The 56516-nt window shown below is 62.0% G+C and carries 48 protein-coding genes and 1 pseudogene (1 of these 49 only partly in view); 19 read left to right on the top strand and 30 right to left on the bottom strand.

Annotated elements, in window-relative coordinates:
* Positions 1-59 precede the first annotated feature (59 nt).
* The 3 genes from NKJ73_RS17345 to NKJ73_RS17335 all read right to left on the bottom strand — a co-directional run bounded on the left by NKJ73_RS17345 (position 60) and on the right by NKJ73_RS17335 (position 3289).
* Complete coding sequence (locus NKJ73_RS17345; protein ID WP_023677347.1) at positions 60-1067, bottom strand: magnesium and cobalt transport protein CorA; 1008 nt, start codon at positions 1065-1067, stop codon at positions 60-62.
* Between the two features lie 59 nt (positions 1068-1126).
* A complete protein-coding gene (gene phoU / locus NKJ73_RS17340) occupies positions 1127-1909 on the bottom strand; it encodes a phosphate signaling complex protein PhoU (RefSeq protein WP_352570370.1) in 783 nt (260 codons plus the stop codon).
* A 117-nt stretch (positions 1910-2026) separates the two neighbouring features.
* Positions 2027-3289: a sensor histidine kinase gene (locus NKJ73_RS17335; protein ID WP_352570369.1), complete on the bottom strand. Its 1263-nt coding sequence runs from the start codon at positions 3287-3289 to the stop codon at positions 2027-2029.
* A gap of 197 nt (positions 3290-3486) precedes the next feature.
* Between NKJ73_RS17335 and ppk2 the strand changes: the two genes are divergently transcribed.
* Positions 3487-4389: a polyphosphate kinase 2 gene (gene ppk2 / locus NKJ73_RS17330; protein WP_352570368.1), complete on the top strand. Its 903-nt coding sequence runs from the start codon at positions 3487-3489 to the stop codon at positions 4387-4389.
* Between the two features lie 24 nt (positions 4390-4413).
* Here ppk2 and NKJ73_RS17325 read toward each other — a convergent pair whose 3' ends face one another.
* The 3 genes from NKJ73_RS17325 to NKJ73_RS17315 all read right to left on the bottom strand — a co-directional run bounded on the left by NKJ73_RS17325 (position 4414) and on the right by NKJ73_RS17315 (position 6646).
* The gene (locus tag NKJ73_RS17325; protein WP_352570367.1) at positions 4414-5163 is read right to left on the bottom strand and encodes an enoyl-CoA hydratase-related protein; all 750 of its coding nucleotides are present in this window, start codon (positions 5161-5163) and stop codon (positions 4414-4416) included.
* 15 nt (positions 5164-5178) lie between these two features.
* Positions 5179-5817 (bottom strand): acyl-homoserine-lactone synthase, encoded by a 639-nt coding sequence (locus NKJ73_RS17320; protein ID WP_023677342.1) that lies wholly within the window; start codon positions 5815-5817, stop codon positions 5179-5181.
* Positions 5818-5914: 97 nt separating this feature from the next.
* Entirely contained in the window at positions 5915-6646 is a 732-nt protein-coding gene (locus NKJ73_RS17315) for a helix-turn-helix transcriptional regulator (RefSeq protein ID WP_023677341.1), read from the bottom strand.
* Between the two features lie 271 nt (positions 6647-6917).
* Between NKJ73_RS17315 and NKJ73_RS17310 the strand changes: the two genes are divergently transcribed.
* Positions 6918-7769, top strand: a complete 852-nt coding sequence (locus NKJ73_RS17310) for an ABC transporter substrate-binding protein (protein WP_352570366.1) — start codon at positions 6918-6920, stop codon at positions 7767-7769.
* Positions 7770-7783: 14 nt separating this feature from the next.
* Here the strand turns inward: NKJ73_RS17310 and NKJ73_RS17305 are convergent, their stop codons facing one another.
* Positions 7784-8194, bottom strand: a complete 411-nt coding sequence (locus NKJ73_RS17305) for a tellurite resistance TerB family protein (protein WP_023677339.1) — start codon at positions 8192-8194, stop codon at positions 7784-7786.
* A gap of 246 nt (positions 8195-8440) precedes the next feature.
* On the opposite strand from NKJ73_RS17305, the gene NKJ73_RS17300 reads away from it, so the two are divergent.
* Complete coding sequence (locus tag NKJ73_RS17300; protein ID WP_352570365.1) at positions 8441-10096, top strand: lysine--tRNA ligase; 1656 nt, start codon at positions 8441-8443, stop codon at positions 10094-10096.
* Here the strand turns inward: NKJ73_RS17300 and NKJ73_RS17295 are convergent.
* The 7 genes from NKJ73_RS17295 to NKJ73_RS17265 all read right to left on the bottom strand — a co-directional run bounded on the left by NKJ73_RS17295 (position 10059) and on the right by NKJ73_RS17265 (position 19011).
* Complete coding sequence (locus tag NKJ73_RS17295) at positions 10059-10898, bottom strand: thermonuclease family protein (RefSeq protein WP_352570364.1); 840 nt, start codon at positions 10896-10898, stop codon at positions 10059-10061. The two genes, NKJ73_RS17300 and NKJ73_RS17295, sit on opposite strands and share 38 nt — an antisense overlap.
* Before the next feature lie 11 nt (positions 10899-10909).
* On the bottom strand, positions 10910-11554 hold the full coding sequence (locus tag NKJ73_RS17290) for a S24 family peptidase (RefSeq protein ID WP_352570363.1): 645 nt from the start codon (positions 11552-11554) through the stop codon (positions 10910-10912).
* Positions 11555-11636: 82 nt separating this feature from the next.
* Positions 11637-13856, bottom strand: coding sequence for a 3-hydroxyacyl-CoA dehydrogenase NAD-binding domain-containing protein (locus NKJ73_RS17285; protein WP_352570362.1), 2220 nt, complete (start codon positions 13854-13856; stop codon positions 11637-11639).
* Positions 13857-13868: 12 nt separating this feature from the next.
* Positions 13869-15077 (bottom strand): acetyl-CoA C-acetyltransferase, encoded by a 1209-nt coding sequence (locus NKJ73_RS17280; RefSeq protein WP_352570361.1) that lies wholly within the window; start codon positions 15075-15077, stop codon positions 13869-13871.
* A gap of 31 nt (positions 15078-15108) precedes the next feature.
* Positions 15109-16278, bottom strand: a complete 1170-nt coding sequence (locus tag NKJ73_RS17275) for an acyl-CoA dehydrogenase family protein (RefSeq protein ID WP_352570360.1) — start codon at positions 16276-16278, stop codon at positions 15109-15111.
* Positions 16279-16515: 237 nt separating this feature from the next.
* Positions 16516-18312, bottom strand: a complete 1797-nt coding sequence (locus NKJ73_RS17270) for an acyl-CoA dehydrogenase (protein WP_352570359.1) — start codon at positions 18310-18312, stop codon at positions 16516-16518.
* Between the two features lie 237 nt (positions 18313-18549).
* Entirely contained in the window at positions 18550-19011 is a 462-nt protein-coding gene (locus tag NKJ73_RS17265) for a MerR family transcriptional regulator (protein WP_023677331.1), read from the bottom strand.
* A gap of 552 nt (positions 19012-19563) precedes the next feature.
* Here NKJ73_RS17265 and NKJ73_RS17260 point away from each other — a divergent pair.
* From NKJ73_RS17260 to NKJ73_RS17245, 4 genes are all read left to right on the top strand, one after another.
* Positions 19564-23424, top strand: a complete 3861-nt coding sequence (locus NKJ73_RS17260) for a peptidoglycan-binding protein (protein ID WP_352570358.1) — start codon at positions 19564-19566, stop codon at positions 23422-23424.
* A gap of 191 nt (positions 23425-23615) precedes the next feature.
* Positions 23616-24539, top strand: coding sequence for a sulfite exporter TauE/SafE family protein (locus NKJ73_RS17255; protein WP_023676949.1), 924 nt, complete (start codon positions 23616-23618; stop codon positions 24537-24539).
* Complete coding sequence (locus NKJ73_RS17250) at positions 24539-25330, top strand: TIGR02186 family protein (protein WP_352455141.1); 792 nt, start codon at positions 24539-24541, stop codon at positions 25328-25330. Before NKJ73_RS17255 ends, NKJ73_RS17250 begins: the two co-directional genes overlap by 1 nt.
* 108 nt (positions 25331-25438) lie before the next feature.
* The gene (locus NKJ73_RS17245; RefSeq protein ID WP_352570357.1) at positions 25439-26695 is read left to right on the top strand and encodes an Hsp70 family protein; all 1257 of its coding nucleotides are present in this window, start codon (positions 25439-25441) and stop codon (positions 26693-26695) included.
* Between the two features lie 5 nt (positions 26696-26700).
* Here the strand turns inward: NKJ73_RS17245 and NKJ73_RS17240 are convergent, their stop codons facing one another.
* The gene (locus NKJ73_RS17240) at positions 26701-27603 is read right to left on the bottom strand and encodes a LysR substrate-binding domain-containing protein (RefSeq protein WP_352570356.1); all 903 of its coding nucleotides are present in this window, start codon (positions 27601-27603) and stop codon (positions 26701-26703) included.
* A 282-nt stretch (positions 27604-27885) separates the two neighbouring features.
* On the opposite strand from NKJ73_RS17240, the gene NKJ73_RS17235 reads away from it, so the two are divergent.
* Genes NKJ73_RS17235 through NKJ73_RS17225 form a run of 3 tightly spaced genes read left to right on the top strand, consistent with a single transcriptional unit; the run spans position 27886 to position 32494 of the window.
* On the top strand, positions 27886-30816 hold the full coding sequence (locus NKJ73_RS17235; RefSeq protein WP_352570354.1) for a molybdopterin oxidoreductase family protein: 2931 nt from the start codon (positions 27886-27888) through the stop codon (positions 30814-30816).
* Positions 30813-31547, top strand: a complete 735-nt coding sequence (locus NKJ73_RS17230; protein WP_352455137.1) for a 4Fe-4S dicluster domain-containing protein — start codon at positions 30813-30815, stop codon at positions 31545-31547. The genes NKJ73_RS17235 and NKJ73_RS17230 overlap by 4 nt, the downstream gene beginning before the upstream one ends.
* Before the next feature lie 11 nt (positions 31548-31558).
* Entirely contained in the window at positions 31559-32494 is a 936-nt protein-coding gene (locus tag NKJ73_RS17225; RefSeq protein WP_352570352.1) for a dimethyl sulfoxide reductase anchor subunit family protein, read from the top strand.
* 2 nt (positions 32495-32496) lie between these two features.
* Here NKJ73_RS17225 and pdeM read toward each other — a convergent pair whose 3' ends face one another.
* From pdeM to NKJ73_RS17200, 5 genes are all read right to left on the bottom strand, one after another.
* Positions 32497-33213, bottom strand: a complete 717-nt coding sequence (gene pdeM, locus NKJ73_RS17220; protein ID WP_023676942.1) for a ligase-associated DNA damage response endonuclease PdeM — start codon at positions 33211-33213, stop codon at positions 32497-32499.
* Positions 33210-35732, bottom strand: coding sequence for a ligase-associated DNA damage response DEXH box helicase (locus tag NKJ73_RS17215; RefSeq protein WP_352455135.1), 2523 nt, complete (start codon positions 35730-35732; stop codon positions 33210-33212). The genes pdeM and NKJ73_RS17215 overlap by 4 nt, the downstream gene beginning before the upstream one ends.
* Positions 35733-35799: 67 nt before the next feature.
* A complete protein-coding gene (locus NKJ73_RS17210) occupies positions 35800-36711 on the bottom strand; it encodes a C40 family peptidase (protein WP_502896642.1) in 912 nt (303 codons plus the stop codon).
* The gene (locus tag NKJ73_RS17205) at positions 36674-37024 is read right to left on the bottom strand and encodes a MarR family winged helix-turn-helix transcriptional regulator (RefSeq protein ID WP_023676939.1); all 351 of its coding nucleotides are present in this window, start codon (positions 37022-37024) and stop codon (positions 36674-36676) included. Before NKJ73_RS17205 ends, NKJ73_RS17210 begins: the two co-directional genes overlap by 38 nt.
* 69 nt (positions 37025-37093) lie before the next feature.
* Positions 37094-38458 (bottom strand): leucyl aminopeptidase family protein, encoded by a 1365-nt coding sequence (locus tag NKJ73_RS17200; protein ID WP_352455133.1) that lies wholly within the window; start codon positions 38456-38458, stop codon positions 37094-37096.
* Between the two features lie 122 nt (positions 38459-38580).
* Between NKJ73_RS17200 and NKJ73_RS17195 the strand changes: the two genes are divergently transcribed.
* Positions 38581-39402 carry a tetratricopeptide repeat protein gene (locus NKJ73_RS17195; protein WP_023676937.1) on the top strand — a complete coding sequence of 274 codons (822 nt, stop codon included), beginning with the start codon at positions 38581-38583 and terminating at the stop codon, positions 39400-39402.
* Positions 39403-39518: 116 nt separating this feature from the next.
* Here NKJ73_RS17195 and NKJ73_RS17190 read toward each other — a convergent pair whose 3' ends face one another.
* The 9 genes from NKJ73_RS17190 to NKJ73_RS17150 all read right to left on the bottom strand — a co-directional run bounded on the left by NKJ73_RS17190 (position 39519) and on the right by NKJ73_RS17150 (position 48582).
* Positions 39519-40535, bottom strand: coding sequence for a type II secretion system F family protein (locus NKJ73_RS17190; RefSeq protein WP_023676936.1), 1017 nt, complete (start codon positions 40533-40535; stop codon positions 39519-39521).
* A 9-nt stretch (positions 40536-40544) separates the two neighbouring features.
* Positions 40545-41558 (bottom strand): type II secretion system F family protein, encoded by a 1014-nt coding sequence (locus tag NKJ73_RS17185; RefSeq protein ID WP_023676935.1) that lies wholly within the window; start codon positions 41556-41558, stop codon positions 40545-40547.
* 29 nt (positions 41559-41587) lie between these two features.
* On the bottom strand, positions 41588-43096 hold the full coding sequence (locus tag NKJ73_RS17180; protein WP_352570351.1) for a TadA family conjugal transfer-associated ATPase: 1509 nt from the start codon (positions 43094-43096) through the stop codon (positions 41588-41590).
* Between the two features lie 29 nt (positions 43097-43125).
* Positions 43126-44409: a CpaE/TadZ family protein gene (locus tag NKJ73_RS17175; RefSeq protein WP_352455131.1), complete on the bottom strand. Its 1284-nt coding sequence runs from the start codon at positions 44407-44409 to the stop codon at positions 43126-43128.
* 55 nt (positions 44410-44464) lie between these two features.
* Positions 44465-45199 carry a CpaD family pilus assembly protein gene (locus NKJ73_RS17170; RefSeq protein WP_023676933.1) on the bottom strand — a complete coding sequence of 245 codons (735 nt, stop codon included), beginning with the start codon at positions 45197-45199 and terminating at the stop codon, positions 44465-44467.
* Between the two features lie 14 nt (positions 45200-45213).
* Positions 45214-46743, bottom strand: coding sequence for a type II and III secretion system protein family protein (locus NKJ73_RS17165; RefSeq protein ID WP_023676932.1), 1530 nt, complete (start codon positions 46741-46743; stop codon positions 45214-45216).
* The gene (gene cpaB, locus NKJ73_RS17160; protein ID WP_023676931.1) at positions 46740-47555 is read right to left on the bottom strand and encodes a Flp pilus assembly protein CpaB; all 816 of its coding nucleotides are present in this window, start codon (positions 47553-47555) and stop codon (positions 46740-46742) included. The genes NKJ73_RS17165 and cpaB overlap by 4 nt, the downstream gene beginning before the upstream one ends.
* 189 nt (positions 47556-47744) lie before the next feature.
* Entirely contained in the window at positions 47745-48263 is a 519-nt protein-coding gene (locus NKJ73_RS17155) for an A24 family peptidase (RefSeq protein WP_023676930.1), read from the bottom strand.
* A 148-nt stretch (positions 48264-48411) separates the two neighbouring features.
* A complete protein-coding gene (locus NKJ73_RS17150; protein ID WP_023676929.1) occupies positions 48412-48582 on the bottom strand; it encodes a Flp family type IVb pilin in 171 nt (56 codons plus the stop codon).
* Between the two features lie 343 nt (positions 48583-48925).
* Here NKJ73_RS17150 and NKJ73_RS17145 point away from each other — a divergent pair, with 343 nt between their 5' ends.
* The 3 genes from NKJ73_RS17145 (at position 48926) to NKJ73_RS17135 (ending at position 50712) form a co-directional block, all read left to right on the top strand.
* The gene (locus NKJ73_RS17145) at positions 48926-49348 is read left to right on the top strand and encodes a pilus assembly protein N-terminal domain-containing protein (RefSeq protein ID WP_352455128.1); all 423 of its coding nucleotides are present in this window, start codon (positions 48926-48928) and stop codon (positions 49346-49348) included.
* Between the two features lie 152 nt (positions 49349-49500).
* Positions 49501-50061, top strand: a complete 561-nt coding sequence (locus NKJ73_RS17140) for a TadE/TadG family type IV pilus assembly protein (RefSeq protein WP_352455127.1) — start codon at positions 49501-49503, stop codon at positions 50059-50061.
* A gap of 30 nt (positions 50062-50091) precedes the next feature.
* Complete coding sequence (locus NKJ73_RS17135) at positions 50092-50712, top strand: TadE/TadG family type IV pilus assembly protein (protein WP_023676926.1); 621 nt, start codon at positions 50092-50094, stop codon at positions 50710-50712.
* A gap of 102 nt (positions 50713-50814) precedes the next feature.
* Here the strand turns inward: NKJ73_RS17135 and NKJ73_RS34260 are convergent.
* A pseudogene (locus tag NKJ73_RS34260) lies at positions 50815-50943 on the bottom strand (phosphate/phosphite/phosphonate ABC transporter substrate-binding protein); the annotation flags it as partial.
* A 159-nt stretch (positions 50944-51102) separates the two neighbouring features.
* Here NKJ73_RS34260 and NKJ73_RS17130 point away from each other — a divergent pair.
* From NKJ73_RS17130 to dnaA, 5 genes are all read left to right on the top strand, one after another.
* On the top strand, positions 51103-52344 hold the full coding sequence (locus NKJ73_RS17130) for a phosphopentomutase (RefSeq protein ID WP_352570350.1): 1242 nt from the start codon (positions 51103-51105) through the stop codon (positions 52342-52344).
* On the top strand, positions 52337-53227 hold the full coding sequence (gene mutM / locus NKJ73_RS17125; RefSeq protein WP_352448614.1) for a bifunctional DNA-formamidopyrimidine glycosylase/DNA-(apurinic or apyrimidinic site) lyase: 891 nt from the start codon (positions 52337-52339) through the stop codon (positions 53225-53227). The genes NKJ73_RS17130 and mutM overlap by 8 nt, the downstream gene beginning before the upstream one ends.
* 24 nt (positions 53228-53251) lie before the next feature.
* A complete protein-coding gene (locus NKJ73_RS17120) occupies positions 53252-54025 on the top strand; it encodes an enoyl-CoA hydratase (protein ID WP_352448613.1) in 774 nt (257 codons plus the stop codon).
* Positions 54026-54185: 160 nt separating this feature from the next.
* A complete protein-coding gene (gene rpsT, locus NKJ73_RS17115; protein ID WP_023676922.1) occupies positions 54186-54452 on the top strand; it encodes a 30S ribosomal protein S20 in 267 nt (88 codons plus the stop codon).
* Between the two features lie 916 nt (positions 54453-55368).
* Positions 55369-56516: the 5' portion of a chromosomal replication initiator protein DnaA gene (dnaA, locus tag NKJ73_RS17110; RefSeq protein ID WP_352570349.1), read on the top strand. 325 nt of this gene lie beyond the right edge of the window; the window shows 1148 of its 1473 coding nt (coding positions 1-1148); its start codon is at positions 55369-55371; its stop codon lies off the right edge, out of view.

Below are 56516 nucleotides of genomic sequence, written 5' to 3'. Positions count from 1 at the left end.
CTTTCCTACTGCCCTACTGCCCTACTGCCCTACTGCCCTACTGCCCTACTGCCCTCGCTTCAAAGCCACCCATTCTTGCGAAACCGCCAGTAAAGAAACGTGCAGATCAGGGCAATTGCCGCCAGGACGGCCGGGTAGCCATATTCCATCCTCAGTTCCGGCATGTCGCTGAAATTCATGCCGTAAATGCCGGCGAATGCCGTCGGCACGGCCAAGATTGCGGCCCATGAGGCAAGCTTCTTGGAGATCGCCGTCTCCTGGCTTTGACCGACCAGAAGGCTCGCCTCGAAGGCGAAGGCGAGAACCTCACGCAGGCTGTCGATCTTTTCCTGGACAGTGCGGATGTGGTCGGTGACGTCGCGAAACAGCGGGTGCATGGCTGTGTGGATTTGCGGCAGATCGGCGCTGGTGAGCCGCCGGCAGACCTCCACCAGCGGCAGGGCCGCATTACGCAGGCGCAAGAGATCGCGGCGCAGCATATAAAGCCGTTCGATATCGGAGCCGGTCATCGGTTTCAGCAGAACCTTGTCCTCGATCGCCTCGACCTCGTTTTCGATCTGCTCAAGCACCGGCATATAGTTGTCGACGATGAAATCGAGAATGGCGTAGAGGACGAAATCCTCGCCCTTGGCAAGCGAATGCGGGCAGCTTTCCCAATGCTGGCGAACGGCCGCGTAGGAGGTCGACGGGCCATGCCTGACGCTGACAATGTAGCCCGCGCCGACGAACAGATGCGTCTCGCCGAAGGTGACGCGGCTGTCGATCAGCTGCGCCGTGCGGGCAACGATGAACAGGGCATCACCATATTGCTCGATCTTCGGTCGCTGGTGCGGATGCTCGGCGTCCTCGATCGCCAGCTCATGCAGATGGAATTGCGCCTGGACGCGCAGCAACAAATTGCGGTCGGGCTCCAGCAGTCCGATCCAGACCACGTGGCCCGGCTTCCCGGCCCATTCGCCGGCTTCCTCGATCGGAATGTCGGCGATGCGCCGCCCAGCCGTATAGACGCCGCAAGCGATTATACCCGACATCGGCGGCGCAGGAGCAAACTCGCGGACGTATTCCATCGCAGCCTCCTGAAGGCGGGGCCTTCATCGCGGAACTGAGAAGTCGGCGCGTCGAAAGCTTAGCGCAATTTTCTGTCAGGTGGCGAATCCGAAATTCGCATCAGTTCTGAGAGAACTGACTTCGCTGGTTGGGTTGCGGGAAGAATAATCTTGTCCGTCTTGTCGCCCTTCGGACGATCGGCCGGCATCTGATCGCCGGTGACGATATAGTAGATCGTCTCGGCGATGTTGGTAGCGTGGTCGCCGATGCGCTCGATGTTCTTGGCGCAAAACAGGAGATGTGTGCAGGGCGTGATGTTGCGTGGGTCTTCCATCATGTAGGTCAGCAATTCGCGAAACAGAGAGGTGTACATGGCGTCGATCTGGTCGTCGCGGTCGCGCACGAAACCGATTTTCTCCACCGACCGCGACGCGTAGACGTCGAGTACTTCCTTGAGCTGGGTCAGTGCCAGATTGGCCAAAGCCTCGAGGCCGCGGAACAGGCTGTTCGGCTGGCGCCCGTCTGCGACGGCAACCACCCGCTTGGCGACGTTCTTGCCGAGGTCGCCTACCCGTTCGAGGTCAGCCGAGATGCGGATCGCGCCGACGATCTCGCGCAGATCCGTCGCCATCGGCTGGCGTTTGGCGATGATGATGATCGCCTTGTCGTCGATCTCGCGCTGTCCCTCATCCAGAACCAGGTCGTCCCGAATGACTTTCTGGGCAAGCCCCGGATCCGCATTGACCAGCGCCGCGACCGCCTGCTCGACCATGCGCTCGGCATGCCCGCCCATCGCCGCGATGCGCTTCGACAGATATTTCAGCTCCTCGTCATAGGCGCTGACGATATGCACGGATTGCATGGACGAAATGCCTTCCCGGGATCTCGTGGTTGAGTCGTTCCCTCGAATCCCCGCTGATACGCTAGCCGGATGACAGAAAAAAGAAACGGCCCATTATGTGCTAGAGATAGTACTACGTTAGCGAGCCGGCAAATGGACCGTGAACGCCGCACCCTTGCCGACCTCCGACCTGATGGAGAGTCTGGCGTTGTGGCGGGTCAGGATATGCTTGACGATGGACAGGCCAAGGCCGGTGCCCTTCTGGGTTCGGCTGTTCTCGACGTCGATGCGGTAGAAGCGCTCGGTGATGCGCGGGATGTGCTCTTCGGGGATGCCGGGGCCGAAATCCCTGATGGTGACGTCGATGCCTGGTTCGGGATCGCTGTCGCTGCGTATGATCGACACCACGACGCGTCCGCCCGACTGACCATATTTGCAGGCGTTTTCCAGCAGGTTTTCGAAGACCTGGAAAAGCTCGTCCCGATCGCCGGGCACGTCGAGCGGCCCTTCCGCGAAATCACGCTCGATGACGACGCCGTTTTCCTTTGCGAGCGGCCCAAGCGAATCGATGACGCTGTCGATGGCCTGGCGCAGGTCGACCTCGGTTCCCGGCTTGAGATAGGGCTTCATCTCCAAGCGCGACAGCGACAGAAGGTCGTCGATGAGGCGCGCCATGCGGCTGGTCTGGTTCTGCATGATCTGCAGGAACTGCTCGCGCGCCGCGGGGTCGTTGCGGGCCGGCCCGCGCAGCGTCTCGATGAAGCCGGCGATCGAGGCGAGAGGCGTGCGCAGCTCGTGGCTGGCATTGGCAATGAAGTCGGCACGCATTCTGTCGATCCGGCGCGCCTCACTCTGGTCCTTGAACACCAGCACGTAGAGATCCGTGGCATGGCCGACTGAAGACGCGCTCACCCGATAGGCTCGTTCGACCGGCAGCTTTTCTATGTAGTCGACGCTGTCCGAAGCGACGTTGCCCGCCAAGATACTATCCAGCAAGGCCTGCATTTCCGGCGCGCGGAATTTCAGCGACAGCGACATGCCGGGGGCAATCCCGCCGAAGGCGGCAAAGGCAGCGGCGTTGGCGTGGACGATGGCGGCGGAGCGATCGAAAATGATCAGCGGATCGGCAACCGCCGCCGCGAGATATTCGCCGGAAAGTTGTTGCACGCTTGACTCGATGGCCGCGGCATTTTCGGTCGATTGGCGGGCGATGCCGGCCGGCAGCATCGCAGCGGCAACCAGCACGGCGCCAGCCAGCAGCACCACATAGCCAGACATGCCGGCAAAACCATAGACCATCAGAACTGCAACGAGGCCGGCCGCCAGCAGCCAGCGGCTGTTCCACAGCCGCATGGCGACGGCTTGCGCCCTGCCTCTCCGCTCTGTGCCGATGTCGGCCATTTGCGCTCCGTCTGCGGCCACTTCAAGAACTTCTTGCTGGACCGGCGCTAGAGCGCAGTGCGTCCAATTGGACGCACAAAGGACGCTCTACCACTTTATCTGCTGCATCGTTCTTTCCGAAAATCGATTCCGATTTTCGGGCCGATGCAGTAAGGCTCCCAATAGCACGAGTCCGGAAGCTGGAAAGGTTCGCCTCGATGAAAAACGCTAAGGAAAGCCCCACCGCACCCTCATCGGGGCCGCTGAAGATCATGATCGACGGCAAGGAGAGGGCGTTCGACATCGAGGCCCCCGCGCTTCCCGACTGGGTCGAGGACCGCAAGCTCACCGCCGGCGGTTACCCTTACGACAAGAAGATGAAGAGCGAGGAGTATGACGAGAGGCTAGAGAAGCTGCAGATCGAGCTGGTCAAGGCGCAGGCGTGGCTGCAGTCGACGGGCAAGCGGGCAATGTCGCTGTTCGAGGGGCGCGACGCTGCCGGCAAGGGCGGCACGATCTTCGTTTTGCGCCAGTATCTGAACCCTCGCACGGCGCGCAACGTGGCGCTGACCAAGCCAACGCCCACCGAGCTTGGACAATGGTACTTCCAGCGCTACGTCGACCACTTCCCGACGTCGGGCGAATTCGTCACCTTCGACCGCTCCTGGTATAACCGCGCCGGCGTTGAACCGGTGATGGGATTCTGCACGCCCGAGCAGCACGAGCAATTTCTGAACGAGGTTCCGCATTTCGAGCGGATGATCCGCAACGAGGGCATACATTTCTTCAAATTCTGGCTGAACATCGGCCGGGAAACGCAGCTCGAGCGATTCCACGACCGCCGCTGGAGCCCGCTGAAGAGCTGGAAGTTTTCGCCAATCGACATCGCCGGCATCACCAAATGGGACGAATACACCAAAGCGCGCGACCTGATGGTCGAGCGCACGCACAAGGAGTTCGCGCCCTGGATCATTGTGCGGGCGAACGACAAACGGCGCGCGCGGCTGGCCGTGATGCAGCGCATTCTCCTTTCGCTTCCCTATGACGGCCGCGACCTCGACGTCATCGGCAAGGAGGACAAGAAGATCATCGGCGAAGGGCCGACTTTCCTCGAAAAATAAGCTCACCTCATCGATACGCGGCTCTCATGCCGCCAGCCGGGCAATCCGCTGCAGTCGCTTCAGCGTGGTGTCGTCCTGCAGCGCCTGCTGGAAAAGCGAGATCTCCTGGTCGATGCGGTCGCAGAGCGCGCCGGTGTCGCCCCTAAGCAGGTCGCGCGTCTGTAGCAGCGCCGCGACAGGCTTCTTGGCGAGTTGCCTGGCTCTTGCCAACGTGGCTTCCTCGACGCTGCCGTCCGTCACGATCTCGCCGACAAGGCCCAGTGCCCTGGCATCTTCGGCGGCGAGCGTGTCGCCCAGGCAGAAGAAGCGGAACGCCCCGGCATAGCCGAGCTTCTGCGGCGCCAGAATGCTGGTCGCCGCGTCCGGCACCAGGCCGAAATCGACGAACGGCACCCGAAACGTGCTCTTGCTCGAGGCGATCACCATGTCGCAGTGGAACAGGATGGTGCAACCGACGCCGACGGCGTCGCCGTCGACACAGGCAAGGACCGGTTTCGGGAACGTCGCCAGCGTGCGGAACATATCGGTGACGGCGGCGATCAGTCGCCGATGTTTGGTGGCGTCGAGAAATTCGGAGAAATCGGCACCGAGGCAGAAGCACCCGGCCAAGCCGCGCAGGACCACGACGCGGACGTCGTCGTCGACAGCGGCTTCGTGGAATGTCCTGGCCAGGCTTTCATAGGCCCGCCTGTCCAGCACCGGGCGGCCGTCACCCGACGATACCGTGACGATCAGCGTGTGATTGCGGAATTCTGCTTTTGCGTGAACGTTCATGGCCTCTCTCCAATCTCACGAGGCGCGTCTCTGTCCGAGCATGTCCGGGTACCCTCTGGCCAGCACCGGCGCAAAATGGTTGCGGCGCGAACGCACCACGTCGAGCGTGTGCTCGTTGAAGGTGAGCAGTGTGGCAACCACCTGCTGGTTGCCATAGGTACGCTGGTAACCGAGCGGCGTTGCCAGGAAATGCAGCTGCAGCGCGCGAAGCACCCACATCGGCTCGAATTCGATGATCACCTGATTGACGTTGCGCTTCAGACCCCACTCGACGAAGCCGGCGATCAGCTCGGTGCCGACCGTCGACACGCCGCGCCGACCGTCGCGGAATCCCGGCGCAACCGCATAGCGGGTCAGTTCATAGACATTCGGGCCCGACGGTGGGGTTCCCTCATAAAGGTCCGCCAGCACATCGGTTAGAAGATGTGCCCGGGTCGTCGGCAACATCCGCTGATAACCGGCGAGCTCGCCATTGCGGATGACGATCTGGTGCACTGCCTCGTCGTGGTCGAATTGATCGATCTCGAGGCCATCAGGGCGCTGCAGATCGGTCCATCCCATCTCTTCGACGAAAACTCTGTAACGCAAACGATGAACTGCCTCCCAGAGGTCGGGCCGTTCCATCAATTCCTGGGTCGTGAGGGAAAAAAGCATTTGCCGTCTCCTAGTTTCAATAGGAAGATACGGCCGTGCTTTCCCAAAAAAATTACGCGATCACGCAAGCAAGAATTTCTAGGCCGGCGCGGCCGACCTAGTTAATATAGCCGCGCCTTATCGCTTCCGCGACGGCCTGGACCCGGTTGACGGCACCGAGTTTGCTTTTGGCGTTAAGAAGGTGTTTCTCTGACGTGTGTTCCGAAATGCCGAGAATTTGTGAAATCTCCCATTCGGACTTGCCAACAGCAGCCCATTGCAGGCATTCGCGCTCACGCGGCGTTAATTCGACATGATCGATGGTTTTGCCCGCCATGGTGTGGAGCTGCATTGCGCGGCCAATCGCATAAGTCGAGACCAGCGACACCAACCCGAACTCGGCACTCGACAATTCGACAGCCTCGCCGCCTAGCGACACCATGACGATCTGGCCATCGAGCGTGATTAGCGGGAAGGCCAACCCGTCGCGCAGCTTGAATTCGCCGGCATCGCCCATCACCTCGCCGCCGCTCTTGCCGATGCGGATGCCCTGAGATGCTTCCCGCCACTGGAATGGCGCTTGAAGCTGCTTCATGTGGCTGACGACGGGGTCGTGATCGACGTAGTTGCGCGCGACGTAGCGCTCAAGCCATTCAGCCGGCCAGTCGCAGAGCAGCACATGGTCCTTTTGCTGGTTTCTCGGCGTGCCAGGTTGCGGAACCGTCCCGGCCATCAGCGCCGTCAGCCCGAACCCGCTTGTTACCCCCAGCAGCTTTTCGCAGACGGCGGCGGCTGTGCCGGCGTGCTGCAACTGATCTATCAACTCCAGCGTACGATCGAAATGACCCATCGCAACATCTACCCCATGTTGCCTTCCGCTCTTGAGGCCAATGGCAGTGATCAACCCGCACCACGCCATCAACCCCGGACTGCAAAGCTGCCTCCCCTGTGCGTCCTACTGCTCCTCTTCAGCCGGCATCACGCAGTCACTTGCAAACTCACTAAACAATATCCCTAAATTGCAATGATGAAACCAAAAACCGTCGTACCTGTGTTTTTTTCGTACAAAAACCTGTGTTATTTCGTACGAAAGGCGGGGCAAGACCGGACGGAGTCGTCGCGTGGCGTTTCGGCGCATATCCATTTCATTGATCTTGATATTGATCGGAGCGCAATCGCTTGCGGCTGCTGCGCTCGCCGCGGAGCCGCAGGTGCCGGTGTTCTGGGACGCCAAGGAGCGGCTGCCAAAGCCGGACCTTTCGATGCTGCCGCGGCTGCGATTCCTGACCACCACGGATTTCCCGCCGTTCAATTTCCTCGATGGGGCAGGCCGGCTGTCGGGCTTCCATGTCGACCTGGCGCGCGCCATCTGCGCCGAGCTCGGCATTGCCGAAAAATGCCAGATCCAGGCGCTGCCCTGGGCCGAGCTCGAAGGTGCGCTCGGGAAAGGCGAGGGCGAAGCGATCATTGCCGGCATCGCCGCGACGCCGGAGTCGCGGTCGAAATACGCATTTTCACGCTCCTACCTGCAATTTCCGGCACGCTTCATCATGCTGAAGACACAGGCGCTGACCGAACCAATGTTCGACAAGCTGCGCAGCAAGCGTGTCGGCGTGATCGCCGGCTCCGCGCACGAGCGGATGCTGCGCGATTATTTCGGCGACGTCCAAATCGTCCCGTTCGCAAAGCCGGAGGAGCTTTATGGCGAGCTGAAAGCCGGCAAGATCGACGCCGCCTTCGGCGACGGCATGCGTTTCGCCTTCTGGCTCGGCGGTTCGGATGCAGCGGGCTGCTGCCGCTTTGCCGGCGGCCCCTATCTGGCGCCCGAATATCTCGGCTCAGGCATGGCAATCGCCACCAGGGCCGACGATCCGGCACTGGCCGCCGCTTTCGACTACGCGCTGCAGGAAATCTCGGTGAAAGGCACGTTCGCCGAGTTCTATCTGCGCTATTTTCCCGTCAGTTTTTTCTGAGCTTGGCCGCCGGCTCAGGTCAGCGTGCGAAGGCGGGCCTTGGCGGCTCGCGCAATGGCGGCGACCGTCAGCGCATCGAGGTCGAGTTCCCGGCGGACGAGCTGCAGGACGCGCACCTCCTCCAGGCGCATTTCGAGATCGACAGCTGCGACCTCGAAGGCGGCGGCATAGGCGGTGTCACGCAGGCGTTCGGGCAGCGCCTCGGCGACGCGCGCCAGGACGCCCTCCAGCCCATCCTTTTCATGCAGCATTTTCTGGCAGGCCTGGGCGACCTCGACCAGCCGCTCCTGGTTGAAATCCTCAAACACCGGCCAGGATCGAACGACGTCGCCGATCCGCGCCAGTTCGACGTCGGTCATGTCGCGGTCTGACGCCGAGGTGATGACCATCAGGTAGATCATGGCTTCGTGTGGCGACAATGGCATTTACAACTCCTTGAGACGGTCCCGAAGTTAGGAACGAGGGACCGGCGCCGCAAGGAAAAACAGCCGCGATCGTTGGCGCTCCGATCACGCCTTGGAACTTGATCCATCCTGACTATCGGGACGGGGGCTCTTAATCTTCTTGCCTGATCACGGTGCTGCCCGAAAACCGGGTTCCACTTTTCGGGATCATGGTCTAGAGCATGCGGCTGCCGGCATGGATGCTGGCAAAGTTGCAGGAATAGCATCATGGCCGAACAACAGCCGATCGATCTCAGCCCGGAAGTCCTCGCCGCCGCCGCCGAAAGCAAGGCGTGGCCATTCGAGGAAGCGAAAAAGATCGTCGCCCGCTACGCGAGCAGCGGCTACCCGGAAACGGTGCTGTTCGAGACCGGCTACGGCCCGTCCGGCCTGCCGCACATCGGCACGTTCGGCGAGGTGGCGCGCACATCTATGGTGCGCCACGCCTTCCGCGTGCTGACTGAAGACAAGGTCAAGACGCGGCTGCTGTGCTTCTCCGACGACATGGACGGATTGCGCAAGGTGCCGGACAATGTGCCTAACAAGGACATGCTGCGCGCCTATCTCGGCAAGCCGCTGACCAGGATACCGGACCCGTTCTCCAATGAGTATCCGTCCTTCGGCGCCGCCAATAACGCACGGCTGCGCGCTTTCCTCGACCGTTTCGGCTTCGATTACGAATTCGCTTCCTCGACCGACTATTATACTTCCGGCCGCTTCGACGCGACGCTGCTCAAGATGCTCGAGCGCTTCGATAAGGTGATGGCAATTATGCTGCCGTCGCTGCGCGAGGAGCGGGCGCTGAGCTATTCGCCCTTCCTGCCGATCCATCCCAAGACCGGCATCGTCATGCAAGTCGCGATCGACGAGCGCAAGCTCGACGCCGGCACCATCGTGTGGCGCGACCCGGACACCGGCGAGCGCTTCGAGACGCCGGTGACCGGCGGTCATGCCAAGCTGCAATGGAAGCCAGATTGGGCGATGCGCTGGGCAGCACTCGGCGTCGATTACGAGATGTCCGGCAAGGATCTGATCGATTCCGTCAAGCTCGCCGGGCAGATTTGCCGCGCGCTCGATGCTCCGGCACCGGAGGGCTTCAATTATGAGCTGTTCCTCGATGAGAACGGCCAGAAGATCTCGAAGTCGAAGGGCAATGGGCTGACCATCGACGAGTGGCTGACTTACGCGCCGACCGAGAGCCTTAGCCTTTACATGTTCCAGCGCCCGCGAACCGCGAAGAAGCTTTATTTCGACGTCATCCCGAGGGCGGTAGACGAATATTACACGTTCCTCTCTGCCTATCAGAGGCAGGACTGGAAGGAGCGGCTGGGCAATCCGGTCTGGCACATGCATGACGGCAATCCCCCGGCAGTCGACCTGCCGGTTCCGTTCTCGCTGCTGCTCAACCTGGTCAGCGCCTCGAATGCGCAGAACAGGGACGTGCTGTGGGGTTTCATTTCGCGCCACGCGCCGGGTGTGACGCCGACAACCCATCCCGAGCTCGACCGGCTGGCCGAATATGCCATCCGCTATTTCGACGATTTCGTGAAGCCGGCGAAAGTGTACCGTGCTGCCGACGCGGTCGAGCGCGAGGCGCTGACCAAGCTTTCGGAAGCGCTCGCCGCGCTGCCGGCTGATGCCGACAGCGAGGCAATCCAGAACGCTGCCCTCAATGTTGCGCGCAAGATCGAGCGCTACCAGGATCATTCCAAGCAGAGCCCGGAGGGCGGACCCGGTGTCTCCGTCGCCTTCTTCCAGATGATCTATCAGGTGCTGATAGGTCAGGAACGCGGGCCGCGCTTCGGCTCCTTCGCCGCGCTCTACGGCATCGCCGAAACGCGCGAGCTCATTCAGCGGGCGCTGGCTGGTCAGCTGGCGGCATGAGGACGCCGTCTTGCTCCTCCAGGATCGAGCTAGGCGCTACAGGCGCGGATCGCGACGCAGCAGCCGGGAGCGGCGGCAGGCCTGAAACGCTCGGCGGCGGCCCGAAGACGCCTTTTTTTGCTGCACGCGCCTTCTCGCCGGCTTCTGCGTAAGGGCCGCCCTTGGCGGCGCGCGCCCAGCCATTTTCGACCAGCCATTGGCCGATATCCTGATTGCCGATCCGGCACTCGGCGGCGATCAGATCACGACCGCCTTCGGGCGGCACGGCACAGACCACCGCACGACTGCGGAGAAAGGCGCGGAAGGCCGTTCGCGCCCGAATGCCGCAATTCCAGGACTCGCCGCCGTCGGTGCAAGTCTCCTCCTGCTTGACGATGTCGATACCGGAAACCGCAATCGAATAGCCCTTTACTTCGATGACCCCGGCGGCCGACGCGACTGGCTGGAATAGTTTCGTGCCTTTCCAGTCGTCGGGCATTTTCGTTTTTGGCGGCTTGGGCGGTCCGGCCAATGCCAGATCGCTCAACGGGGCGCGCGGCTCTATCCGTTCAAGCTCGTTGGAACCGAGCTGCGGCGGCACCACGATTTCTGGATCGATTGCCCTCGAATGCGCCGCCTGCTTGGCCGGCACTGGCTTCGGGATGGCCGACGTAGCCGGCGCGGCGGGCTGCGGTTCAACGCCGACCTGGATTTGCTCCCAGGGGCCGCCGCTTTCGCTCTGGACGGCGCGGCCGGCGGCGACAATTGCCGTGGCCATCGCCGGGATCGCCAGAACAGCCAAGGCAAGGTGAGGCAGACGCACCGGCCCCGCGCCTACTGGCTTGCCCAGACAATCCGCGCCACCCATTCGACATCGCGCATGGGGATGTCGCGGTCCGGGTGATCGGGATTGAGGGAGACCAGCGCGATTGACCTCGGTGTCTGGCCGTCGAGCACCTTGGCCATCACCTCGCCGGCATTGGTCTTGACGACGACGCGATCACCCTTTCGTATGGTAGCCCCTGGCTCGACGATCAGGACATCGCCATTGCGATAGAGCGGCAGCATGGAATCGCCCTGGACCTTCAAGGCATAGGAGGTTTCGGTTGCCCGTGCCGGAAGCTCGATCAGGTCCCATCCCTGCCCCGCTGGAAACCCGGCGTCGTCGAAGAAGCCACCGGCGCCCGCCTGGGCGAAGCCGAGCAGCGGCACCGACGATCTCTGCACGGGTAGTGCGCCGGAATGACTCCGACCCTCGACCAGCCCCGCAAATTCATCCAGCGAGGCGCCGGTTGCCTCGATGATCTTGGCCAGCGATTCGGTCGACGGCCAGCGCGGCCGTCCATCTGAGGACAGCCGCTTCGATTTGTTGAAGGCGGTCGAGTCGAGGCCAGCGCGCCTGGCCAGTCCAGAGGCCGAAAGCGAATAACGCTCGGCAAGAGCGTCGATGGCGGCCCAAACGCGGTCGTGCGAGAGCACCTTGCTCTTCCTTCGAAACAGGAAAAAATACCTTCCCTGTTCTATCCCTTGGCCGCCATCTTGTCCACCGCCGAAGACGGGGTCAGGCTGCCTCCTTGGCCTCGTCTCTGGTATAGGGATCGAAGCGCTCGTAGAAGGTCTCGCCCTTCTCGGCCATATCAAGCAGCAGCTTCGGCGCCTTGAACTCGGTGCCGTATTTCTTCTGCAGGCGCTTGGCGAGTTTGACGAATTTCTTCGCGCCGATGCCGTCGATGTAGGACAGTGCACCGCCTGTATAGGGCGCGAAGCCGAAGGCCAGGATCGAGCCGACATCGGCCTCGCGTGGGTCGGTAACGATGCCCTCTTCCATCACCCGTACCGCCTCAAGCGCGATGGTGACCAACAGCCGCTGCTTCAGTTCCTCATAATCGACCTGCTCCGGCGCCAGCTGCGGGTAGAGATCCCTGAGGCCTGGCCACAGCTTCTTCTTGGCCGGTTTTGCCGGATAGTCATAGAAGCCCTTGCCGTTCTTGCGGCCCAAGCGACTATGCGTGTCGACCATCGTGTTGATCAGCGCCATCTGCTTCGGATCGACCGCCTTGTCGCCGAGGTCGCGCATGGTCTGCTTCATGATCTTCTGGGCAAGGTCGATCGCCGTCTCGTCGGTCAACGCCAAAGGACCGACCGGCATGCCGGCGGCCTTGGCCGCGTTCTCGATCATTGGCGCCGGAACACCTTCGATCAGCATCTTGTAGGCCTCCGACATGTAGCGCAGCACGCAGCGATTAACATAGAAGCCGCGCGTATCGTTGACGACAATCGGCGTTTTCTTGATGGCACGGACAAAGTCGATCGCGGTTGCCAACGCCTTGTCGCCGGTCTTCTTGCCGAGGATGATCTCGATCAGCATCATCTTGTCGACCGGCGAGAAGAAATGGATGCCGATGAAATTCTTCGGCCGCGCCGAATTCCTGGCCAGCGATGTAATCGGTATGGTCGACGTATTCGAGGCGAAGATCGCCGACGGCTTGAGCACAGCCTCGGCCTGTTCGGTGGCACCCTTCTTTACGGCCGAATCCTCGAATACCGCCTCGACCACAAGATCGCAGCCGGCGAGATCCGCATAGTCGGCCGTCGGCGTGATTAGCGACAGCAACTGATACTTGTCCTGCGGCTTGGCACGGCCCTTCTTTACCTGATCCGAGATCAGGTTGTCGGAATGCGCCTTGCCCTTGGCGGCGGACTCCATGTCGCGGTCGAGCAGCACCACCGGAATGCCGGCCTTGGCCGTCACATAGGCTATACCGGCGCCCATGAAGCCGGCGCCGAGTACGCCGATCTTCTTGAACTTCGTTTCCGGCACACCGGCCGGGCGGCGCGCGCCCTTGTTCAGTTCCTGCAGCGACACGAACAGCGAACGGATCATCGCTGCCGCTTCCCTGGTCTGCATGATCTCGGTGAAATAGCGTTGCTCGATCCGCAAGGCGGTGTCGAACGGCACCAACAGGCCCTCATAGACGCATTTCAGGATGGCGGCAGCGGCGGGATAATTGCCATAGGTTTCTCGGCGCAGAATGGCGATGGCCGGCGGCCACAGATTGGCACCGGCCACCGAATAGATCGGGGCGCCGGGCAGCTTGAAGCCCTTTTCATCCCATGGCGCCACCGGTTTCAAGCCGTTCCTGATCATCGCCTTGGCGGTTTCGACCAGCTTGTCCGGCTCGGCAATCTCATGGATCAGGCCCATCGACTTGGCCTTCTGAGGCGACAGCGTCTGGCCGGACGTCAGCATTTGCAGCGCCTGCTGCTGGTCGGTCAGCCGTGGCACGCGCTGGGTGCCGCCGGCCCCCGGAAAAATGCCGATCTTCACTTCGGGAAGCGCCATCCTCACTTTGTCTGAATCGGCCGCGACACGGCCATGGCAGGCGAGCGACAATTCGAACGCGCCACCCATGCATGTGCCGTTGATCGCCGAAACCCATGGCTTTCCCGAAGTTTCCAGCTTACGGAACAGGCCGTTCATGGTGCCCGCATTGTCGAACAGCGCCTTGGTCTCCTTCTCCGGGTCCTTCGCCTTGTCGGCGGCGAAGGTCGCCAGCATCTTCTGCAGCATGGTGATGTCGGCGCCGCCCGAGAACGTATCCTTGCCGGAGGTGATCACCGCGCCCTTTATCGCTGCATCGCTCGCCACTTTGTCGACGATGGTATTCAGTTCGAGCATCACCTCCTCGGTGAAGACGTTCATCGAACGGTCCGGCATGTCCCAGGTGACCAGCGCAATGCCGTCGGCGTCGATGTCGAGGGTGAAATTGGTGTAGCTCATCATCTCTCTCCGTCAGACGCGTTCGATGATCGTTGCAGTGCCCATGCCGGCGCCGATGCAAAGCGTCACCAGCGCGGTGTTGAGGTCGCGGCGTTCCAATTCGTCCAGCACCGTACCGAAGATCATCGCACCGGTGGCGCCGAGCGGATGGCCCATGGCGATGGCCCCACCATTGACGTTGATCCGGTCATGCGGAATGTCGAAAGCCTGCATGTAGCGCAGCACCACCGAAGCGAAGGCCTCGTTGAGCTCGAACAGGTCGATGTCCGACAGCCTCATCTTCGCCCGCTTCAACAGCTTCTCGGTGACGTCGACGGGGCCGGTCAGCATCAGCACCGGTTCGGAGCCGATATTGGCGAACGCACGGATGCGTGCGCGCGGCTTGAGGCCGAGCGTCTTTCCCGCCTTTTTCGAGCCGAGCAGCACGGCCGCCGCGCCATCGACGATGCCGGAGGAATTGCCGGCATGGTGGACGTGGTTGACCTGTTCCACCTCGGGATGCTTCTGCACGGCGACGGCGTCGAAGCCGCCCATTTCGCCGGGCATGACGAAGGACGGGTTGAGCGCGGCCAGCGACTGCATGTCGGTCGAGGGCCGCATATGTTCGTCATGGTCGAGAATGGTCAGGCCGTTCTGGTCCTTGACCGAGATCACCGAATTCTTGAAGCGGCCCTCGCCCCACGCCTTGGCGGCACGCTTCTGGCTTTCGACTGCGTAGGCATCGACGTCGTCGCGCGAAAAGCCGTATTTGGTGGCGATCAGGTCGGCCGAGATTCCTTGCGGCACGAACCAGCCGGGCAGGCCGACCGATGGGTCCATGAACCAGGCGCCGCCGGAGGCGCCCATGCCGACGCGCGACATCGATTCGACGCCACCGGCAATGACGATCTCGTCGGCGCCCTGCGCGATCTTGGCGGCGCCGAAATTGATGGCGTCGAGGCCCGAGGCGCAGAAGCGCGATATCTGCATGCCAGGCGCCTTGGTGTCGTAGCCGGCCTCGAAAGCGGCGGCACGTGGAATGACCGCACCCGCCTCGCCAACCGGATCGACACAACCGAAGATGATGTCGTCGACGGTGCCGGTGTCCAGCCCGTTGCGATCGCGGATGGCCTCGAGCACCTTGGCGCCGAGCCGCACCGCCGGCACTTCGTGCAGCGAGCCATCCTTCTTGCCCCTGCCGCGCGGCGTGCGCACGGCATCATAGACATAAGCTTCGGCCATTTTCCTGCTCCTTGGGTTTGCTGAAACTCGCTCAGAGCGAGCGCCCGATCAGCAATTTCATGATCTCGTTGGTGCCGCCGTAGATGCGCTGGACGCGGGCGTCGCGGAACATGCGCGCAATCGGATATTCATTCATGTAGCCATAGCCGCCATGCAATTGAAGGCATTCGTCGACTACTTTTCCTTGCAGGTCCGACAGCCAGTATTTGGCCATAGACGCGGTCACCGGGTCGAGGCCGCCGTTAATGTGGCGGGCAACGCAGTCATTATAGAAGACGCGGCCGATGGTCGCCTCGGTCTTCAATTCGGCAAGTTTGAACTGGGTGTTCTGGAATTCGATGATGGCCTTGCCGAAGGCCTTGCGCTCCTTGACGTAGTCGATGGTAAGCGCCAGCGCCCGCTCGACCATGGCGATAGCAGTGGTGCCGATCTGCAGCCGCTCCTGCGGTAATTGCTGCATCAACTGGACGAAGCCCTGGCCTTCCTCGTTGCCGAGCAGGTTCGAGGTCGGCACACGCACGTCGTTGAAGAACAGTTCCGACGTGTCGTTGGCCTTGAGGCCGATCTTGTCGAGGTTGCGGCCGCGCTCGAAACCTTCCACCTCGTCAGTCTCGACGACGATCAGCGAGATGCCCTTGGCGCCCTTCTCAGGATCGGTCTTGGCAACGACGATGATGAAATTGGCGAGCTGGCCGTTGGTGATAAAGGTCTTCGAGCCGTTGAGCTTGTACTGGTTGCCGTCCTTTTCGGCGCGCGTCTTGACGCTCTGAAGGTCGGAGCCCGCACCGGGCTCGGTCATGGCGATGGCGCCGATCAGCTCGCCGGTCGCCAGCCTCGGCAGCCACTTCTTCTTCTGCTCCTCCGAGCCGTAGTGGAGGATGTAGGGGGCAACGATCGAATTGTGCAGGCCAATGCCGAACCCGTCGACGCCGACATGGCCGATCGCCTCGATGATGGCGCTCTCATGCGCGAAGGTGCCGCCCGATCCGCCATATTCCTCCGGCATCGAGGCGCAGAGCAGGCCGGCAGCACCCGCCTTCAGCCAGCTCTCGCGGTCGACCATTTCGTTCTTCTCGAATTCGTCGTAACGCGGCGCGATCTCTTCCGACATGAAGCGGTGCGCCATGTCGTAAAGCATGCCGACCTCGTCCGCCGCCCAGGCGGGCTTGGGAAGGCCGAGGATTTCGGCGGGGTGGGTCATGGTTTCTCCCTCGCGCCAACGTTCTCCTCCCCCTCGAGGGGAGGGTAGCCGCGAAGCGGCCGGGTGGGGTCGCCGATGACGTGCTCGACCTTGTCTTTTACAACCTGCGCCATATGCCACGGCATTGCGATCATTTTCCTCCAAGGCATGCACCAGAATGGAGGTCGGCGCACTGCACGCAGGACCCCTCCCGGCCCTTCGGGCCACCCTCCCCTCGAGGGGAGGGGAACGCCGAAGCTAGAACGCTTCCGCCGGCAGTGCCATCAATGTGTCGGCACCGCTGGAGATGCGGGCAAGATGCGCCGACGTCTCCGGCATGATCCGCTCTATGAAGAAGCGCGCCGTCACCAGCTTGTTGTCGTAGAAAGACGAAGCGCCGTCGGCGCCATTCGCCAATTTCGCTGCGGCCACCCTGGCCATCTGCGCCCACATATAGCCCAGCGCCACCAGGCCGAAGAGATGCATGTAATCGGTCGAGGCGGCACCGGCGTTATCGGGCTTGGCCATGCCGTTCTGCACCAGCCACATCGTCGCCGTCTGCAGATCGTTGAGGCCCTTCTTCAGCGCCTTGGTGAAGGGCGCCATCGTCTCGTCGGTGCGGTTTTCCTCGCAGAACTCTCCGACTTCCTTAAAGAAAGCCTGGACCGCGCGGCCGCCATTCAAGGCCAGCTTGCGGCCGACGAGGTCGAGCGCCTGGATGCCGTTGGCACCCTCATAGATCATGGCGATGCGCGCATCGCGGACGAACTGGCTCATGCCGTGCTCTTCTATATAGCCGTGGCCGCCGAAGACCTGCTGCGCCATTACCGCATGATCGAACCCCTTGTCGGTGAGCACGCCTTTGACCACCGGCGTCATCAGGCCGGTGTAGTCGTCTGCGACCTGGCGATCTTTGTCGTCACCGGAGCGGTGAGCGATGTCGGACTTGATCGCCGTCCACAGCGCCAGCGCGCGGCCGGCCTCGTTGAAAGCCTTCATGGTCATCAGGCTGCGGCGGATGTCCGGATGGACGATGATCGGATCGGCCTTCCTGTCCGGCGCCTTCGGCCCTGACAGCGAGCGGCCCTGCAGACGATCCTTGGCGTAGGAAACCGCATTCTGGTAGGCAACCTCAGATAGCGAAAGTCCCTGCAGGGCGACGCCAAGCCGCGCCTCATTCATCATGGTGAACATTGCTTTCAGCCCGCCATTGGCCTCGCCGAGCAGCGTGCCTTCAGCGTCGTCGTAATTCATGACGCAGGTCGAGTTGCCATGGATACCCATCTTCTCCTCGATCGAGCCACAGGAGACGGTGTTCTTCTCGCCCGGATTGCCTGAGGCATCGAGCTTGAGCTTCGGCACGATGAACAGCGAGATGCCCTTCACGCCATCCGGCGCGCCCTCGATACGGGCCAGCACCAGGTGGACGATATTGTCCGACATGTCATGCTCGCCGGCCGAGATGAAGATCTTCTGACCGGAGATCCTGTAGGTGCCGTCGCCATTTGGGACGGCCTTGGTGCGCAGCAAGCCAAGATCGGTTCCGCAGTGTGGCTCGGTCAGGTTCATGGTGCCGGTCCAGGCGCCCTCGACCAGCTTCGGCAACCATGTTGCCTTCTGCTCTTTGGTGCCATGGGTGATGATCGCAGCGATCGCGCCTTGCGTCAGGCCGGCATACATCATCAGCGACATATTGGCCGACACCATGTATTCGGCAACCGCAGTGTGCACCGCGTAGGGCAAGCCTTGCCCGCCAAACTCGACAGGTGCCGCGAGCCCCATCCAGCCGCCTTCGCGATACTGGTCGAAAGCTTCCTTGAAGCCTTTCGGCGTCGTTACCGAACCGTCGTCATGGCGCATGCAGCCTTCCACGTCGCCAACGCGGTTCAGCGGCTGCATCACGTTTTCGGCGAGCTTCGCGCCCTCGGCAAGGATGGCCTCGAGCACATCCGGCGTCGCGTCGGAAAATCCGGGAAGATTGGAATAACGCCGATATCCCAGCACTTCGTTCAGCACGAACAGCGTGTCCCGGACCGGCGCTCTGTAGATCGGCATGCGTTTCCTCCACCATGCGGTCTTGGCCCCGAAATCAGCCCCAGCATATGAGGATGGCAGACGGACCAACGTTGTGGTCGAGATAACAAATATTGACGTTTGCGTAAACGTCAATTCGGCGGTGCGTCAAATTTTCCCCCGCGCGCCAGGACGACAAACGACAAAGCACGGCAAACGACGAAGAACCGCGCACCGAAAGCCACGCGGCTCTTATTCGTCACAAATCGAAAGCTTAGTTTAGCTCGCTACGCTGGCCTGCGGCGTCGAGCGCTCGATCAGCATTTGCCGGACGGTCGACATCGAAGCACTCAGTTCGCTGATGGCGTCGTCGATCAGCGCCCGCTGCTTCTGCAGACGGGCAAGCTGCTTCTCCGACTTGTCGAGCGCCAGCCGCAATTGCTTGGTGTTGGAGCCGTTCGGATCATAGAGGTCCATCATCTGCTTGACGTCGCGCAGCGAGAACCCGACCTTGCGGCCAAGCAGGATCAGCTTCAGCCGGGCCCTGTCGCGGCGTGTATAGAGACGGGTCGAGCCGTCGCGCTGCGGGTTGAGCAGACCCTTGTCCTCATAGAAACGCAGCGTACGCAGCGTCACTCCGTATTTCTTGGCCATTTCGCCGATGCGGACAAGCTCTTCACCGGCTTCGCTCGACATATCGTTGGTGTTGGCCGCGGCTTGGCCGGGCGAAATAAGTTTCATGGTCACTGGCTTTCCCCGTCTGGTGGCGTCGCGGTCGCGGACCTTGCGTCGCCTGAGTGAAAGCGGGGGCGTGCTTCCACTCGTGGTTTCAACAAACAAATCGCAAACGGCGTAATCCGCTCATTTACGTTTACGTCAATTCTATATCGATAGCCGCCTCACCACGCAAGAGCGTTCTGGTCTTGCAACTTTATGCCGCAGCACCAGCGGACAACCTAAAAGGTCGTTGCCGATTTCGGGAGCGATCATGCGGCTGATCAAAATTCTACAACGTCTTTTGCGCGTCCAAAAAAGACACCCGGCGCCGTCGGCGGCCAGCCGACAAAGTTGCAACTTCTTAAGCTTGGTTAACGCGTTGTTTACCACGTTGGGGCGAAATGTGCGCATGTCGGTTACCCGTGTCTATCCTGTACTGAATTTTTCACGGTTTTTCGGAGCGCGGATGAGACCCGGGAAGCTCGTCTTCCACTGCAACAAGCCAAGCAGTCGCCTTCGTCCCGGCAGGACTTTGGGAACCTGGTGAAAGCCAGCAATTCTGAAACGGGCGCATTGATGAACAGCAAGCGGTCCTACCTCGATACACTCAACGCCGGCAGGCAACGCCGGCCGCACACGACGCTTGAAGAGCTCAACCGCTCCCTGGAAACTCTGGAGCAGCGGCTGGAGCGGACGCGCGAGGAGACGGCAAGCCACCCCGATCCGCGCCGACCAGCGGCAGAACCACGCTATCCCAGCGCCCAACCCTATGGCCAGCAGCGCCGGTATGAGGATCCACGCGCGCAGCGGCCGAAAGGTCCAGCAGCGGCTTTCGACCAGAATTACCAGGCGATCGCCCGCGATATCGACCGGGTACGCGGCCAGGAGGACAGCGTCGCCCTAGCCGGCAAGATCGCCGGGGAATTGCGCGGCCTGCGCGAAGACTTGCGCCAGCAGATGACCTCCGGCCTGCAACGCGAGTTCGAGGTACTGCGCAAGAATATTGGGCGAGCCTTCCAGTCAAATGGCGGCGGCAAAGGCAGCGCCGAACTCAGCGTCGAATTCGAGCGGCTTTCCGGCGCCATCCAGACACTGGCCGAAAAAAGCGACGACAGAAGCGTCAATATGCTGCGGCTCGAGCTTGAGCAGGTCAAAGCCGCGCTCGATACGCTGGCGCGCGAGGAGAGCGTGCAGGCGGTCGGACGCCGCTGGGACGATTTCGACCGCCGCTGGAACGCTTTCGAGGATCGCGTCGAGGCCGATCAGCGCAAGCGTTCCGATGCACCCGGCCTGTCGGCGCTGACGGAGCGGCTCGAACAGATCAGCAATGCCGTCAGCAATCTGCCGGAATCGCTGTCGCTGCGCTCGCTCGAGGAAAAGGTCCGCACGCTTGCCGGAGCGGTCGACCATTTCGCCCGCCAGCAGGACAATCGCGGCGGCGACACATTCAGTCAGATCGACGAGCGGCTCGACGAGATTTCCCGCGCGATCGTCGCCTCGACGGTTGCCGCGCAAGCCAATTCGTTCGACCCCGAGCCCTTCGAACGCATCGAGAAGCGGATCGATTCACTGGCCCAGCAAATCGAAGAAGTGTCGCAGGATCGTCCGGGTCGGGAGGTCATCGACCGTCTCAACACATTGTCGAGCCGCGTGGATGAACTGGCCGGCCGAGCCAATCTGCCGGAACAGGCGATGGAGCGCCTTGCCAGGCAAGTCGCGCTTATTGCCGACAAGATCGACCACGCGCCTGCCATGCCCGACGCCGACTACATCTTCCAGGGGCTCGAGCAGCGCTTCGACGTGCTGTCCAGCATGATGGAACGTCGCCAGGGCGACGCAATCGAACAAGGCAACATGCTGTTTCGCGACCTTGAGCGCCGGTTGGACGAGGTCGCCGACAGGCTGGACCAGCGCATGCCGCAGGTCGATAGCGCCGGCATTATGGATGCTATCGACGCCCGCTTCACCGCGCTGGCCAAGCGGATTGAGACGCGCGTTCCAGATCCCGCCAACGAGGCGGCGATCCGTGGCCTGGAGAGCCGGCTCGAAGACATCTCAAGCCGGCTGGATTCGTCCGCGGCGCAGGTCGCCAGCATCGACCCGGCGTTGATCCGCAGCCTTGAAGCGCAGGTCGCCGGCCTGACGGCGCATCTTTCCAAGCCCGGCACGCCGCTGCCGGAATTCGACGACATCAGCCCGCGTCTCAACGAAATCGAGAAGTCGCTGGCCGGAACCCGCGATTCCATCCTCGGCGCGGCGCGCGAGGCGGCTGAGAGCGCCGTCCGCTCACTGGCCGGATCAAGCGCCAACACGGCGGCCGTTACCGGCCTCGCCCAGGACCTGAAGACGCTCGAGGCACTGACGCGCCGTTCGGACGAGCGCAATTCGAGAACGTTCGAGGCTATCCACGATACGCTGCTCAAGATCGTTGACAGGCTTGGTTCATTGGAGACGGGCGAACCGGCAAGCGCGGAGTTGAGCAAGCGTTTCGGCCGGCCATCCAAGATCTCGGTGCAGGACGCACCGTCGATGGACCTCGACCAGCCGCTGCCGTTGACGGGCAGCATGGCCGATCTCGACGGCCGCGCCGCGGCGCTCGTGCGCGACGAGCCAGGTCCGCGTACGCCAGCCGAGGCCGCCGCCGCAGCAGCCCTGGCGGCTCTCGGTTCAGACACGACGCGTGAAAAAACCGAGCAAGGCGGCGGCAGGAAATCGATGTTAGGCGGGCTGGCGCGCGCCTTGAAGGGCAAGAAGGACGCCGAGATGCCGCCGCTTGCAGGCTCGGCGCAGAGCGCCGAGATACCGAGCGTCGATCTCGACGAGCCCCTCGACCCCAAGCTCGCCAACCGGCCACTGGAACCCGGCTCCGGCGCACCCGACCTCAGCGCCATCATGAAGCGCGTGCGCGACGAGCGCGGGCAGCCGACCCGGGAAGGCGGCGCTGAGGCGGCGAAATCGGACTTCATCGCGGCAGCCAGACGGGCTGCGCAAGCGGCGGCCGCCGAGGCGGACGCCCTCAAGCGCCAGTCGACGATGAAAGGCCCGGTCAAGGCACTCAGGATCGGCGACCTGCTCAAGGCGCGGCGCAAGCCGATCCTGATGGGGGCAATCGCCATCATGCTGGCGCTTGCCGGCCTGCAACTGGGCAAAGCCTTCTTCTCCGACCCGGTCGAAGTCACCAACAATGAGGCGGCACCGGCCGTGGCCGTACAGCCGGTGGAAACCGCTTTGGCCAGCGTTGCCAGCGAGCCGAAGGCGGACGCGCAGACGACAACACAGGAGAGCGCGCCGTCGCCCACCGTCAGGCAGGCAGAGCCATCCGCATCGATGACCAAGGACGACACGGCGGCGCAAACCGGCCCCGCTACACCGGCAGCCGAGACATCGACGGCGCCCTCGGCTTCCGCGGCGCCTGCTGACCTGGCGGCGCAAGACACCGCGGCCGCAGTGCCCGCGCCGGCAGCGGCGACGGCCAGCGACGCCGAGCCAATGGCTGCCGCGCCTGCTATAGCCACCACTGCGACGCAGGACACGACCGGCACGGTGCCGCCGGCGGATGCTGCCGCGGCAGGCGTTGCCAAGATCGACGTTCCGGCCGATGCCGGTCCGGCCGCCCTGCGCGATGCAGCGGCCGGCGGCGACGCCAAGGCGCTGTTCGAGATCGGCTCGCGCTACGCCGAGTCTCGCGGCGTCAAAGAAGACATGGCGGCGGCGGCCAAATGGTATGAGAAAGCTGCCGAACTCGGTTTCGCACCGGCAGAATACCGCATCGGCAATTTCTACGAGAAGGGCATCGGCGTCGCACGCGACATCAAGAAAGCGAAAACCTGGTACCAGCTTGCCGCAGCGCAGGGCAATGCCAGCGCGATGCACAATCTTGCCGTGCTGTTTGCGATGGCGGCGGATGGCGTGACCGACAATGAATCGGCAGCGCGCTGGTTCCAGGCGGCGGCGGATCTCGGTGTCAAGGATAGCCAGTTCAATCTCGGCATCCTCGCGGCGAAGGGCGTCGGCATGAAGCAGAACCTCGAGGAGAGCTACAAATGGTTCGCACTCGTCGCCAAGACCGGCGACAAGGATGCGGCGGCCAAGCGCGACGAGATCGCCAAGGCGCTGAGGCCCGAGCAGCTGGAGCGTGCGCGGGCCGCGGCTGAACTGTGGAAGGCCAAGCCGCTCGATCCAGCCGCCAATTCGGCCGACGTTCCTGAATCGTGGCAGGACGGCACACCGCAGACGACCGCCGGCATCGACATGAAGAAAGCGGTCCAGAACATCCAGCGCATTCTCAACAAGAACGGCTACGAGGCCGGCAATCCCGACGGCATGATGGGCCAGAAAACCAAGAACGCGATCATGGGCTTCCAGGCCGACAACGATATGAAGGCAACCGGCGCGATCGACGAAAAGCTGGTCAAGGCGCTGCTTGCGCGTAAATAACGGCGGATGCGTCGTTTCCGCGACGCTCTTGCCACAGATTTGCCTGTTAACTGATTGAGTTGTTTTTTGTTTCGGCGGTGCGGCGAAGTTTGACTTCACGGCCCGGCCGGCGCAAGAACGAGATAGCCTTCTGACGCAAAATGCCCGCAACGGTTGCATTCGCCAGGAGGCAAACTGATCGAGACTGACGGGTGGGCATCTATCTCCCGATCGCGGAAATTTCCGTCAACATCTTCGTGCTGCTGGCCATGGGTGCGGCGGTGGGTTTCCTGTCGGGCATGTTCGGCGTGGGCGGCGGCTTTCTCATTACGCCGCTGCTGATCTTCTACAACATACCGCCGGCAATCGCGGTCGCCACCGGCGCCAACCAGGTCATCGCTTCCTCCTTCTCCGGCGCCCTGTCGCACATGAAGCGCGGCACGCTCGACTTCAAGCTCGGCGGCGTGCTTTTAGCCGGCGGCATCGTCGGCTCGACCGGTGGTATCTATGTCTTTGCGCTCCTGCGCCGGCTCGGCCAGCTCGACCTGTTCATCTCGCTGCTCTACGTCGTGCTGCTCGGCACCGTCGGCGGACTGATGCTGGTCGAGAGTGTCAATGCGCTGCGCGCCACTCGCAGCGGCGCCGCACCGGTGTTGAAGAAATCCGGCCAGCATAATTGGATCCACCGCCTGCCGCTGAAGATGCGGTTCAGGGCCTCGAAGCTCTTCGTCAGCGTCATTCCGGTGCTTGGGCTGGGCGCGGCGATTGGCTTCCTGTCCTCGATCATGGGCGTCGGCGGCGGCTTCATCATGGTGCCGGCCCTGATCTACCTTTTGAAAGTGCCGACCAACGTCGTCATCGGCACCTCGCTGTTCCAGATCATCTTCACCTCGGCTTACACCACGCTGGTCCACGCCACCACCAACCAGACGGTCGACGTCATGCTCGCCTTCCTGTTGATGGCAGGCGGCGTCGCCGGCGCGCAATATGGCGCCAAGGCTGGTCAGAGGCTGCGGGGCGAGCAACTCAGGGCGCTGCTGGCGCTGCTCGTGCTGGCGGTAGCCATCCGGCTTGCCATCGATCTTTTCGTCACGCCGCCCAATCTCTATTCTCTGTCCGGCGTGGGCCTGAGCTGATGGCCGGCCTAAGGACGCTCGCGGCCGCCGCCTTGCTGTCGCTGCTGGCTGCTGCGCCACCAGCGAAGGCGCAGGCGCCACTAACCGAAAACATCCAGATCGGCCTTTCCACTGACAATGTCTCGATTACCGCCGGCTTTTCCGGCGCCGACCTGACCATTTTCGGCTCACTGGAAAATGCCGATCCGCTTGTCGCGCGGCAAGGGCGCTACGACGTGATCGTCGTGCTGGAAGGCCCGGCTCGGCCGGTCGTCGTGCGCCGCAAGGACCGGGTGCTCGGCGTCTGGGTCAATCTGGAGTCGGAGACCTTCAAAAACGTACCTGTCTCCTATTCGGTGGCGACGACGCGGCCGCTGCAGGACGTCACCGATCCGAACAGCTACAAGCAGCTGTCGCTTGGCGCCTCCAACCTCTATTTGCAGCCGGCCGACGCGGAGGACAGCCCGGCGACAATCGAGGAGTTCACCGCCGCGCTGCGCGAACGCAAGGCGGCGACCGGCCTCTACAGCGAGAATGTCGGCGGTGTGCAGTTCCTGTCGCAGAACCTGTTCCGCGCTACCGTCAGGCTCGCCCCAAACGTTCCGGTCGGCACCCATAAGGCCCGCGCCTTCCTGTTCAAGAGCGGCCTGTTCATCAAGGAAAGCTCCGCCCAGCTCGAAATCCGCAAGTCCGGTTTCGAACAGTCGATCTTCCGCGTCGCGCACGACTATTCCTTCCTCTACGGTGTCTTTGCCGTATCGCTGGCCATGCTGACCGGCTGGCTCGGAAGACTGGTGTTCAGGAAAGACTGAACTCTCGTAAAAGTGGTTTCCCTTTCCGAGGGTATGGGTTAGACCGCGACCCTCGGCCCGACCGGATACGAGCTGCTGCTCCCCAAATCAGAACTACAGGAACGCACGATGCGACCAGCATTTGCCGGTATCGACTTCGGCACTTCGAATTCCACCGTGAGCGTGGTCAGGAACGGGCAGCCGCGGCTGGTGGCGTTGGAAGACGGCCAGGTCACGCTGCCCAGTGCGGTATTCTTCAATTTCGAGGACAACCGCACCTATTTCGGGCGACGCGCCCTTGCCAACTATACGGACAGTATCGAAGGCCGCCTGATGCGCTCGTTGAAGAGTGTGCTCGGCAGCTCGCTCGCCCACGAAAGGACGCGCATCAAGGCGCGCTCGATCGGCTTCATGGAGATTGTCGGCCTGTTCGTCGGCCATCTGAAAAAGAAGCTGGAAGAAGAAGCCCATGACGCGGTCGACAGCGTCGTGCTGGGACGGCCCGTGCAGTTCGTCGACGACGATGCCGAGGCCGACGCCAAGGCGGAGCACGAACTCGAAAATGCCGCTCGTGCCCACGGCTTCAAGCACATCGTCTTCCAGTTCGAACCGATTGCCGCGGCACTCGACTACGAACAAAAGGTGACGCGCGAGGAACTGGCGCTGATCGTCGACATGGGCGGCGGCACGTCCGACTTCTCAATCGTGCGGGTCTCGCCCGAGCGCGCCCGCTCGCTTGACCGCAAGGACGACATCCTGGCCAGCCGCGGCATCCACATCGGCGGCACCGACTTCGACCGGCTGTTGAGCATCGCCCATGTGATGCCGCAGCTCGGCCATCTCTCACCGACCAAGGATGGCAAACGTAATCTGCCGGCGAGCTACTTCATCGACCTGGCGACGTGGCAGCGCATCAACCTGGTCTATACCGCAAGGGCGATGACGCATCTGCGCCAGATCCGCTATGAGGCGGAGCGCGCAGACCTGGTCGACCGGTTCATCCACATCGTCGAGCATCGTTACGGCCACGCGCTGGCGGCGCTGGTCGAAAAGGCCAAGATCGAGCTGACGGACCGATCGTCGGCCGATGTCGAGGTCGCGCTGCCGGAGGTGAGGTTCACGGCAGAAATCACGCACAAGAGTCTCGAAGCCACCATAACCAGGGACATTGAGCGTGTTGCGGCTACGGTCGAGCAGACCATCCGCGACGCACAGGTGAAGGCCTCGGATATTACCGCGGTGTTCTTGACCGGCGGATCGACCGCGATCCCGCTGGCCAGGCAGCAGATCCTGGCGCTGGTGCCGCAGGCGTCGGTAATCGAAGGCGATGTGTTCGGCTCGGTCGGGCTTGGGCTGGCGCTCGACGCGCAGCGGAAGTTCGGCTGATCGGCTTAAAGCGGCGCGGATCTCTCAGCTTTGCCGCCAAGATGCGCCTTGAGCGCCATCTGGGCCAGGCTTGGCTGCCGGTCGCGATGCGTGATCATGGCAAATTCGCGCTTCGGCAGATCGATCGGCACGGAACGCAGACTGCCTTCGGCGACCGCGCGCGCGACGACGAGTTCCGAAATGATGCTGGCGCCGGCGCCGGCCTCGACCGCCTGGCGAATAGCCTCATTGCTCGGCAATACCAGGAATATCTGCAGGTCCGCGAACGAAATCCCGTCGCGTCGGGCAAGGTCCTCCAGCGCCTCGCGCGTGCCCGACCCGCCTTCGCGAATGATCCAGCGAAGCCCGCCAAGGTCGGGATGTCCAGGCGAAACTTCTGCGATCTCAGGGTGCGAGCGCGCCACGACCAGCATCATGCGATCGATATCGAGCTTGGCACGCCGCAAAATGTCGGATTCGGTGCGCCCCTCGACCAGGCCAAAATCGGCTGCGCCATCAAGTACATTGGCCTCGACCTGCCTGGTGTTGCCAATGCTCACGCTCAGCCTGACGGCAGGATAGGCTTCGTGGAAAGAGGCGAGCCGGCGCGGCAGCCAATAGCTGGCGATGGTCTGGCTGGCGGCGATCGAGAGACTGCCTGATATCGTTTGCGAGACATGCTCCAGCACATTGCGGGCCGCCGCAGCCCGCTCGAGGACCGCCTTGGCCTCGGGCAAGAACCGGCGTCCGGTTTCGGCGAGCTCGATGTTGCGGCCGACGCGGTTGAACAACTGGACGCCATGCTGCTGTTCGAGCGAGCGGATCGCGGCGGATGCGGCCGACTGTGAGATGCCCAGCAACTCGGCCGCTTTGGTCATGTGCGCCCGTTCGGCGACGGCGACGAAGATCCGCAATTGGTCCAGAGTCATGCCAGCAATTAAGAAGCAACTCCGATTAGAATTACAAGAGCAATTTGTTAGACAGATTGATTGCTTTGTTCTAAATTTTGGCTCGAAATTGGAAAAAAGTCGCGCCAGAACAGTCGAGGGTAGAGATTTCGTGAGGCTGTTCAAATCGGTGTTCACGCATTGGTCCCGCAGCCTGCGGTGGCGGCTCGTCGGTGAACGCTATCGTCCGGAACAACATTACATGCGCGGCCCAGGTCCGAAGACGAGAGCCAAGGCCGCCGAACGCAAAAACATCGCCGGATCATGACCAACAGACCGCTGCGCGGCGCCAACTCAGCACCATCCCAACGGCCGCTCGCCGATACCCGCCCGCCCGCTGAAGGCGACGGCGTCGATACGTCGCCCGATGTCTCCGACAGCGTCGCCAAGACCACCTGCTATATGTGCGCCTGCCGCTGCGGCATCGACGTCCATATCAAGGACGGCAAGGTCCGCTACATCAACGGCAACAAGGATCACCCGGTCAACCGCGGTGTGCTGTGCGGCAAGGGCAGCGCCGGCATCATGCAGCATTACAGCCCGGCCCGGCTGAAGAAGCCGCTACTGCGAACCGGCCCGCGCGGCTCGGGTGAGTTCCGCGAAATCGAGTGGGAGGAAGCCTTGTCGATCGCGACAGAACGGCTTTCGAACATCCGCCGAACCGATCCGAAGAAACTTGCCTTCTTCACCGGGCGCGACCAGTCGCAATCGCTGACCGGCTGGTGGGCGAGCCAGTTCGGCACGCCGAATTTTGCCGCCCATGGCGGCTTCTGCTCGGTCAATATGGCGGCCGGCGGCCTCTACACGATTGGCGGTTCGTTCTGGGAGTTCGGCGAGCCCGACTGGGACAACACCAAATATTTCATGCTGTTCGGGGTTGCCGAAGACCATGATTCCAATCCGATCAAGATCGGCCTCGGCAAGCTCAAGGCGCGCGGCGCCAAGGTGGTTTCAATCAATCCCTGCCGCACCGGCTATAATGCAATTGCCGACGACTGGATCGGCATCCGGCCCGGCACCGACGGCCTGTTCGTATTCGCCCTCATCCATGAATTGCTGAAGGCAGGCCGCATCGATCTCGAGTACCTCTTGCGCTACACCAATGCCCACATCCTGGTCGTTCAGGAGCCTGGAGCTGTCGATGACGGGCTGTTCATGCGCAATGGCGACGGCAATCCGCTGGCTTGGGACAGGGTGGCGAAGATGCCTGTCGACGCCGGCGATACCGACGCAAAGCCCGCACTGACCGGCAGCGTTCTCGTCGACGGCCGCCGATGCGTGCCGGTCTTCCAACTCGTCGCCGACCGCTATCTGGACGAGTGCTATTCGCCCGACGCCGTCGCTGACCGGTGCGGCATCTCCGCCGACACCATCCGACGCATTGCTGCAGAACTCGCTCATGTCGCCTTCGAACAGCAAATCGAACTGCCGGTGGCCTGGACGGACTGGGCCGGCCGCCGGCACGAGACCATCAAGGGTCGGCCAGTGTCGATGCATGCGATGCGCGGCATCTCGGCCCATTCGAACGGATTTCACACTTGCCGCGCCATTCATCTGCTTCAGGTGCTTCTCGGCACGGTGGACGTGCCGGGCGGCTTCCGCTTCAAACCGCCTTATCCGCGGTCCGCGCCGCCGGGTCCAAAGCCCGCCGGCAAGAATGTGAAGCCGATGACACCACTCGAAGGCATGCCGCTCGGCTTCGTCTGCGGGCCGGAAGACCTGCTGATCGACGGAGGCGGCAAACCGATCCGTATCGACAAGGCCTACTCCTGGGATGCGCCGCTGGCCGCACACGGACTCATGCACACGGTCATTCGTAACGCCTGGGCCGGCGATCCCTACACGATCGACACGCTGTTCATGTACATGTCCAACATGGCCTGGAACTCGTCGATGAACACCGTCGAGACGATGGCGATGCTGACCGACGCGGACATATCGGGCGAATACAAGATCCCGTTCATCATCTATTCCGACGCTTATTATTCCGAGACCGTGCCTTTTGCCGATCTGGTGCTGCCGGACACGACCTATCTCGAGCGTCATGACTGTATCAGTCTGCTCGACCGGCCGATCAGCCACGCCGACGGGCCGGGCGACGCCATCCGCCATCCCGTCGTCGAGCCGGACCGCGACGTCAGGCCGTTCCAGACGGTGCTGATCGAACTCGGCGCGCGGCTCAGCCTGCCCGGCTTCGTTGACGACGACGGCTCCGCCAAATACCGCGACTATGCCGACTACATCGTCAATCACGAGCGCACGCCAGGTGTCGGTCCGCTCGCCGGCTGGCGCGGCAAGGACGGGGCCTCGGTCGGCAAGGGCGAGGTCAATCCCGACCAGTTGCAGCGCTACATCGATAATGGCGGCTTCTGGCACCAGGATTTCGCCGCCGATCAGCGCTACTACAAGATGGCCAACCGCTCGTATCTCGAATTGGCTGAGGGCATGGGCTTCATGCCGAAGGCCGAGCCGATCGTCTTCCAACTCTATTCGGAGCCGATGCAGCGCTTTCGCCTTGCGGCGCGCGGCCATGGCGGGGTGCTGCCGCCGGAGGCGGAGCGCAGCCGCATCGAGACCTATATGGATCCGCTGCCATTCTGGTATGCGCCCTTCGAAGAGGCTGCGGTCGACAGCCAAGCCTATCCGCTGCACGCGCTGACGCAGCGGCCGATGCACATGTATCATTCCTGGGGCGGGCAGAATGCCTGGCTAAGGCAGATCACCAGCCAGAACCGACTGTTCGTGCACTACCGGACGGCAGCCGGCCTCAGCCTTGTCGACGACGACTGGGTGTGGATCGAGAGCATCAACGGCAAGGTCAAAGGACAGATCAAGCTGGTCGACGGCGTCAACGCCAATACGGTGTGGACGTGGAATGCGATCGGCAAGCGTCGCGGCAGCTGGGGGCTGAAGGATGATGCGGCCGAATCCAATCGCGGCTTTCTACTCAACCACATCATCGGCGACCAGACCTCTGCCGATGCGAATGGCAAACACTATTCGAATTCCGATCCTGTCACCGGCCAGGCGGCATGGTTCGACCTGCGCGTGCGCATCGTCAAATGCGCAGACGAGGAAGCAGGCTTCACCGAACCGCAGTTCGAGCGGTTCCGACAGCCCCCGCATTTTGAGCCCCCGCCCGATAAGCTTAGTTTCGGCGCCGAATTCCGTCGGGAAAGAGAAGCTGCCAAATGACTTGCCTTCCCACCCATACCGACAAGAAGCTCGGCCTTGTCATCGATCTCGACACCTGCGTCGGCTGCCAGGCCTGCGTTACCGCCTGCAAAGAATGGAACACCGGCGGCCATATGGCGCCGCTAACCGACATCGACCCCTATGGCGGCAATGTCGACGGCGTCTGGTTCAACCGCGTGCACAGTTATGAGCACATGACCGAGATGGGTGGGCGCACGGTCAATTTCCCACGCTCCTGCCTGCACTGCGAGACGCCGGCGTGCGTCACGGTCTGCCCGACCGGCGCCTCCTACAAGCGGGCGTCGGATGGCATCGTGCTGGTCGACGAGGACAAATGCATCGGCTGCAAACTGTGCAGCTGGGCCTGTCCCTACGGAGCGCGCGAATTCGACACCAATGTCGGCGTGATGAAGAAATGCACGTTGTGCGTCGACCGCATCTACAACGACAATCTGGCGGAAGAAGATCGCGTGCCGGCCTGCGTCGCTGCTTGCCCGACCAGCGCGCGGCATTTTGGCGATCTGGGCGATCCGGCATCCGCTATCTCGCAACTGGTGGCCGAGCGCGGCGGTGTCGATCTGATGCCGGAAATGGGCTATAAGCCGACCAACAAATATCTGCCGCCACGTGCCCACACCACCCGCGCCGCATCGGTGCCGGCGCCAGCGCTTGAAGCGGTGCGGGCCGAAGGCGGCTTCCTCGGCTGGGTCGACCGCATGCTTTCGAACTGACCCGTGCCTTCATGCATCCAGCCTTCTCCGTCGTCTTTTTCACCACGGCCACGGGCGCCGGTTACGGCCTGCTCGCGCTGCTTGGCGTGCTCGCCGGACAGGGCTTTATCCCGCCCGATTTCTGGCTTGGCCTCACCGGCATGGGGCTGGCGCTTAGCCTGATCTCGACAGGCCTGCTGTCGTCGGCCGGCCATCTCAGCCGGCCCGAACGCGCCTGGCGTGCCTTCTCGCAATGGCGTAGCTCATGGCTGTCGCGCGAAGGTGTTGCCTCGGTCGCCACCTTCGTGCCGGCGGGGTTGTTCGGTATTGGCTGGGTGGTCCTCGGCCGTACGAGCGGCTGGGCGGCTGTCGCCGGGCTGCTCGCTGCCATCGGCGCGGTCGCAACCGTCTGCACCACCGGCATGATCTACGCGTCGTTGAAGCCGATTGCCCAGTGGCACAGCCGCTTCACCCTGCCCGCCTACCTGGTCTTTTCGGCGATGACCGGCAGCGTACTGCTCAACGCCCTGCTGCAGGGATTTGCCGCAGGCTCGAATATGCCTCTGGCGGGTGCCCTGTTGCTGACCGCGCTCGGCTGGGGTTTGAAGCTGGCGACCTGGCGATACAATGACAGGCTGGAGATCCCGACCAATGCCAACACCGCAACCGGGCTTTCCGGCGGCACGGTGCGGTCGCTGGAATGGCCGCATACCGAGGAAAACTATCTGCTCAAGGAGATGGGTTTTCGCATTGCGCGCAAGCACAGCGCTAAACTCCGCCAGATCACGCAGGTGCTGGCCTTTGCTTTGCCCGCGTTGCTGCTGGTCGCGGCGTTCGCCTTGCCGTGGCCCTATGCGGCAGCACTGTCGATACTCGCCGCAATCGCCCAACTCGCCGGAATGCTGGTCGAGCGCTGGCTGTTCTTCGCCGAGGCCAAGCACACAGTCACTTTGTACTACGGCAGGTAGGTTCAGCCCGGTCTGAGCATCGCGTGGGAAATCGCGAAAATGCGCTCTGTGCCAAGCATATAGGCCATCAGCGTTTCGCGGCGGAACAGCCCGGCATAGGCGCGATCGAGCACGTTGAGCGAGCCGGTATAGGCGCCGAAAGCCGGCATGATCATGCGGCCGCCATCGCCGGCAAAGCAACGACGCCGCACCGAACGGCCTTGCTGCACGATGCGGGCGCAAGGATGCAGGTGGCCTGATATCTCGCCTTCCACTCTCACCGCCGAAGGCTCGTGCCGGAAGAGTAGCGAGCCTATGGCCAGCTCGCGTACGGTCTCGCCTGGCAAGTCGGCCGGCGCTTCTGGATCATGATTGCCGGCGACCCAGAACCAGTCGCGCCCGACCATCAGCCCTTCCAGCCTTTGGCGAAAGCTCGCGTGCATACGTGCGGCGCCGCCGCCATCGTGAAAACTGTCGCCCAGGCTGATAACGATCGCAGGCTGATAATCGGCGATCACCGCCTGTAGCCGGAGCAACGTCGCACCGGTGTCGTAAGGTGGGACCAGCGTGCCGCGCCTCGCCAGTGATGAGCCTTTTTCCAGATGCAGGTCGGATACGGTCAGAAGCCGGAATTCGGGAAAATAGAGCACGCCGCGACGGTCGCAGATCGCGCGTTCGCCGGCGATACGGACAGCGCCCGCATCCGCCAGAGGCGCAGCCATGGCGAGCGCGACAGTCATTTCGTCCCCATGGCCTCCTCGACCAGCGTGGCTGCATCCATCAGCAGCGTGTCATCGGCCTCGCCATGCACCGGCATTTTGCCGATCTCGAGCATGATCGGCACGGCGAGCGGCGATATCTGCTCGAGGTTCTTATGCATGATTCGACCTTGGACGCGCGAGAGCATCTCGGCAAGTCTGCTGACATCCAAGAGACCGGTCGCGGCATCGGCACGCGTCGCCTGCAAAAGGATATGGTCGGGCTCGTGGCTGCGCAGCACGTCGTAGATGAGATCCGTCGACACGGTTACCTGGCGGCCGCTCTTCTCCTGCCCCGGGTGGCGTTTCTCGATCAATCCCGAGATCAGCGCGCAATTGCGAAAGGTGCGCTTCAACAACCAACTGCCGGCGAGCCAGGCTTCGAGGTCGTCGCCCAGCATGTCCTGATCGAATAGCGCAGCCAGCGACGGTTTCTTCGCCCTGAACATATGGCCCATATCGGCCAGCGACCATATGGCAAGCGCATAGTCGGTGGCGACGAAGCCGAGCGGCTTGGCTCCCGCCCTGTCGAGGCGGCGGGTGAGCAGCATGCCGAGCGTCTGGTGCGCCAGCCTGCCCTCGAACGGATAGGCCACCAGATAGTAGCGGTTGCCGCGCGGAAAGGTCTCGATCAGCAGATCGTCGCGTTTCGGCAGCACCGACTTGTCGGCCTGGAAGCGTAGCCAGTCGGCGACCTGCTCCGGCAGCTTCTTCCAGCGCTGCGGATCGTCCAGCATGGCGCGGACCTGTTCGGCCAGGTACGTCGAAAGCGGGAATTTGCCACCACCGTAATACGGCACCTTGGCGTCGCTGCCGGGTGCATTCGAGACAAAGCACTCATTCTCGCGGATACCTTCGAAGCGCAGCACCTTGCCGGCGAACATGAAGGTGTCGCCATGCGTCAGCGTTTCGAGGAACGCCTCCTCGATCTTGCCCAGAACCCGGCCGCCACGCGAAGCCGCGCCTCTGCTGCCCGCCTGGACGTAGCGGACGTTGAGCGCCGGCACTTCGATGATGGTGCCGACGTTGAGCCGGTATTGCTGGGCGACGCGAGGATTTGAGACCCGCCACAGTCCGTCCTTGTTCAACCGGATGCGGGCATAGCGCTCGTAGTTCCTTAGCGCATAGCCGCCAGTGGCGACGAAATCGATGACGCGATCGAATGTCGGGCGATCGAGATCGGCATAGGGTGCTGCCGTCCGCACCTCCTCGAACAGCGCATCGGCATGGAACGGCGCACCGCAGGCACAGCCCAGCACGTGCTGCGCCAGGACGTCGAGCCCGCCATCGACCAGCGGCGGCGTATCCTGGGCACCGAGATAATTGGCGTCGAGCGCCGCCCTGCATTCCAGCACCTCGAAGCGGTTGGCCGGTATCAGGATCGCCTTGGACGGCTCGTCCATACGGTGGTTGGCGCGGCCGATGCGCTGCGCCAGCCGGCTGGCACCTTTCGGCGCACCGACATGGACGACCAGGTCGACATCGCCCCAGTCGATGCCGAGGTCGAGCGTCGACGTGGCGACGATGGCGCGCAGGGTGTTCTCGCCCATTGCCTTTTCGACACGCCGGCGCTGCGCGACGTCGAGCGAGCCGTGATGCAGCGCGATCGGCAAGGTCTCCTCGTTGACCCGCCACAACTCCTGGAACAGCAACTCCGCCTGGCTGCGCGTGTTGACAAACAGCAGGGTTGTCTTGTGGCCCTTGATCTCGTTGTAGATTTCCGGCGTTGCGTAGCGGGCCGAATGTCCCGCCCACGGCACGCGCTCCTCCGAATCGAGAATGGAGATGTCGGGCTTGGCGCCGCCAGTGACGACGATCAGTTCGGCCATCGGCCCCGGTGGATTCTGGCTGACCAGCCAGCGCCGCAATTCGTCAGGCTCGGCGACCGTCGCCGACAGGCCTATCGTCTGCAGGGCGGGCACAAACGAGCGCAGCCGGGCCAGCCCGAGCGACAGGAGATGCCCGCGCTTCGAGGTCACCAGCGAATGCAATTCGTCGAGCACGACATAGCGCAGGTCCTCGAAGAAGCGCCTGGCATCGGGCGCGGCAATCAGCAGCGCCAATTGCTCGGGCGTGGTCAGGAGAATGTCGGGCGGCGCCAGCTTCTGCCGCTGGCGCTTGTGTGCGGGCGTGTCGCCGGTGCGCGTCTCGACGGTGACCGGCAGCCCGATTTCTTCGACGGGTTTGCCGAGATTGCGCTCGATGTCGACGGCCAGCGCCTTCAGCGGCGAGATGTAGAGTGTGTGGATGCCTCGATGCGCCTGCCCCGGCCTTCTCCTCGGTCGGCCGGCCAGTTCGGTCAGCGATGGCAAGAACCCGGCCAGCGTCTTGCCGGCGCCGGTCGGGGCGATCAGCAATACCGACTGCCCACCCTGGGCTTTGGCCAGCAAATCGATCTGGTGGGCGCGCGGCGACCAGCCCTTTTCCGCAAACCATTTGACGAATGGCTGGGGCAGGACGACGGCGGCATTCTGTTGGGCAAGGCGCGGCTGCTCTGTCACGCGCCAGAGGTAGCGCGGCGACGCGCAATCGCCAAGCAGAATCAGAACAAAAGGTGATCGATTCGCGTTACGGCCGGCGAAACCCGGTCGGTCCGCCATAGAGATAGCCGATACGGGCGACCGCCTCCCCCAGTCCTTCACGCGACACCAGCATGGTGTGGCCGTTGGCGTGGATCATGGTCTCCGGATCCGTCATGATCGCGACGTGGCCTTTCCAGAAGACCAGGTCGCCGCGCCGCAACCCGGCAAAATCCGGCCCGGGTTCGAGCGGCTCGCCGACGGTCGCCGCCTGCATGTCGGTGTCGCGCAGCACTTGCCTGCCAGCCATGTGCATTGCAAGTTGCACGAGACCGGAACAATCGATGCCGAAGCCGGAAACGCCGCCCCACAGATAGGGCGTGCCGAGAAACGCCTCGGCGACCGCGACGTAGTCGGGGGCAACCTCGGCGACAGGCCTGAGATGGTCAGATATGACCGCCTCGCCGGATGGCAGCAGAGCATAGTACGTGCGGCGTGTTTCAGCCGCGCCTTTCACTGTTACCGCCGATCCCATCGAGAGTTGCCCGCTGATCGGGAACCGCAAATCCGGTCCCGGATAGAGGAAAGTGCGCGGCACCGAGACAACATGCGTGGGCGCATGGTCCCGACCGCCCAGCACAGTGTCGGCGACATAGCCGACATAGCCGTCGCGCTCGGCCTGTATCCAGGCCCAGCCCTCAACGTCCTCGAAGACGAGGACGTCTTCGCCGAACAGAAGCTGGGTATCGACGCCGGCATCCGGGCGCGGAGCCTTGCGGACATCGGCCACGGAGGCTGATATGCGAGCCGGCCGGCCGGCGACGAAACGGTCGGCGGAAACCTCGCCTTTCAGCCTGGCGTCGGCGAGATCGGAGCGGAAGGCATGGAGGCGGGCATCGCTGGCGGTCAAATCGGCAACTCGTTCAAATGGGCAACTCTTGGGCTCTGGCAATGATAACATCGCCAAAGCGCTCGACAAAGAGCGCGCCTTCGACTGTACGCCTGACCAGCACGTTGCGCTTGTCGAGCTCGTCGCGATGGCGCGACACCAGTTTCAGTGCCCCCATCGTATCGAGCGCACGGGTGATCACCGGCTTGGTGACGTTGAGGCGGGCGGCTAACCCCCGCACCGTGTGTGGCGGCGGATCGAGATAGATGGTGAACAGGATCGCCGTCTGGCGCATGGTGAGATCGGGCGCGTCGTCGCGCACCTCCGACAGCACCACCTGTTGCCATAGTCGCAACGCTTGGCTTGGACGCATGATAATCGACATCCGTCCAGCATGTCGGAAAATTGTTTCGGTTCCGTTTCAGTCAATACCTTCGTCGGCTATGTCCTAGAATCAGCCGTAGCGGTTCGAAATGACCTGCTCCAGCGCCCGGATGCCTTGCGCTTCGCCACCCGCAAGGCCGTGCGGGCGGTCGAACGGGTTCCAGGCGAAGATGTCGACATGCGCCCAGCCGGCGGTCTTTTCGACGAAGCGCTTCAGGAAAAGCGCCGCGGTGATCGAGCCGGCGAAACCGTCCGACGTGACGTTGTTGATGTTGGCCACCTTCGACGCCAGCTTGGCGTCATAGGGCTTCCACAACGGCATGCGCCATAGCGGATCCTCGACCGCAACGGAGGCGTCCGCCAGCTCGGATGCAAGCGCCTCGTCACCGGTGTAGAACGGCGGCAGGTCGGGACCGAGCGCAACACGGGCAGCGCCTGTCAGCGTCGCCATATCGACCAGCATCTGCGGCTCTTCGTCATCGGCCAAGGCCAGGGCATCGGCGAGCACCAGCCGCCCTTCGGCGTCGGTGTTGCCGATTTCGACGGTGATGCCCTTGCGGCTCACCAGCACGTCGCCTGGCCGGAAGGCATTGCCGGCTATCGAATTCTCGACAGCCGGGATGAGCACGCGCAGCCGAACCTTCAACCCGGTGGCCATGATCATGGAAGCGAGACCCAGCACGTTGGCAGCGCCACCCATGTCCTTCTTCATCAAAAGCATGCCCGAGGACGGCTTGATGTCGAGACCGCCTGTATCGAAGCAGACGCCCTTGCCGACCAGCGTTATCTTGGGGGCATTGTTCGGCCCCCAAATCATGTCGATCAGGCGTGGCGCGTCGGCAGAAGCCCGACCGACGGCGTGGATCATCGGAAAGTTGGCGGTAAGAAGATCGTCGCCTTTGGTCACCGATATTTCGGCCTTGTGCGTCGCGGCCAAGGTCCGGGCGGCCTTCTCCAACTGCCCGGGGCCCATATCGCTGGTCGGCGTGTTAACCAGATCGCGCGCCAGGAAAATGCCATCGGCGAGGCGGCGGATGCGGGCGGCGTCGGTGCCTGCCGGCAGCGCGAGGCGAAGCGTCTTGCCTGGCTTCTTGCCGTAGCGGGTGAAGACATAGCCGCCGAGCGCCACGGCGAGTGCCGTAAGCTCCGGCTTGGCCGGTGCGGACGCAAAATGCCACTCGCCTTCGGGCAAGGCTCTCGCTAGTGCGCCGATGGCCAGTGCGCCCTCGCCATCACCGGTGCCGAACAGGGCTCCGGCAATCGCGCCGTTGTCGCCAGGCACGATGAGCGTCCTGCCGGCCTCGCCGGAAAAGCCGTTGGCCTTGGCCCAGGCGACCGAGGATGGCGCAAGGCCCGACGCCGCCAGAGCATCCTTCGCCACCAGATGGACCGGCAGCGCATTGCTCAATTCTTTCTCGACGAGTTCGACAGGCATTCGCTGGCCTCCGGCTTCCGAGTCGACGTTTCTTAACTCTCCGTTAGGGTTAACAGAATATTTCTGCGGGAGGAAAGATGACCTCGCAAATGGTCACGCGCATGAACGGAGCCCTGGTGCCGATGCCGACCAACCGCAGGATGAACGCCAGCGCAAATAGGCTGATCAGCACGGCGTTGATGATGGCGCTTGCCGCAGGCGTCGCTGGCTGCGGAACCAGCAAATTGACGACTGGCTCGATTTCTCGTCCAAGCGGCAAGCCGCTGGAAACAATGTCGGCGGGCGAACTGCACAACGCTACGATGGCGCTTGGCCAGTCCTATTCGAAAAACCCCAGCGACAAGCGGATCGCGACAAATTATGCCGCGGCGCTGCAGATGGACGGCGACGCAGACCAATCGCTTGCGGTGATGCGCAAGCTGGCGATCGCCCTGCCGAAGGACCGCGACGTGCTCGCCGCCTATGGCAAGGCGCTTGCCGCCAACGGACAGTTCGAACCGGCTCTCGATGCCGTGCGCCGCGCGCAGACCCCTGAATATCCTGATTGGAAACTGGTGTCGGCGGAAGCTGCCATTCTCGACCAGCTCGGCCAAAAGGACGAGGCGCGCCAAGGCTATCGCAAGGCGTTGGATCTCAGGCCGAACGAACCGTCGATCCTTTCCAATCTCGGCATGTCGTACGTGCTGGAAGGTGATTTGCGCACGGCCGAAACCTATATGCGCTCAGCCGCCCAGCAGCCGAATGCAGATAGCCGCGTCCGCCAGAACCTTGCGCTGGTCGTCGGTCTGCAAGGCCGTTTCGACGAGGCCGAGAAGATCGCCTCGCAAGAGCTGTCGCAGGATCAGGCGCAGGCTAACGTCGCTTACCTTCGCCAGATGCTGGCGCAGCAGAATGCCTGGAGCCAGCTCAAGGACCAGGACAAGGCAAAGCCCGCCACCAACTGACCGCTTCGAGCGCCGAACCGGCGCGCGAATTCCGCAACATGTCTAACGCAAAGAGCCGCGCTGCACCGGCAGCGTGGCTCTGAATCGTATCAGCGTTTCTGGCAACGCCGCTGGCGCTACTCGCTGCTGGATTTCGGCTGGTCGCCAAAGATGCCGCGCTGGCTCACCTGGATGCCGGCGGGACCCAGAATAATGGCGAACAGCACCGGCAGGAAGAACAGGATCATCGGCACGGTGAGCTTCGGCGGCAGCGCGGCCGCCTTCTTCTCGGCGGCATTCATGCGCATGTCGCGGCTCTCACTGGCAAGCACCCGCAACGCATGCGCCACGGGCGTGCCGTAGCGCTCGGCCTGAACCAACGCCTGGGACACCGACCTGACGGATTCCAGGCCAGTTCGGCTTGCAAGGTTCTCGTAGGCCTGCTTGCGCTCCTGCAGATAGGAAAGCTCGGCGTTTGTCAGGATGAATTCTTCCGCCAATGCCACCGATTGCGCGCCGATCTCATCGGCGACCTTGCGAAGCGCCGCTTCCACCGACATGCCGGACTCGACGCATATCAGCAACAGGTCGAGCGCGTCCGGCCACGCCATCTGAATCGATTGCTTGCGCTTGGTAGCGCGGTTGTTGACGTAGAGCACGGGCGCGTAGAATCCCGCATAGGCTACCACGATGCACACGAACAGCTTCACGAAAAGCGGCTGCTCGGGCAATCCGCCGAGCACGAACAGATACATCGCCGCCAATGCAAAGCCGATGAAGGGCAGGACGAGACGGAAGAAAAGGAAGCGCGTCAGCGGATTTTGCCCGCGAAAACCCGCCACTTTCAATTTCTGCAAGGTACCTTCATCCGCCAGCGCACGCCTGAGATCCAGGCGATCGACAATATTGCGCATGCCGACCGACTGTTCTTCGCGCAGGCCCTTGCGGCGGCGGTCGGCTTCGACTGCCAGCCGCGCGCGCTGCTTGGCGCGCAGCTCATCGCGCTCCAGCGCTACGGATTTCATGCGCGCCTTGAGCTGGTTCCCGCCAAAAGCGGGCAGCAGCGTGAAGACGGTCGCAAACACCGCGATACCGACCAGCAGTGCGATCAGCAGGGACGGGTCGGTGAGAGTTCTGATGACGTGATCGGTCATACGCGAGTCCTAGACTTCGAAATTCATCATCTTGCGCATTACCAGGACGCCCATCGACATCCAGATGCCGGAACAACCGAGGATCAGATGGCCGGTGCTGGTGATGAAGAGGGGCATGATGTAGTTCGGGCTCGTCAAATAGACGAGAAAGGCGACGACGAAAGGCAACGCGCCGATGATCACGGCGGATGCCTTGGCTTCCATGGACAATGCCTGGACCTTGGCTTTCATTTTCTTGCGGTCGCGAAGCACGCGCGAAAGATTGCCCAGCGCTTCGGAAAGATTGCCGCCGGCCTGAGACTGGATCTGGATGACGATGCCGAAGAAGCTCGCCTCGGTGCACGGCATCGTTTCTGGCATGCGCATGGCCGCGTCGGGGATCGACAAACCCATTTGCTGCGAATCGACGATGCGGCGGAACTCGGTCTTGACCGGCTCGGGGGATTCGTTGGCGATCAGGCGCACGGCATCGTTCAGCGGCAGGCCGGATTTTACCGCACGCACAATGATATCGAGCGCGTTCGGAAATTCGTTTAGGAACGCCTTGACGCGGTGCGCGCGGCGAAACGAGACGAACCAGCGGGGCAGACCCAAGACGCCGACCAGCAGCGCAGCCGGCAAGACCAGCAACGGTGCGCCGATGAAATAGACAAGAGCCGTCAAGACGACGCCGCAGACCGCCGAGTAGACATAGAAGCGCTCAAGCGAGATCTTCATGCCGGCCTGACGGATTTGGATCTTCAGCGGTGGTTTCTTGACCAGGCTCTGATTGGACTTTTGCTTTTGATCGAGATCCTTCAGCGAATCCTGGACGGACTTGCGACGCTTGGCCGCTTCCGCCACGCGATCGCGCGACGCCTTGACGACGGAACGATCCGTCTCGGCGGTCTTGATCGATTCAAGCCGCTTGCCGACCTGCTTCTCGGTGCTGATCCGGTTAAACAGGAAAGCATAGGCCACAGCGCCGGCGCTGAAGCCGGCGAGCACGACGAATGCCAATACGGTGCCGTCAATTCCGAACATCGACCCTGGCCCCCACGCTTCCAGACGGATCAATCAGCGCGTTTCTCCATCGCCTCGAGCGCAACCGCGAGGCGCTGCTCCTCACCGTAGTAGCGGGCGCGCTCCCAGAAATGCGGACGGCCGATGCCAGTCGACACGTGCTCGCCCAGCAGCCTGCCGTTCGCGTCCTCGCCCTTGATGTTATAGAGAACGATGTCCTGGGTGATGATGACGTCGCCTTCCATGCCGATCACCTCGGTGATGTGGGTGATACGCCGCGATCCGTCGCGCAGGCGTGCAGCCTGTATGATCACGTCGACGGAGCCGACGACGATTTCGCGCACGGTTTTTTGCGGCAGCGTATAGCCGCCCATGGCGATCATCGACTCTATACGGTTGAGGCATTCGCGCGGGCTGTTCGAGTGGATCGTTCCCATCGAGCCGTCATGGCCGGTGTTCATCGCCTGCAGCAGGTCGAACACTTCGGGTCCGCGCACTTCGCCGACGATAATACGTTCGGGGCGCATGCGCAGACAGTTCTTGACCAGGTCGCGCATGGTCACTTCGCCCTCGCCTTCGAGGTTGGGCGGACGGGTTTCGAGACGCACCACATGCGGCTGCTGCAATTGCAGCTCAGCTGAGTCCTCGCAGGTGATGACGCGTTCTTCGCGGTCGATATAGTTGGTCAGGCAATTGAGCAGCGTCGTCTTGCCTGAGCCGGTACCGCCCGAGATGACAATGTTGCAGCGGACACGCCCGATGATCTTGAGAATCTCGGCCCCTTGCGGAGAAATCGAGCCGAACTTGACCAGCTGGTCGAGCGTCAGCTTGTCCTTCTTGAACTTGCGGATGGTAAGTGCGGTGCCGTCGATAGCCAGGGGCGGTGCGATGACGTTGACACGGGAGCCATCAGGAAGACGCGCATCGCAGATCGGGCTTGATTCATCGACGCGGCGGCCAACCTGGCTGACGATACGCTGGCAGATGTTGAGGATCTGCTGGTTGTCGCGGAAACGGATGCCGGTCTGCTCGACCTTGCCGTTGACTTCGATGTAGACGTTCTTGGAGCCATTGACCATGATGTCGGCAATATCGTCGCGGGCAAGCAGTGGCTCCAGCGGCCCGTAGCCCAAAACGTCATTGCAGATATCCTCGAGAAGCTCTTCCTGCTCGGCGATGGACATCGCGAAATTCTTGATCGCGATGATGTCGTTGACAATGTCGCGGATTTCCTCGCGCGCGCTTTCGGGATCGAGTTTGGCGAGCTGCGACAGATCTATCGTATCGATGAGTGCGGCGAAGACCTGGCTTTTGGTGTCGTAGTAGGTTTCGCTCTTTTGGCGCTGGATACTTTTCGGCTCCGGGGCCAATGGCGGCGGCTCGACCGCACGGCGAACCGCCGGCGCGGCAGGCGCGCCGGATGGCGGCAGCGCCGCCGACCTGGCAGTTACAGCCGCTTCCACAGGGTTTGCGGCCGCCGGCGCAGCAGGTGCGGGTGCTGGCTGACGGAATTCCGGAATGGTCCGGTTGCCGTCGTCGCTGCCTCTTTTACCAAACATGATCGCTTACCAATTCCACCGCTGAGGCATCACTTCTTGTTGCGCGAAAGCTTGCCGATCAGATTGCCGAGGCCAGCCTTTTTCTTCACCTTGATTTCGCTGCGCCCTGTCAGCACATGGGCGATCTCGTTGATCGTGGCGACAACCGGATTCTTGGCATCCATCTCACCGAGCATACGTCCGTTGTTGGCAGCATTTCCGAACAAAAGCGGCTCGAACGGGATGACCGACATCGGCGAAAGGCCGAGCGATTCGGAGAAGTCGGACGGCGTAATCTCAGGACGTTTCGGCACACCGGCCTGGTTGATCACAAGCTTTGGCGCGGGATCGTTCGGACGAAGCCGCTTCAGCATGTCGACCAGGTTCTTCGTGTTGCGCAGATTGGCCAGTTCGGGCGTCGCCGTGATGACGATCTCGTCGGCCTTGACCAGCGTGTTCTTGGTCCAGCCGGCCCACACGTGGGGAACATCGAGCACGAGGAGCGGCGCGCTACGCTGGGCTATGTCGATAAGCTGGGTGAAGGCGTCGGGATCGAAATCGTAGACCCGCTCCAGGGTCGAAGGGGCCGCAAGCAGCGACAGGTGCTCGGCGCATTGGGCGAGCAGCCGGTCGAGATAGACCTCGTCGACGCGTTCCGGCGAGAAGACTGCCTCGGCAATGCCTTGCGCCGGATCCTGGTCGAAATTGATATTGGCCGTTCCGAAGGCGAGGTCGAGATCGGCGACAACCACTTCGGATTTGAAAAGGGACGACATGGCCCAGGCCACATTATGGGCTATGGTCGAGGAGCCGACGCCGCCTTTGGCGCCGATGAAGGCAATCGAGCGGCCGATCGGCTCCGCTTCCGGATCAACGAAGATCGAAGACACCACGCTGACGATGTCGGCCATCGATACGGGCGCGATGACATACTCGGAAATGCCCGAACGAATGAGTTCGCGGTACAGGCCGACATCGTTGTAGTGGCCGACAACCACCACCTTGGAGGTCGGGTCACAATGCTCGGAGAGCTGGGCGAGTTGTTCAAGCAATAGCTTCGGCTCGCTGCGCGATTCAAGCAGGATCAGGTTCGGTGTCGGCGCCGACTGATAGAATTCGATAGCGGTAGGGATGCCCCCCATATGCACCTTCAGATGGGCCTTGGCCATGCGGCGATCCTCGCCGGCGCGCTCGACCGGATTGGCTACGCCTTCGGTCTCGCAAAATGCCTGGATCGAAATGCGCGGGATCGGCCGCAACGCCTGCATCGCGGCAATATCCTGCTCCGAGGTTTCGCCGCCCGGTACCTCTGTGTCATAGGCAAGATTGCTCATTGTCATCACTTTCCGTGACTTGCGCGGCTTAGGGTTTGTTGAGCCTCAACACTCGTTAATATTCGACTTCCGAATTGCCGAGGAATTCGTCCGAAATACCTCTGTCACGATAGACGTCGATCACCGCGCCGCGATTTTCCGCGTCGATCGGGGTCGGCTTGCGTGGCCCGATCAAATCGGACGGATTGGCCATCTGGGCAGCCAGGTTGTTCTGATACGAACAGCCGAAATCGGCATAGTGCTTGTTTTCCGAAGTCTGCAGCAGGTCTTCGGGCCAGCGCCCGCATTTATCCGTCTGAGCCTTCACCGAGACGTAGGCAACACGGATCGGTGCGGACGCTTCGGCCGAAACAGACTGATAGGACCGCATGGCGATCCGCTTCCGGCTGATGCCGCTGGCTATGGCCAGCCTGGCGAAATCGCGGCCGGCCACGGCCGCTGCGATTTCGTTGGCTGAGCCGCTCGGAATCTCGATCGTCAGCACCGGAGCCGCGCTCCTGTCGTATCCGTCCAGGAAGCCCAGGAGCGTGTCACGCTGGGATCTGGTCATGCCACGGTCGCCGGCGCCGACCGGAAGGTCGATCTTCTGTATCTTCTCGGCTATGACGATCGGATGGGTGGTGCGATAATCGTCCGGTATGGCACCCACCGTGACGCTGTCGCGATTGGCGCAGCCGGCCAGCAATGCCGCCACCGCGATCGCCATAATGGGAACGGCCGGCCGCCAGATTCGCGAATGGACCGACCGCGTCGCGGTGATCGCCCGTGCCTTCGATGCTGCCTTAGACATGACCGCTTCCCCGCTTACTTGTAGATAAAGCCGACAACGCCGTGGTAACGGCCGTTGGGCTTGTCGGTCTGCATGGTGCCGTAGACACGGTTGACGCGGCCAAGGAAGATGCCGGCGCCATCGCTGGCGGCGTTGAAATTGTCATCCGGCTTGGCAAGATCGTTGCGCGCCACCGGCTTCACCAGATAGGGCGTAATGATGATGACGAGCTCGGTCTCGTTGCGAACGAAATCCCTGCTGCGGAACAGCGCGCCAAGCACTGGAATCTTTGTCAGACCAGGTAAGCCGTTGACGGCTTGCCTGAGATCATCGCGGACAAGGCCGGCAATCATCATCGAGCCGCCCGAAGGCAGTTCCACTGTTGTGTCGGCCAAGCGCTTGCGGAGCGACAGGGCATTCATGCCCGGGCTTGTTACGCCTTCGGACAAAGACACAGACCCCTCCGTTGTCGGCTCGGAAACCGAGGTTCTGACTTTCAGGCTGATACGGCCGGGAGACAGCACCACCGGCTGGAATTCCAGGCCAATGCCGTATTCGATCTTCTCGACCGAATACGTCTTCAGACCGGTCTGGTTATCGTTTGATACGGCTTGGGAAACGCTGGTCACCATGTTGTATTCGCCGCCAACCTTGAAGGTCGCCTTCTCGCCGGATACGGCCGTCAATGTTGGTTCGGCGAGGGTTTTCATGACACCGGACTGTTCCATGGCATTGATGTAGGCCTGCAGCGTCGAGCTCCCGATAGAGAGGCCCGAGTTCGACAGCGACTTGCCCAAACCAGTGAAATTGTCGCTTACCGCGCCCCAGCTGATGCCGTTGCTGCTGCCGTTGCCCACCATGTTGACGCCGAGCTGCTTCATCACCGAGCGGCTGACTTCCGCGACCGTTACCTTCAGCGTCACCTGGTCGTCGCCGATGATCTGCAGCAGGTTGACGATCTTGCTGACGCGGCGCTCGGCATCTGGGTTATCGATCGCGACGCCGGCTTCAGCCGAACCGCCGGCAGCGGTCTGCGAATATTGACCCGTGGTCGCCTCGCCGCCGGACACGAAAATGGTTGCCAGATCGGCCGCGCGCTTGGCGTCCAGAGGAGTGTCCACGGTTCCGGTCAGAACGACGTTGTCGTTCAGCAACTCGACCTTGACCTCCGATGACGGGATGAAGCGCTTGATATAATCCTCCAGCCCGGCGACGTCACGTTCGACCGCTAGGTCAAGGCTGACGATCTGCTCGCCATTCGGGCCAAAGACGAAGATATTGGTCTCGCCGACCGCCTTTCCAAACAGATAGATGCGCCTGGCGGTGCGGGTCACCGCGTCGGCTACAGCGGGGTTGGCGACGAGAATGTCGTAGGCATCGCTCGGGAGGTCGATGACCACCGACTTGTTCAGTCCGAGCTTGACCCGCTGGGTGGCGGTCGAAGCCGTCACCCTGGCGTTGTCGCCTGCTGCGCTGGCACAGAGAACGCCATATGCATTCGTTCCAAGGAAAAGCAGGCCGATCGCCGCAGCCAGCGTGACCGGCAATTTGGTTTTTAGCCTCATTTCCTCGCCCCCACTTCGGAAACTTCGCCCGACTTGATCAACCGCACGGTTCCGCGCCGGCCATTGCCGGAAACCAGGTAATCGGCTTCGCCCACATTCTTGTCCTGACTGTCCTTGATCGAGCGCAGCGCCAATGTCAGGCGATCCGCCATCTGCTGTGCGACGGTGATGATCTCGGACTGCTGCGGCGTCAGTTCCAGGGTGGCGGTCTGGCCAACCCTGGTCTTCTTACCTTCCTCGTCCTCCTGAATGGTCTGGTCGATCGCCAGGACGCGAATGTTCTTCAGGATAGTTTCGGTCGTGAAGCCCGGACCACCGCCATTGGCGGGATCGGCTCTGCGGGTCATGATGACGTCGACGAAATCGTTGGGAAGAATAAAGCCACCGGCCGAGGTGTCGGCCGAGATGCTTGTGGCAACGGCCCGCATGCCGGAGGGCAGGATCGACGACATGAAGCTTTGCCCTTCACCGATCAGCTTCGAGCGCCGCAGCGGCTCGCCGGCGTAGAGCGCCACGCGAGCGACGGCGCCCTTCAGCTTGTCCAGCGCTTCAGGCTCGGCGGCGCGGGTGATGAAATTTGCGTTGATGCCGGCGGACGGCCATGACTCCCAGGAAATGTTGTTTTCAAGCGGACTGCCCATCGGAACGTCGCCGGAAAGAACAAGCACATCCTGCAGCGCGATCGCCGGCGCCTGAGGACCGGAATCGACAACCGGAGGCGGCGGAGCCACGACCATGTTCTTCGCGACATAGCCTGCACCACCGGCCGCGGCTATCGCCACGCTCAGAATAATCAATCGGGATGCTGGCATCTGTCCGAACCTCGCCTTGGCAAACCACGTAGCCAAGCGGGACTTTGCAGCGGCAATCGTCAAAACAAGGTTAATGTTATACTTACGATCGTGATTAATTTAACGTTTACATAAATTGGACCGACAAGCCCGGCCCGAAGGAAAACGTGGCCAACTCGCCTGCTCGGCGCCAACCGCGTAAAGCGAAATTCAGCCCGCCAGCCTGGTAAGTGCCCAGGCCATCAATGGCGAGTCGGAATAGGTGAGCAGACCGCCAATGCCAAGCGCGATGCCGTACGGAACGCCGGTCGCCTCATCGGCGAAATGGCGCAGGAACGGATTGTGGCTTGTGACGGCGGCAAGCGGCGATTTTCGATAGGCGAGGATGGCTAGCGTCAGCAGTCCGCCGATGAATGTCGAGGCGACGAGGTATTCGATGAGATGGATGTTCAGTCCCATCCACATGGCAGTGGCAGCCAGAAGCTTGGCGTCGCCGCCGCCCATGCCGCCCAGCGCGAACAGGCCGAACGTCACCGCGAGAACCAGGCCGGCGGCGGCGAAATGCCAGCCATAGGTGGCCCAGTCCATGCCGGTCAAAGGCGCAACCAAGGCGAAGACAACCACAAGCAACACCGGCACGCGATTGGCGATCGTCATCGAAAGCATGTCGGAGATCGCGGCAAAAAGCATGCAGAACGGAAACACGACGAAGATCACGGCTTCAAGCATCGGCGCGCCTATGACCCAATTGCATCTGGCCCCAGCCTAATCCTATTCGATTAACGACTGATGAGGCCTAAATTTCAAATCATACCAGGACTAAATAAGGGCCGCCAGTGCGGCGGCCCTTATTTCAGAACAACCGAACCCGTTACGGTCAGCTACCGTTCACCTTAGTGGAGATGGCGGTGAACTTGGCGTTCAGCGAGTTGCCGAGCTGGCCGGCGCCGACCATGATGGCGAGTGCGATAAGAGCGGCGATCAGACCGTATTCGATAGCGGTCGCGCCGGATTCGTCCTTCACAAAACGTGCGATGAGGTTAGACATTCGAGCTCCTACTCCAATTGTTACAGCACTTCCGTCAACTTCTCTTGGTGGCTGATCGGATACTGCGAATCTAAGGAGAAGCTGTTTCAATCGGCTTAATAAACAGGCTTACCGATTCCTTTCCCGCTTCGACGAGATTGCGTGGTTAACCCAGAACTAAAATACCCGCCGCTAGGCGCCCGGGCTGACAAAAGGCGCAAAAGGCGCAATTCGGCAAAGACGTTCCAGCCGTGCCGGCTAGGCCCAATGCCGGTTCCGGCTTGATCCTGAACTCCAGCCGCTTAACGATTGGTTCACCAATCTCGTTCATGTTCCGTTGAACAGTTTGCCAGGGGGCGCCTCAATGGCCGGGCCGAGATCATCATTTCCAGTTGCCGTGCTTTTTGCCGCAGCGGCTTTCGCCTTTCCAGCCAAGGCCGGCGCCGGCATCGAGGTGACGATGAACCAGGCAAAGATCATCAAATTGTCGCGCGCCGCCGATACGATTGTCGTCGGCAATCCGGCGATCGCCGACGCCTCCGTGCAGGACGCATCGACCATCGTACTGACCGGCAAGGGATTTGGCGTCACCAATCTCGTCGTCCTCGACCAGGAGGGTAACCCGATCGTCGATGAGCAAATAACCGTCGTGCGCCAGGCAGCGTCGTCGGTGCGCATCTATCGGCGTTCCGAAGTACAGACCATGTCCTGCGCGCCATATTGCGAAAGCTCGTATAAGAGCGATGCCGAGAAGGCCTCTGAAGCCGAAATGAGCGCCGGGCATTAGCTAGCCGACGTGTCCGCCTTTGGCGGGAACGTGCTTCGGTTATCGCCGGGTTAAGGCCTTCCCGTTGAATTTAACGGTCATTCCAACCGGACTTCAATCGGTTCCGACTAAGGGTGGGACCGATACAGAAGCGGCATCGGCGGGCAGAGGACATGAACAAGGCAGGACGAGCAGGTTCTCCAAGACGGTTTTTGGGCGACCGCCGCGGAAGCACGGCGATCGAATTCGCCATGCTTGCAATTCCTTTCGCGCTTCTTGTCTTCGCCATCCTGGAGAGCTGCATTTCTTTTGCCGCACAGGAAGTGATGGCAAACGCCACCGACGACATCGCGCGCCAGCTGCGTACCGGCCAACTAAGACCGGCCGATGTGTCCGGGACCAAGCTGCGGGATATGATCTGCACCAAATTGGAGATCATGGTCGCCAAGACCTGTCCCGGATTGCTGGTGGACTTGCGGGAATATCCGACCTTCGCCGATGCGGCGCTGGCCGGTTTCAAGATTCAGGATGGCGATGTCGTGCTGACCAAGGGCACGAGCACACAGACCTTCACCGTCGCACCTGGCCTGGCGGAGTCGAGAAACATGCTGCGTGTTTTTTACAAATGGCCGGTGATGACCGACTTCATGGCCAAATCGATGGCCAACCTGAAGGACGGCAAAACGCTGCATTTTGCTTCGATCACTTGGCAGAACGAGCCGTTCGACAACTGAACCACGTAGTCGCTTGAAAAGGGCAAAGCCATGATTCGTGCGGGGGCACAGCTGGGCATCGCAGGGATTTGTACAAGAGCAGTCCGGCTTTGCTCGGACCGCCGCGGTATTGCGGCTGTCGAGTTTGCCCTCATCGTGCCTGTCCTGTTGATCATGTACTTTATGACAATGGAGGCCTCGCAAGCCATCGAGACCAGCAAGAAGGTCAGCCGCATCGGCAGCATGGTAGCGGACCTCGTCACGCAGCAGCAGACCGTCAAGGCGGCCGATGTCGATGCCATCATGGCGATCGGCAGTTCCACGCTCCAGCCCTACAACCGCTCGAAACCGAAGATCATTATCACGGCGATACAGGTGACGAACGAGACGACGCCGAAAGTCCTGGTCGTGTGGTCGCGCAAACTGGTCGATGGCGTCTCTAGCGTCGACGCTGTCAAGGATTCCACCACAACGGTCCCGAGCGCGCTCAAGATCAAAGGCACGTTCCTCATTCGGGTCGAAAGCGATCTCGCCTACAAGCCAATCATCACCTGGTCGGCGGACGGCCAAAGCCGGTTCGGGTTGAGCTCGGTCTTCAATTCGATATCGATGGCGGAAACTTATTATCTGCGGCCGCGCAGGAGCCCGACCATTCCGTGCAGCGATTGCTGACGCCTGAAGCCCGCTAACCGGTCTGTTGCTATTGCTTGCGACCGCGGGCCGAGACTAGACGCACGATGGCTGCAGCCAGCACATAGTCCCTCGGACCGGCAACGGTTCGGCGACGATACCGATACGGAACGTTCCGATAACATCGCGCCAATCGGCTCGCGCCAGGTTTGTGCAAGACGCATCCAGCAGCAAAGCCAGTACGGCGGCGAATGCCGTCAGGGCAAGCCTCATGCGAGCTCCGCGCCGCGCATTTCCATCCGCAGATCGACCATGCCGCGATTCGTCTCTCCGGGACCAGCACGCCAAGCCGTGCCGTTGGGTTTCCGAATTGCCAATGGCGGCGCGGAACCCTATGTCTGAGCCAACACACAGGCAATGATGAACCTTTCGATGGCACGCGCCTTCCTTTTTGTCCTCGACTCCTTCGGCATCGGCGGCGCGGCCGATGCCGAACGTTATGGCGACACCGGCTCTAATACGTTCGCACACATCGCGCGGGCCTGCGCAGAAGGCCGCGCCGATCGCGAAAGCCTGCGTGCCGGACCCCTTCTTGTACCAAACATGCTCGCGCTCGGCCTCGGCCAGGCCGCGGCAACGGCGACGGGTTTCAGGTTCGAGAATGCCGGCAGTGCGCCGCTTGCCGCCGCCTTTCACGGCGCGGCCCAAGAGGTTTCGAGCGGCAAGGACACGCCATCGGGCCATTGGGAAATAGCCGGCCTGCCGGTCCGTTTCGACTGGGGTTACTTCCCAGACAAGATTCCCGCCTTTCCGGCCGAGTTGACCGACGCAATGGTGCGTGAAGGGAAGGTGCCTGGCATCCTCGGCAATTGCCATGCTCCGGGCACCGAGATTATCGAACGGTTCGGCGAAGGCCATATCCGCACCGGCAAGCCGATCTGCTACACCTCGATCGACTCCGTCCTGCAGATCGCCGCGCATGAGGTTCATTTCGGCCTGGAACGGCTTTACGAGTTCTGCAAAGTGGTGCGCAGGCTCGTCGATCCGCTGAATATCGGCCGCGTCATCGCGAGGCCGTTTATCGGTGAAACCGCCGCCACGTTCGAGCGAACGCATAATCGTCGCGACTATGCCGTACCGCCGCCGGAACCGACGCTGCTCGATCGGCTGACGGCGCGCGGCAGCCGGGTTATCGCGATCGGCAAGATCGGCGACATTTTCGCCCATCGGGGGATCTCGGAAGTCCGCAAGGCTGCCGGCAACATGGCGATGTTCGACAAAACGCTTGGTGCCATGGAAGACGCCCGCGACGGCGACCTCGTCTTCGCGAACTTTGTCGACTTCGACACCGAGTTCGGGCATCGGCGCGACGTTGCGGGATATGCCGCCGCACTCGAAGCTTTCGACCGGCGCCTGCCCGAGGCATTCGCACGGCTGAGGCCAGGCGATCTGCTCATTTTGACCGCCGATCACGGCAACGATCCGACTTGGCGCGGCACCGACCACACGCGCGAGCGTATTCCGATTATCGGGACACGGCCGGGTTTCAAAGGCGCAGAGATCGGACTGAGGACAACATTTGCCGACATCGGCGAAACCGTGGCCGAACATCTCGGGCTGGCGCGCGGCCGTCACGGCACCTCCTTCCATGCCACGATAGGTGGCCATGCCTGAGCTGCCGGAGGTAGAGACAGTCAGGCGCGGTCTGCAGCCGGCCCTTGAAGGTGCCCGCATTGTCGGTGTCGAGGCACGCCGGCCGGATTTGCGGTTTCCGTTCCCCGAGAGATTTTCGGAGCGGCTGACCGGCAAGACGATTGCGGCGCTCGGCCGCCGTGCCAAATATCTGACAATGCACATGGACAACGGCCCGGTTCTGATCTGCCATCTCGGCATGTCGGGTTCGTTTCGCATCGAAACGGCCGACGAGAGCGCAACGCCCGGCGCGTTCCACCACGAACGTTCGAAAAACACTGCTCACGATCACGTCGTCTTCGACATCGCATCCCCTGCCGGCGTCCGCTCTCGCGTGATCTTCAACGACCCGCGCCGCTTCGGGTTCATGCTGTTTTCGGAAGGCGAGCCCGACATGCATCCGATGCTGGCGGGATTAGGCGTCGAGCCTACAGGCAACGCACTGGACGGCGCGCTGCTCGCTTCGTTGCTGAAAGGTCGCAAGTCACCGCTGAAAGCGGCACTTCTGGACCAGAGGCTGATTGCCGGGCTAGGCAATATCTACGTCTCGGAAGCGCTTTGGCGGGCCGGCCTGTCGCCGCTGCGCGAAGCGGGCACCCTCGCGAGAGCCGGCAAGAAAGCCAAAGAGCAGAGCGAACGCCTGGCCGAAGCAATCCGCTCGGTCGTCGCCGATGCGATCGCCGCCGGCGGCTCGTCGTTGCGCGATTATATGCAGACCGATGGATCGCTGGGCTACTTCCAGCATTCCTTCGCGGTTTACGATCGCGAGGGGGAAGCCTGCTCCAAGCCTGGTTGTGGCGGCCACATCGAGCGTATCGTGCAAAGCGGTCGTTCGACTTTCCACTGCCGGGCCTGTCAGGCTTGAACCAGAAGCGAGGAGGAGCAAAGCATGGGCTATGAAACCATCATCGTCGAAACCCGCGGCAAGGTCGGGCTGATTACGCTGAACCGGCCGCAGGCGCTCAACGCGCTGAATTCACAAGTGCTGGCGGAACTGGTCGCGTCGGTGAATAGCATGGGCGCCAATGCCGACATCGGCGCCATGGTCATCACTGGTTCGGAAAAGGCTTTCGCGGCAGGTGCCGATATCAAGGAAATGCAGTCCATCTCCTATGTGGATGCCTATCTGCAGGATTTCTTCGTCGGCTGGGAAGAATTTACGCGGGCACGAAAGCCGATCATCGCGGCGGTGGCGGGCTATGCGCTGGGGGGCGGCTGCGAACTGGCGATGATGTGCGACTTCATCATCGCCGCCGACACCGCCAAGTTTGGCCAACCCGAGATCACGCTGGGCGTCATGCCCGGCATGGGCGGATCGCAGCGCCTGACCCGCTTTGTCGGCAAGTCAAAGGCGATGGATATGTGCCTGACGGGTCGAATGATGGACGCAGCCGAGGCCGAGCGTTCCGGCCTTGTCTCGCGCGTGGTGCCAGCCGGCGAGTTGATCGAGGAAGCGCTTAAGGCAGCGTCCAAGATCGCTGGTTTTTCCTTGCCGTCGGTGATGATGGCAAAGGAGGCCGTCAACCGCGCCTATGAGACGACGCTCACCGAGGGTCTGCGGTTCGAGCGCCGGCTGTTTCATTCGCTGTTTGCGCTGGATGACCAGAAGGAAGGCATGGCGGCCTTCAGCGGCAAGCGGAAGCCGAATTTCACGAACCGATGAGATGACGAAGGCGCCGGTCAAAAAGAAAGCGCTGCAGCGTTGACGCGCCGGAAAAGCTGAACTATAAGCCGCACCAACCGAGGCGGCCCTGTGGCTGCCCGTTTGTTTTTTGCGCCCTGCGGTATCCCGCAAGCGCCCACCAGATCAGAAGAGAGGCACCATGGCCAATACCTCCTCGGCCAAAAAGGCAACGCGCAAGATCGCCCGTCGCGCAGCGATCAACAAGAACCGCCGCTCCCGCGTCCGGACCTACATCCGCCAGGTCGAAGAGGCGCTCGCGGCTGGCGATAAGGCGGCCGCACAGGCTGCCTTCAAGGTGGCCGAGCCGGAATTGATGCGCGCCGCGACCAAGGGCGTGGTGCACAAGAACACGGCATCGCGCAAGGTGTCGCGGTTGGCCCAACGGGTCAAGGTGCTGTCGGCCTAATATACCTTTTCCTGAACTGCGCTTCTTCAAACCCGGCCAATCGCGCCGGGTTTTTTTTCGTTTGCCGGCAAGTACTTAAAAGAAAGCCCGCAAAATGGCGCTCCGGGTGCATTTCAAAGTTCGAAATGCTTTGCCGGCATATACATGCCCGCTGATATTCGCAGCCTTCGAAACCGCCAATACGAAAATTTCCGAGCGTCACAGATTACTGTTTTTTTTCAGAGGCTTACCGATGGTGATCCACAGCTTGTTCACATCGGCTGTGGCCGATAGGCGGCAATTGGCTGTCAAGTGAATTATTTCAGAAAATTTCGCATTGTGTGGCCTTTTTCACATTCGCCGGAAAAGGGTTTGAATCACAATGGCTTTGTCAAAATCAACTGTTGCAGCATGGCGTTCGAAACGTCCCTTTCTAGTCAGATTCCTTAAAAATCCGTTAGGGGTGGCCTTGCCCTATCCACAGCGATTTCGGTAATGTCTGTCCATCGAAGGGACGGGCCCTTGGCCCTTGACCAGCCTGAAACCGGCCAGCTCAAATTGGCAGAGTTTACACCGCGGATTCAACTCCGCGGACGGGGTTGGTTTGTCTTTTCGATACGGTAGGGGACTGGCGTAATTGTACATGGCAGGTCGACGGTGCGCCGGCGGTTTTTCGCCGGACGGCATTTTGTTGCCCTGACATGACCAAAGCGGATCGGCTCTTCGGCGCCGGACCGACAACGAGGCGATTCATCAGCCGGCGGCGGCGATGGTGTCGCAGCGAAGACACGGTCGCCGGAAACATGGATGCAGGAGGCGCATCCCCGGCGGAAAACAGGTACAAGAGACAAGGAACTCGATCATGCAGAGCGGCGGCATCGAAAGGGAGCTTACAGGCGACCTCCCATTTCCTGGAACGTTAATCGGAAGGAACGACATGGCGGCTTCCAATGAAGCTGAACAGAAGTTCGATCGGGTCAAGGCCCAGTTGAAGGCGCGTCTGGGAACCGAGGTCTATTCGAGCTGGTTCGGGCGCATGAAGGTCGCTGAATCCTCTAAGGGCATTGTCCGCATCTCAGTGCCAACCGCATTCCTGCGTTCATGGATCAACGGCCACTATCTCGATCTCATCACCGAGTTGTGGAAGCACGAGGATCCGGAGATCCTCAAGATCGAGATAGTGGTTCGCACCGCCACACGGCAGGGCCGCAACAACGTCGAGCCAGAAGTGGCCCCGGCGCGCAAGATGACCAGGCAGACGCAAACCGCGCTCTCTGCGGGCACGGCGAGCCCCAGCAGGGTCGAACGGGTCCCGGTACCCCGCCCGGGGATGCCGGCAGAAACCGAGTTCCGGCACAATGTTCTCGGTTCGCCACTCGATCCACGCTATACTTTCACCTCCTTCATCGAAGGACCATCGAACCGAGTGGCTTTTGCCGCCGCCAAGGCGGTCGCGGAATCGCAGTCGAGCGCGGTGCGTTTCAATCCGCTCTTTCTTCACGCGACGGTCGGGCTGGGCAAAACGCACCTGTTGCAGGCGATCGCCGCAGAATCGCTGAAGCAGAATCCGAAATCGCGGGTCGTCTATCTGACGGCTGAGTATTTCATGTGGCGGTTCGCCACCGCGATCCGCGACAACAACGCACTGACGCTGAAAGAACAGCTGCGCGACATCGACCTCCTCATCATCGACGACATGCAGTTCCTGCAGGGCAAGTCGATCCAGCACGAATTCTGCCATTTGATCAACATGCTGCTCGACAGCGCCAAGCAAGTGGTGGTCGCTGCCGACCGGCCGCCGTCGGAATTGGAGTCGCTGGAGCCACGCGTCCGCTCGCGCCTCAACGGCGGCGTCGCGCTGGAAATGTCAGCCCCGGATTTCGCCATGCGTATCGGTATGCTCAAGCTCAGGCTTGCCACCGCCAAGCTCGACGATGCGTCGCTCGATATTTCCGAAGAGATCCTCAACCACGTCGCCCGCACGGTGACCGGCAGCGGACGCGAGCTCGAAGGTGCCTTCAACCAGCTTTTGTTTCGTCAATCCTTCGAACCGCAGATCACCATCGACCGCATCGACGAGATCCT

The sequence above is a fragment of the Mesorhizobium sp. M0074 genome (assembly GCF_040322975.1).
Taxonomy (GTDB): domain Bacteria; phylum Pseudomonadota; class Alphaproteobacteria; order Rhizobiales; family Rhizobiaceae; genus Mesorhizobium.
The sequence above is the reverse complement of the archived record's forward strand: the minus strand, read 5'-3'. Positions and strand labels throughout refer to the sequence as shown.

What these genes read in the sequence shown, in the direction of transcription:
- NKJ73_RS17305 (WP_023677339.1), bottom strand. Translation starts at nt 8,194, where the DNA reads ATGCCATTGTCGCCACACGAAGCCATGATCTACCTGATGGTCATCACC.
- NKJ73_RS17325 (WP_352570367.1), bottom strand. Translation starts at nt 5,163, where the DNA reads ATGAACGTTCACGCAAAAGCAGAATTCCGCAATCACACGCTGATCGTC.
- NKJ73_RS17195 (WP_023676937.1), top strand. Translation starts at nt 38,581, where the DNA reads ATGCCGACCAACCGCAGGATGAACGCCAGCGCAAATAGGCTGATCAGC.
- NKJ73_RS17210 (WP_502896642.1), bottom strand. Translation starts at nt 36,711, where the DNA reads ATGTTATCATTGCCAGAGCCCAAGAGTTGCCCATTTGAACGAGTTGCC.
- NKJ73_RS17130 (WP_352570350.1), top strand. Translation starts at nt 51,103, where the DNA reads ATGGCACGCGCCTTCCTTTTTGTCCTCGACTCCTTCGGCATCGGCGGC.
- NKJ73_RS17200 (WP_352455133.1), bottom strand. Translation starts at nt 38,458, where the DNA reads ATGCCTGTCGAACTCGTCGAGAAAGAATTGAGCAATGCGCTGCCGGTC.
- NKJ73_RS17120 (WP_352448613.1), top strand. Translation starts at nt 53,252, where the DNA reads ATGGGCTATGAAACCATCATCGTCGAAACCCGCGGCAAGGTCGGGCTG.
- NKJ73_RS17320 (WP_023677342.1), bottom strand. Translation starts at nt 5,817, where the DNA reads ATGCTTTTTTCCCTCACGACCCAGGAATTGATGGAACGGCCCGACCTC.
- NKJ73_RS17285 (WP_352570362.1), bottom strand. Translation starts at nt 13,856, where the DNA reads ATGAGCTACACCAATTTCACCCTCGACATCGACGCCGACGGCATTGCG.
- rpsT (WP_023676922.1), top strand. Translation starts at nt 54,186, where the DNA reads ATGGCCAATACCTCCTCGGCCAAAAAGGCAACGCGCAAGATCGCCCGT.
- NKJ73_RS17170 (WP_023676933.1), bottom strand. Translation starts at nt 45,199, where the DNA reads ATGTCTAAGGCAGCATCGAAGGCACGGGCGATCACCGCGACGCGGTCG.
- NKJ73_RS17240 (WP_352570356.1), bottom strand. Translation starts at nt 27,603, where the DNA reads ATGACTCTGGACCAATTGCGGATCTTCGTCGCCGTCGCCGAACGGGCG.
- NKJ73_RS17150 (WP_023676929.1), bottom strand. Translation starts at nt 48,582, where the DNA reads ATGTCTAACCTCATCGCACGTTTTGTGAAGGACGAATCCGGCGCGACC.
- ppk2 (WP_352570368.1), top strand. Translation starts at nt 3,487, where the DNA reads ATGAAAAACGCTAAGGAAAGCCCCACCGCACCCTCATCGGGGCCGCTG.
- cpaB (WP_023676931.1), bottom strand. Translation starts at nt 47,555, where the DNA reads ATGCCAGCATCCCGATTGATTATTCTGAGCGTGGCGATAGCCGCGGCC.
- NKJ73_RS17140 (WP_352455127.1), top strand. Translation starts at nt 49,501, where the DNA reads ATGAACAAGGCAGGACGAGCAGGTTCTCCAAGACGGTTTTTGGGCGAC.
- NKJ73_RS17275 (WP_352570360.1), bottom strand. Translation starts at nt 16,278, where the DNA reads ATGACCCACCCCGCCGAAATCCTCGGCCTTCCCAAGCCCGCCTGGGCG.
- NKJ73_RS17205 (WP_023676939.1), bottom strand. Translation starts at nt 37,024, where the DNA reads ATGTCGATTATCATGCGTCCAAGCCAAGCGTTGCGACTATGGCAACAG.
- NKJ73_RS17300 (WP_352570365.1), top strand. Translation starts at nt 8,441, where the DNA reads ATGGCCGAACAACAGCCGATCGATCTCAGCCCGGAAGTCCTCGCCGCC.
- mutM (WP_352448614.1), top strand. Translation starts at nt 52,337, where the DNA reads ATGCCTGAGCTGCCGGAGGTAGAGACAGTCAGGCGCGGTCTGCAGCCG.
- NKJ73_RS17280 (WP_352570361.1), bottom strand. Translation starts at nt 15,077, where the DNA reads ATGGCCGAAGCTTATGTCTATGATGCCGTGCGCACGCCGCGCGGCAGG.
- NKJ73_RS17235 (WP_352570354.1), top strand. Translation starts at nt 27,886, where the DNA reads ATGACCAACAGACCGCTGCGCGGCGCCAACTCAGCACCATCCCAACGG.
- NKJ73_RS17230 (WP_352455137.1), top strand. Translation starts at nt 30,813, where the DNA reads ATGACTTGCCTTCCCACCCATACCGACAAGAAGCTCGGCCTTGTCATC.
- NKJ73_RS17265 (WP_023677331.1), bottom strand. Translation starts at nt 19,011, where the DNA reads ATGAAACTTATTTCGCCCGGCCAAGCCGCGGCCAACACCAACGATATG.
- NKJ73_RS17315 (WP_023677341.1), bottom strand. Translation starts at nt 6,646, where the DNA reads ATGGGTCATTTCGATCGTACGCTGGAGTTGATAGATCAGTTGCAGCAC.
- NKJ73_RS17190 (WP_023676936.1), bottom strand. Translation starts at nt 40,535, where the DNA reads ATGACCGATCACGTCATCAGAACTCTCACCGACCCGTCCCTGCTGATC.
- NKJ73_RS17175 (WP_352455131.1), bottom strand. Translation starts at nt 44,409, where the DNA reads ATGAGCAATCTTGCCTATGACACAGAGGTACCGGGCGGCGAAACCTCG.
- NKJ73_RS17250 (WP_352455141.1), top strand. Translation starts at nt 24,539, where the DNA reads ATGGCCGGCCTAAGGACGCTCGCGGCCGCCGCCTTGCTGTCGCTGCTG.
- NKJ73_RS17185 (WP_023676935.1), bottom strand. Translation starts at nt 41,558, where the DNA reads ATGTTCGGAATTGACGGCACCGTATTGGCATTCGTCGTGCTCGCCGGC.
- NKJ73_RS17245 (WP_352570357.1), top strand. Translation starts at nt 25,439, where the DNA reads ATGCGACCAGCATTTGCCGGTATCGACTTCGGCACTTCGAATTCCACC.
- NKJ73_RS17155 (WP_023676930.1), bottom strand. Translation starts at nt 48,263, where the DNA reads ATGCTTGAAGCCGTGATCTTCGTCGTGTTTCCGTTCTGCATGCTTTTT.
- NKJ73_RS17225 (WP_352570352.1), top strand. Translation starts at nt 31,559, where the DNA reads ATGCATCCAGCCTTCTCCGTCGTCTTTTTCACCACGGCCACGGGCGCC.
- NKJ73_RS17145 (WP_352455128.1), top strand. Translation starts at nt 48,926, where the DNA reads ATGGCCGGGCCGAGATCATCATTTCCAGTTGCCGTGCTTTTTGCCGCA.
- NKJ73_RS17135 (WP_023676926.1), top strand. Translation starts at nt 50,092, where the DNA reads ATGATTCGTGCGGGGGCACAGCTGGGCATCGCAGGGATTTGTACAAGA.
- NKJ73_RS17260 (WP_352570358.1), top strand. Translation starts at nt 19,564, where the DNA reads ATGAACAGCAAGCGGTCCTACCTCGATACACTCAACGCCGGCAGGCAA.
- NKJ73_RS17335 (WP_352570369.1), bottom strand. Translation starts at nt 3,289, where the DNA reads ATGGCCGACATCGGCACAGAGCGGAGAGGCAGGGCGCAAGCCGTCGCC.
- NKJ73_RS17180 (WP_352570351.1), bottom strand. Translation starts at nt 43,096, where the DNA reads ATGTTTGGTAAAAGAGGCAGCGACGACGGCAACCGGACCATTCCGGAA.
- phoU (WP_352570370.1), bottom strand. Translation starts at nt 1,909, where the DNA reads ATGCAATCCGTGCATATCGTCAGCGCCTATGACGAGGAGCTGAAATAT.
- NKJ73_RS17345 (WP_023677347.1), bottom strand. Translation starts at nt 1,067, where the DNA reads ATGGAATACGTCCGCGAGTTTGCTCCTGCGCCGCCGATGTCGGGTATA.
- pdeM (WP_023676942.1), bottom strand. Translation starts at nt 33,213, where the DNA reads ATGACTGTCGCGCTCGCCATGGCTGCGCCTCTGGCGGATGCGGGCGCT.
- NKJ73_RS17165 (WP_023676932.1), bottom strand. Translation starts at nt 46,743, where the DNA reads ATGAGGCTAAAAACCAAATTGCCGGTCACGCTGGCTGCGGCGATCGGC.
- NKJ73_RS17270 (WP_352570359.1), bottom strand. Translation starts at nt 18,312, where the DNA reads ATGCCGATCTACAGAGCGCCGGTCCGGGACACGCTGTTCGTGCTGAAC.